This is a genomic window from Leeuwenhoekiella sp. CH_XMU1409-2 (assembly GCF_037029365.1).
GTDB classification, from domain to species: Bacteria; Bacteroidota; Bacteroidia; order Flavobacteriales; family Flavobacteriaceae; genus Leeuwenhoekiella; species Leeuwenhoekiella blandensis.
Map to the genome: position 1 here is coordinate 57,672 of NZ_JAYMEI010000009.1, position 57,671 is coordinate 115,342.

The 57,671-nt window shown below is 41.6% G+C and carries 34 protein-coding genes (2 of these 34 cut by a window edge); 15 read left to right on the forward strand and 19 right to left on the reverse strand.

The window, feature by feature from the left end:
* The 6 genes from WA338_RS11060 to WA338_RS11085 form a co-directional block, all read left to right on the forward strand.
* A protein-coding gene (locus WA338_RS11060; RefSeq protein WP_009781027.1) for a glycoside hydrolase domain-containing protein crosses the window boundary here: on the forward strand, nt 1-1,839 show its 3' portion. The gene continues 210 nt to the left of window position 1, outside the view; only the last 1,839 of its 2,049 coding nucleotides appear in the window; its start codon lies off the left edge, out of view; the stop codon is at nt 1,837-1,839.
* Nucleotides 1,840-1,952: 113 nt separating this feature from the next.
* Complete coding sequence (locus WA338_RS11065) at nt 1,953-3,329, forward strand: 3-keto-disaccharide hydrolase (RefSeq protein ID WP_009781026.1); 1,377 nt, start codon at nt 1,953-1,955, stop codon at nt 3,327-3,329.
* A 1-nt stretch (nt 3,330) separates the two neighbouring features.
* Complete coding sequence (locus tag WA338_RS11070) at nt 3,331-4,668, forward strand: Gfo/Idh/MocA family protein (protein WP_336093354.1); 1,338 nt, start codon at nt 3,331-3,333, stop codon at nt 4,666-4,668.
* A 6-nt stretch (nt 4,669-4,674) separates the two neighbouring features.
* The gene (locus WA338_RS11075) at nt 4,675-5,862 is read left to right on the forward strand and encodes a Gfo/Idh/MocA family protein (protein ID WP_336093356.1); all 1,188 of its coding nucleotides are present in this window, start codon (nt 4,675-4,677) and stop codon (nt 5,860-5,862) included.
* 51 nt (nt 5,863-5,913) lie between these two features.
* The gene (locus WA338_RS11080; protein WP_336093358.1) at nt 5,914-6,156 is read left to right on the forward strand and encodes a type II toxin-antitoxin system ParD family antitoxin; all 243 of its coding nucleotides are present in this window, start codon (nt 5,914-5,916) and stop codon (nt 6,154-6,156) included.
* Nucleotides 6,153-6,452, forward strand: a complete 300-nt coding sequence (locus tag WA338_RS11085; protein WP_336093360.1) for a type II toxin-antitoxin system RelE/ParE family toxin — start codon at nt 6,153-6,155, stop codon at nt 6,450-6,452. Before WA338_RS11080 ends, WA338_RS11085 begins: the two co-directional genes overlap by 4 nt.
* A gap of 72 nt (nt 6,453-6,524) precedes the next feature.
* On the opposite strand, the gene WA338_RS11090 is transcribed toward WA338_RS11085, so the two are convergent.
* Nucleotides 6,525-7,238, reverse strand: coding sequence for a gluconate 2-dehydrogenase subunit 3 family protein (locus tag WA338_RS11090; protein WP_336093361.1), 714 nt, complete (start codon nt 7,236-7,238; stop codon nt 6,525-6,527).
* A 3-nt stretch (nt 7,239-7,241) separates the two neighbouring features.
* Nucleotides 7,242-8,960: a GMC family oxidoreductase gene (locus tag WA338_RS11095; RefSeq protein WP_336093363.1), complete on the reverse strand. Its 1,719-nt coding sequence runs from the start codon at nt 8,958-8,960 to the stop codon at nt 7,242-7,244.
* Between the two features lie 257 nt (nt 8,961-9,217).
* Between WA338_RS11095 and WA338_RS11100 the strand changes: the two genes are divergently transcribed.
* The 8 genes from WA338_RS11100 (at nt 9,218) to WA338_RS11135 (ending at nt 22,648) form a co-directional block, all read left to right on the forward strand.
* The gene (locus WA338_RS11100; protein WP_273006463.1) at nt 9,218-12,232 is read left to right on the forward strand and encodes a SusC/RagA family TonB-linked outer membrane protein; all 3,015 of its coding nucleotides are present in this window, start codon (nt 9,218-9,220) and stop codon (nt 12,230-12,232) included.
* A 10-nt stretch (nt 12,233-12,242) separates the two neighbouring features.
* The gene (locus tag WA338_RS11105; protein WP_040532836.1) at nt 12,243-13,862 is read left to right on the forward strand and encodes a RagB/SusD family nutrient uptake outer membrane protein; all 1,620 of its coding nucleotides are present in this window, start codon (nt 12,243-12,245) and stop codon (nt 13,860-13,862) included.
* A 10-nt stretch (nt 13,863-13,872) separates the two neighbouring features.
* Nucleotides 13,873-14,673, forward strand: coding sequence for a discoidin domain-containing protein (locus WA338_RS11110; RefSeq protein ID WP_009781017.1), 801 nt, complete (start codon nt 13,873-13,875; stop codon nt 14,671-14,673).
* 277 nt (nt 14,674-14,950) lie between these two features.
* Nucleotides 14,951-16,381, forward strand: a complete 1,431-nt coding sequence (locus WA338_RS11115) for a glycoside hydrolase family 125 protein (RefSeq protein ID WP_336093368.1) — start codon at nt 14,951-14,953, stop codon at nt 16,379-16,381.
* Between the two features lie 13 nt (nt 16,382-16,394).
* Nucleotides 16,395-18,578, forward strand: a complete 2,184-nt coding sequence (locus tag WA338_RS11120; RefSeq protein ID WP_273005791.1) for a GH92 family glycosyl hydrolase — start codon at nt 16,395-16,397, stop codon at nt 18,576-18,578.
* A 17-nt stretch (nt 18,579-18,595) separates the two neighbouring features.
* Nucleotides 18,596-20,545 carry a glycoside hydrolase family 97 protein gene (locus WA338_RS11125; RefSeq protein WP_273005790.1) on the forward strand — a complete coding sequence of 650 codons (1,950 nt, stop codon included), beginning with the start codon at nt 18,596-18,598 and terminating at the stop codon, nt 20,543-20,545.
* Between the two features lie 10 nt (nt 20,546-20,555).
* Nucleotides 20,556-21,371 carry an alpha/beta hydrolase gene (locus tag WA338_RS11130; RefSeq protein ID WP_009781013.1) on the forward strand — a complete coding sequence of 272 codons (816 nt, stop codon included), beginning with the start codon at nt 20,556-20,558 and terminating at the stop codon, nt 21,369-21,371.
* 182 nt (nt 21,372-21,553) lie between these two features.
* On the forward strand, nt 21,554-22,648 hold the full coding sequence (locus tag WA338_RS11135; RefSeq protein ID WP_009781012.1) for an ROK family protein: 1,095 nt from the start codon (nt 21,554-21,556) through the stop codon (nt 22,646-22,648).
* A 69-nt stretch (nt 22,649-22,717) separates the two neighbouring features.
* Here the strand turns inward: WA338_RS11135 and WA338_RS11140 are convergent, their stop codons facing one another.
* The 15 genes from WA338_RS11140 to WA338_RS11210 all read right to left on the reverse strand — a co-directional run bounded on the left by WA338_RS11140 (nt 22,718) and on the right by WA338_RS11210 (nt 51,400).
* A complete protein-coding gene (locus WA338_RS11140) occupies nt 22,718-23,410 on the reverse strand; it encodes an SGNH/GDSL hydrolase family protein (RefSeq protein WP_009781011.1) in 693 nt (230 codons plus the stop codon).
* Nucleotides 23,411-23,414: 4 nt separating this feature from the next.
* The gene (locus tag WA338_RS11145) at nt 23,415-25,730 is read right to left on the reverse strand and encodes a GH92 family glycosyl hydrolase (RefSeq protein ID WP_009781010.1); all 2,316 of its coding nucleotides are present in this window, start codon (nt 25,728-25,730) and stop codon (nt 23,415-23,417) included.
* Between the two features lie 20 nt (nt 25,731-25,750).
* The gene (locus tag WA338_RS11150; protein WP_009781009.1) at nt 25,751-28,042 is read right to left on the reverse strand and encodes a GH92 family glycosyl hydrolase; all 2,292 of its coding nucleotides are present in this window, start codon (nt 28,040-28,042) and stop codon (nt 25,751-25,753) included.
* 33 nt (nt 28,043-28,075) lie between these two features.
* Entirely contained in the window at nt 28,076-30,247 is a 2,172-nt protein-coding gene (locus WA338_RS11155; RefSeq protein ID WP_273005789.1) for a beta-L-arabinofuranosidase domain-containing protein, read from the reverse strand.
* 26 nt (nt 30,248-30,273) lie between these two features.
* Entirely contained in the window at nt 30,274-31,248 is a 975-nt protein-coding gene (locus tag WA338_RS11160) for a glycoside hydrolase family 43 protein (RefSeq protein WP_273005788.1), read from the reverse strand.
* 191 nt (nt 31,249-31,439) lie between these two features.
* Nucleotides 31,440-32,888 (reverse strand): Gfo/Idh/MocA family protein, encoded by a 1,449-nt coding sequence (locus tag WA338_RS11165; protein WP_273017035.1) that lies wholly within the window; start codon nt 32,886-32,888, stop codon nt 31,440-31,442.
* 210 nt (nt 32,889-33,098) lie between these two features.
* Entirely contained in the window at nt 33,099-33,788 is a 690-nt protein-coding gene (locus tag WA338_RS11170; RefSeq protein ID WP_273017034.1) for a DUF3823 domain-containing protein, read from the reverse strand.
* A gap of 18 nt (nt 33,789-33,806) precedes the next feature.
* Nucleotides 33,807-35,687: a RagB/SusD family nutrient uptake outer membrane protein gene (locus tag WA338_RS11175; protein WP_336093372.1), complete on the reverse strand. Its 1,881-nt coding sequence runs from the start codon at nt 35,685-35,687 to the stop codon at nt 33,807-33,809.
* Nucleotides 35,688-35,700: 13 nt separating this feature from the next.
* A complete protein-coding gene (locus tag WA338_RS11180) occupies nt 35,701-38,850 on the reverse strand; it encodes a SusC/RagA family TonB-linked outer membrane protein (RefSeq protein WP_336093373.1) in 3,150 nt (1,049 codons plus the stop codon).
* Nucleotides 38,851-39,561: 711 nt separating this feature from the next.
* Nucleotides 39,562-42,066, reverse strand: coding sequence for a glutaminase domain-containing protein (locus tag WA338_RS11185; RefSeq protein WP_154648944.1), 2,505 nt, complete (start codon nt 42,064-42,066; stop codon nt 39,562-39,564).
* Nucleotides 42,067-42,226: 160 nt separating this feature from the next.
* Entirely contained in the window at nt 42,227-44,059 is a 1,833-nt protein-coding gene (locus tag WA338_RS11190) for a discoidin domain-containing protein (protein ID WP_009781000.1), read from the reverse strand.
* Nucleotides 44,060-44,070: 11 nt separating this feature from the next.
* Entirely contained in the window at nt 44,071-44,733 is a 663-nt protein-coding gene (locus WA338_RS11195) for a basic secretory protein-like protein (protein WP_009780999.1), read from the reverse strand.
* Nucleotides 44,734-44,800: 67 nt separating this feature from the next.
* Nucleotides 44,801-46,603: a RagB/SusD family nutrient uptake outer membrane protein gene (locus WA338_RS11200; RefSeq protein ID WP_009780998.1), complete on the reverse strand. Its 1,803-nt coding sequence runs from the start codon at nt 46,601-46,603 to the stop codon at nt 44,801-44,803.
* Nucleotides 46,604-46,653: 50 nt separating this feature from the next.
* Nucleotides 46,654-49,737 (reverse strand): SusC/RagA family TonB-linked outer membrane protein, encoded by a 3,084-nt coding sequence (locus WA338_RS11205; protein WP_273005783.1) that lies wholly within the window; start codon nt 49,735-49,737, stop codon nt 46,654-46,656.
* A 634-nt stretch (nt 49,738-50,371) separates the two neighbouring features.
* Nucleotides 50,372-51,400 (reverse strand): LacI family DNA-binding transcriptional regulator, encoded by a 1,029-nt coding sequence (locus WA338_RS11210; protein WP_009780996.1) that lies wholly within the window; start codon nt 51,398-51,400, stop codon nt 50,372-50,374.
* 453 nt (nt 51,401-51,853) lie between these two features.
* Here WA338_RS11210 and WA338_RS11215 point away from each other — a divergent pair, with 453 nt between their 5' ends.
* Nucleotides 51,854-52,837, forward strand: coding sequence for a bile acid:sodium symporter family protein (locus tag WA338_RS11215; protein ID WP_009780994.1), 984 nt, complete (start codon nt 51,854-51,856; stop codon nt 52,835-52,837).
* Here the strand turns inward: WA338_RS11215 and WA338_RS11220 are convergent.
* Nucleotides 52,830-54,257, reverse strand: coding sequence for an exonuclease domain-containing protein (locus tag WA338_RS11220; RefSeq protein WP_273006423.1), 1,428 nt, complete (start codon nt 54,255-54,257; stop codon nt 52,830-52,832). The genes WA338_RS11215 and WA338_RS11220 overlap by 8 nt on opposite strands.
* A 180-nt stretch (nt 54,258-54,437) precedes the next feature.
* Nucleotides 54,438-57,671 carry the 3' portion of a metallophosphatase gene (locus tag WA338_RS11225; RefSeq protein ID WP_273006424.1) on the reverse strand. Its footprint extends 363 nt past the window's final position, so 3,234 of the gene's 3,597 nt are visible here — the last part of the coding sequence; its start codon lies beyond the right edge, outside the window; it ends in the stop codon at nt 54,438-54,440.

A 57,671-nucleotide genomic window follows, 5' to 3' on the forward strand; every position in this document is an offset into this window, starting at 1 on the left:
CAGTTTGACGGTTTTACACATACCCGAATGGAAGGTGTGGGCTGTACAGGTAGCGGTGGTAATATTCTCATTAAACCCATTTTAAATGCAGAAGTAAGTACCAAGCTTATCAAAAAAACGCAAGATGCAGTTCCCGGTTTTTACCATGTGAATTTTGAAAATGGAATTGACGCCAAACTCACCGTAGCCCAAAATTTAGGGATGCATCAATACAGCTTTCCTAATGCGAATAGCGGACTGTATATCGACCTTTCTTTTGCGCTGAGTAATCGTTTTGTTGCTGAAACACACGAGATACGTCGCAACTTGATCTCAGGATATATGGACACCAAAACTACCTGCCACGCCGGAACCTATCGCATTTATTATGCGATTAAATTACCGGAAGAAGCTCAGATTCAGAACGTAGGGGAGCACCAATTGATGGTAAAAGGTTTGGGGGATGCTGCTGAAGTTCAGGTAGGTTTTTCTTCAGTAAATGAAGGCTACGCTAAAAAACGCATTACTTCAGATGATTTTGAGACTTTAAAAGGAAAGGCTTCCGCAAGTTGGAATGCTTATTTGAACACCATTGAAGTTTCTGGTGAAAAAGATCGCCTGCAATTATTCTACTCGCTGTTGTATCGAACTGCGCAATCTCCGTTTTTAGTTTCCGAAGAAGACGGCACGTTTAGAGCCACAGATGGTTCTGTGCAAAATGAGGATTATAAAGTCTATAATGGTTGGGCGATTTGGGATAATTACCGCGAGCAGTTGCCGTTTTTATCGTTAGCGCATCCTGAAGTTTATCAGGATATCACGACCAGTATTGCCAATTTATACCGTTTTGGGAAAAAGAATTGGGCTACAGAGCACGAGACTTCACCTACGGTACGCACAGAACACGCGATGGTGGTGTTACTCGACGCTTATAAAAAAGGCTATGACGTCGATTTTGAAGCTATCAAAGATTCACTGCTTTATGAAGCAGATCATTTAGATTTTGGCGCTCCTGATAAAGCTTTAGAGTCGTCTTACGATCTCTGGGCGATGAGTGAAATCCTCAAAGCGACAGGTGACCAAACAGCGAGTAAAAAGTATCTAGATAAAGCTTTAGATTATAAAGCCTATTGGGATAAAGATTTTAAAGATCTGTCAAAAAGTGATGTAGATCGAATGCAAGCACGTGGCTTGTATCAAGGGACGATCTGGCAATACCGCTGGTTTGTGCCTTGGGATGTAAACGGGTTACAAGAATTGGCAGGTGGTGCCGAAACTTTTGAGAACCAATTAGACCAGTTTTTTGAAGAGTTTAATTACAATCACGCCAATCAGCCAGATTTGCAAGTTCCGGGATTGTACAATGCGACCAGCCAGCCTTGGAAATCACAAAAGCTCTTTAGAGAAATTCTTTTGGATACCGTGGTGCAAACCTACTTTAACGACAACAGCAAAGGGATAGATCCTTATGTGGGCCGCATTTATCAGAACAAACCCAAAGCCTACTTGCGTACGATGGATGATGATGCAGGAACGATGTCTTCGTGGTTTGTGCTTCACAGTATGGGGCTTTCGGTGGCAAATGTGGGAAGTCCGGTTTACTATCTAACAGCACCTATTTTTAAAGAAGTAAAACTGAATCTTGCCCCAGGTAAAACTTTCAGTATTTCAGTAAAAAATTATAACAAGGAGCATTTCTATGTGAAATCGGTGACCCTTAATGGAAAGGCTTTAAACCGAAATTGGCTCACGCATGAAGAGTTGACTTCCGGCGGAAACTTGATCATCGAAACAGCAGCTACGCCCAATGAAGATTGGGGGACCAAAGATAAGTTTATATCAAAAGTTGAATTAAACTAGTGTGTGTGATAGCGGGGCTTCTTAATTGAAGTCTCGCTATTTTTTTAGTCGTATGCTATATCGATTGCGTATATTTAAACGTATAACTAACAGTTAATTAATAAACCGTATTTATGAATACTATAGTATTTAAGTATTTAGTCTTGTCAGCACTAGGTTTGCTGGTTTTTACAGGCTGTAAAAATGAATCAGAAACGGCAGACGAACCTTGGCAAAGCTTGTTTAATGGGACTTCACTCGACGGTTGGAAACAACTCAATGGTAAAGCAGCGTATCGCATAGAAGGTGATGAAATAGTTGGGACCACTGTGGCGAATACGCCCAATTCGTTTCTTACAACGACACAGGATTATGGAGATTTTATTATGGAATTGGATTATAAAGTTGATCCTTCGATGAATAGCGGTATTCAAATACGCAGCCTTAGTACGCCAAAGTTTAGGAATGGACGCGTGCACGGCTATCAGATAGAAATCGATCCTTCAGAGCGTGCTTGGAGTGCTGGGATTTATGATGAAGCCCGCAGAGGTTGGTTGTATTCATTAGAGAACAATCCTAAAGCACAACAGGCTTTCAAGCAAAATGAATGGAATCATTACCGTGTGGAAGCTTTGGGTGATACGTTAAAAACCTGGATCAATGGCGTAGAAGCGGCGCATCTGGTAGATGACCAGACCGCTTCAGGATTTATTGCATTACAAGTGCACGCGATAGGCGCAGAGGATGAACCCGGAAAGGAAATTAGATGGAAGAACATTAAGATCATTACAGAGAATCCGCAGCAATACAGTAAACAAATGAGCTTGCCTGCTTTCAATACTAAAAATAATCTGACACAAGCAGAAGTAGCATCTGGGTGGCAATTGCTTTGGGATGGAAAAACTACCGAAGGATGGCGCGGAGGAAAACTCGATCATTTTCCTGAAAAGGGATGGGTCATTGAAGACGGCGAACTCATCGTGCTTTCCACCGGAGGTGAAGAATCAGCTGCCGGTGGCGATATCGTGACCACAGAGCAGTATCAGGATTTTGAACTTAAAATAGATTTCAAAATTACAGAAGGCGCCAACAGCGGGATCAAATATTATGTAGATACCGAATTGAACAAAGGCGAAGGTTCTTCAATAGGTTTAGAATACCAGATTCTTGACGATGCGCACCATCCCGATGCCAAGCTGGGCAATCACGAGGGAAGCCGCACACTAGCATCTTTATACGATCTGATTCAGGCAGATCCTAATAAACCGGTAAATCCTATCGGTGAATGGAATACAGCTCGAATCGTTAGTAAAAACAAGCACGTAGAGCATTATTTAAACGACGTGAAAGTATTGGAATATGACCGAGGCAGTGATGCGTTTTTACAATTGGTTGAAGAGAGTAAATACAAAGATTGGCCCGGCTTCGGCACTTTTGAAAAAGGGAATATTCTATTGCAAGATCACGGAGATCGCGTAGCATTTAAAAACATCAAAATCAAAGTATTGTAGTATGACAACACGTAGATCGTTTATCAACAAATCAATTTTGGGCGGTACCGCTTTAGCCTTGAGCAACACCACAATGGGAATGGCTGCCAGCAGTTATCGCAACATCATAGGTGCTAATGATCGGCTAAATGTTGCGGTCGCGGGATTAGGCAGACGTTTGGGCGCCTATTATGCACCCATCGCCCGCAAGGAGTCTAATGTACGATTACTCTACCTCTGCGATGTGATGGAAAAAAGCCGGTTGAACGCGCTTAAGAATTTTAAAGAACATATTGATTACACACCGGCATTAGAAAATGATATTCGCAAAGTGATCGAAGATAAGGAGGTAGATATTCTCGTAAATGCCACACCAGATCATTGGCACACACCAGGTTCTATTATGGCCTTGAAAGCGGGTAAACATGTCTATGTCGAGAAGCCGTGCAGCCACAATATGAATGAAAATGAACTCCTGGTTGCAGCGGCAAAAAAGTTTGACAAACGCGTGCAGATGGGGAACCAACAGCGTTCCTCGTTGCATACCATAGAGATCATAGATCAAATTCATAAAGGCGTGATTGGCGATGTATACAAAGCGGTGGCTTTTTATTCCAATACACGTGGGGAAACACCGGTGCAAAAACAGGCAGCTGTACCTACCGGATTAGATTGGGAGCTTTGGCAAGGGCCTGCTCCGCGCAGAGCCTATACCAGCGAAACCTGGGATTACAACTGGCATTGGTACGGCTGGAATTACGGTACCGCAGAAACCGGAAACAATGCCACGCACGAACTCGACATCGCCAGATGGGCTTTAGGCGTTGAATTTCCTAACTATGCTGAGGTGCAAGCCGAAAAGCGCCATTTCAAAAATGACGGTTGGGAAATGTATGATACCATGTATGCTACGTTCAAATTCGACGATGATAAAGTGATCAATTGGGACGGAAAAAGCCGTAACGGTTACAATACGTATGGTCGCGGTCGTGGTACGCTTATTTTTGGTACCGAAGGTTCGGTTTTGGTAGACCGTTCTAATTATGTGCTTATGGATCGCGGCGGAAAAGTGATTAAACAAAGTGAAGAAACCGCAGAAAGCGGACTCGCGCTTGGCGGCGGAGGCGACTCTTCCACAACGCATATGGTGAACTTTTTTGAAGCTATTCGCGGTAAAGAAACTTTAAAAGCGCCTATTGAAGATGCTTCGGTAAGTATGGCGATGGTGCATTATGCAAATATGGCGTACCGCGTAGGGCACGGTTTTGATATCGATGCTACATCAGGTCGCATTTATGACCGCGAAGCGATGCAACTTTGGGGACGCGAGTACGCTCCTAATTGGGAACCTAAAATTTAAGAGACTATGAAACGTAGAGATTTTGTGATCAAAAGCAGTCTGGCAGCAGCGGCGGTATCTTCTGCTAGTCCGGGGTTTGCTTATATCAATAAATATGTGGGTTCAAGTGCACCAATACGCATTGGTGTGATAGGAACCGGCGATCGCGGTGGCGGTTTAATTTCGGTGATGAAAAATATTGAAGGGATTGAGGTGGCGGCCTGTTGTGATGTTATTCCGTTTCGGTTAGCTAACGGAATGAAGCGCGCGGGAGATTCAGCAAAAGCTTATACCGATTATCGAAAATTGCTAGAAGATAAAAGTATTGATGCGGTTTTGGTGGCGACGCCTTTCAGCACCCATGCGCAGATAGAACTTGATGCGCTTGCCGCCGGAAAGCACGTGTATGGTGAAAAAACAATGGCAAAAGGTTATGATGCCGTGTTGGATGTTGTTGATGCTGCACAAGGAAATTTGGTTTTTCAAACTGGACATCAGTACCACAGTTCGCGTTTGTATACGCACGTAGTTGATTTGATTAAAGATGGAAAAATAGGCGAGATCACTGCTTTTGAATGCCAATGGAACCGAAGCGGAAACTGGCGAAGACCCGTCCCAGAACCAGAACTGGAGCGAATGATCAATTGGCGTATGTACCGGGAATATTCCGGCGGATTGACCGCAGAATTATGTTCGCACCAAATCGATTTTACCAATTGGGTTTTGGGAGAAACACCCTCGCAGGTGTTTGGTACCGGCGGTATTGATTATTGGAAAGACGGTAGAGAAACCTTTGATAATGTACACCATTTATTTTCGTATCCCAGTGGAGTAGAGGCGACCTTTACTTGTTTAACGACCAATGCCAAAGACGATTATCAGATCAAGGTAATGGGCGATAAGGGAACCATCATTTTAGACTATGTAAAAGGTTGGTTTTATCCGGAAGGAAATTATACCAAAAAGCGCGCTGAAGTTGATGGTGTTGCAGGTGCTACAATACCTTGGGAAGCAGGAAAGGGAATTCCGTTTGAATTTACCCACCCAGATCCTAGCAAGCAGGCTTTAATGGATTTTAGAGATGCGATCAAAAATAACAGCAAACCGATTTCGGACTTAAAAACCGGAGCCAATACCGCAATCTGTGTGCAAATGGCTATTGACTCGATGCTGAAGAATGAAGTCGTTAAATGGAACCCTGAGCATTCGATTTAGAACATTTGGTTGCGATACCAAAAGTTGGTACTTTTATTTAAAAGATAAAAAATGGGAAAGAATACGTCAATTTCATTGGGAAGTCATTTTGAAGATTTTGTAAATGAAGAAGTAAAATCGGGTCGCTATAGTTCTGTAAGTGAGGTAATCAGATCTGCATTGCGCTTATTTGAACGTGAGGAGCTTAAAGAACGCGAATTGATTAAAGCTTTGGAGGCGGGGGAGCAGAGTGGTTTTGTTGATGATTTTGATTCTGAAAAATCACTTGAAGCTTTACACAAGAAGTATTTATGAGTGAGGCCAGATATCGTATAAGTCAACAAGCGATTGAAGATTTAGAGCATATTTGGTTATACACATTTCACAAATGGTCAAAAGAGCAAGCTGATACCTATTATAAATTATTGATAGATCGCATTGAGTTTATAGCTGCTAATTTTATGACAGGAAAGTCTGTCGGGTATTTAAGGAAAAACTATAGAGCTAGTGTCATTGAATCTCACGTCATTTTCTATCGAAAAGATGATACCAATACTGTTGAAATAGTAAGAATTTTACATCAGCGGATGAATATTAAAGATAGAATTTGATTCTACTGAAAGTAATTAGAAATAAAAAAACCTCCTGTTTTAGGAGGTTTTTTGGTTGATTTATAGCCTGTTTTAGGTTATCAAATTCCCTTCGTCATCCCATTCGGCGGTGACGCCACGCTGACTTTGGTCAACGCATTTTGCGATCCATTCGGGATCGTAGCTAACGCCGTGTTTCTGCAAAGCTTCTTCCGGAACGCCATCCCAGATATTGGGTTGATTTCCTTTGTAGTCCAGATCTTTAATTCCCATTTCTGAAGTATAATAACCGGTCATCGTTAGGTTACGCATCAAGCTGAAAAACTGCACCTGTACCGGTTGTTCCCAGCTGGGTTTTTCGGGATCAGGAAATGCGATCGTATCTAAAATAGCTTTCTGATTTTCTTCAGAAGCACTTTTAAATTCAGTGTTGTATTCCAAATTAGAAGTATGGTCTAGCCACATCAAACCACCGCGTATGGGCGTTTGTAAATACGGCATATCTTTTACGATAAACTCAAGAAACTCGGGCACGCCGGCATCTGTAGCGCTTCCGTATTCCTCATTTGCAGGTAAAATAAGTGCACATAAAACATTCAACGTATCCATCTCGTGTTCTCTAAAAAACTGCTCTGATTGTAGCTTTTCAATAAGTTCGAGTTCTTCAGGTGTACGGCCAAAATAATCTTCAGCAGCTTTCGCGATTTCAACTTCCTTTTCTCCCAGATTAGGATCACATCCTGTGAGTAAAAGTCCGGTTCCTAACGAACCTAAAAACATCGATTTTAAACTATCTCTTCTATCCATGATTTAGATGTTTTGCTGTTTTAATTGTTCAATAATATAGTCTGAAGCTCTCCACGAAAGCGCAAGGATGGTCCAGGTCGGGTTTTTATCAGCCTGAGAAACAAACGGTCCGGCATCTACGATAAAGACGTTATCTACATCGTGCAACTGCTGAAATTCATTAACCACAGATGTTTTAGGATCGCTTCCCATACGGGTTGTTCCCACCTCATGAATGATTCGGCCCGGATTTTCTAGACCGTAATTTGATTCTTTTGAAGGAGCATCCTGAAGCATCGTTCCACCCATATTGTGCACAATTTCTTCAAAAGTATCATTCATATGCTTGGCTTGATTCACTTCATATTCAGACCATTTATAGTTGAAGCGTAACACCGGGATCCCAAACTCATCAACCGTGGTTGGATCGATCTCGCAATAATTGTCTTTCATCGCGATAGACTCGCCACGACCTGCCATACCAATGGTAGAACCGTAATATTTTTTAATATCTGAACGTAAACTGTTTCCGTAGCCACCCACTTTTTGATTGAAGAAACGGTTGAGATCATTAGGGTTAAAGCCGAAACCGTAGCTCGGCATTCCAAGACCACCCCAAACTTCAATATGATAACCACGCGGGAAATTCAGCTTTTTATTGTCGCCCCACCACGGTGTGTATACGTGCATTCCGCCTACACCATCTTCATTATACGTATCGCGATTCATCAAGTCTGGAATGAATGCAGATCTGCTGGCACCGGTAGAATCGTGCAGATAACGGCCTACCATATCGCTGCTATTTCCTAATCCGTTAGGGTGTTGCTCACTTTTAGAATTCAATAAAATTCGTGCCGAACTACAAGCCGAAGCTGCAAGCACGACAATGCGTCCTTTCAGTTTATATTCTTTACGATCATCTTTACTGATATATGAAACTCCGGTAGCTTTTCCTTCATCATTTGTAGTCACTTCGCGCACCATTGCGTTGACAAAAAGGTCTACCTGACCGCCGCTCTTTTGCGCCGGAAAGATCAAACAAGTCCCTGCAGAAAAATCGGCATACACCGCACAGGCACGGGAACATTGCCCACAATAAAAGCAAATACCACGATCGTCGTTGAGCTTTTTGGTAAGCATAGACATACGTGATGGAATTACAGGAATGTTAGATTTACGCGCTCCTTTGATATAGAAAAGTTCGTGTAATCTGGGTTTTGGCGGAGGTAAGAAAAAGCCATCAGGCTCGTTTTCAATGTTTTCTTTAGTTCCAAAAACGCCAATCAGCTTATCTACCTTATCATAGTAAGGTTTTACATCTTCATAGCTTATAGGCCAATCATCGCCGTGCCCGTCATAGCTTTTATGTTTAAAATCGCGCTCACCAAAACGCAGTGAAATACGTCCCCAGTGATTGGTACGCCCGCCTAGCATTCGAGATCGAAACCAGTCGAATTGGGTTCCATCTTTTTGAGTGTAAGGTTCGCCTTCAATTTCCCAGCCACCGTAGGCACTATCAAAATCTCCAAAAGGTCTACGGTTAGAGGCACCACGTCTGGGAGATTCATAGGGCCATTTGAGTTGGGTACGCTGTTTAGGATCTGCAGGATCAAAATGAGGTCCTGCTTCAACCACTGCTACTTTGAGTCCGGCATCAGCCAAAACTTTTGTTGCCATACCGCCGCCGGCACCAGAGCCCACGATGATGACATCATACATTTTTGAAGATTCTTTTATTTGCATGGAAAAAGCTTGATAAATTTTTTAAATTATTTTCAGTTAACTGGTGTAAAAGGTGTTAAAAACTGTAGAATTCTGTAAATGGGTTACAAAAACTGCAATTTATGTTAATTTATGTAAAATTATTTACTTTCAATGCAATTTTAGTAAAACGTTTTATTATAATTGCTAAAACGTTTTACTTTAACGTTTGCGAAAATTATTAATACTTAAAAACTTCAATTAATGGGAATTTAAAATTCCAGAAACAAGAAACAATTATGTACAAAACATTTACAAGATTTATTCTGGTTTTTTTCCTTGCGCTAGGTATGAGCTCACCACATACGCTCTATGCTCAAGGTGGAAAAACGGTGACAGGAACCGTTACAGATCCCGGAGGAATGCCTCTGCCGGGAGTTACGGTTCAAGAGAAAGGAACTACCAATGGAGTAGCGACCGATTTTGATGGAAACTTTAGCATCGACGTTGCTTCAAACGATGCAGTACTGGTATTCTCCTATGTAGGGATGACGAGTGTTGAACAAACTGTGGGTTCTCAAAATGCATTTACGATAACGATGGAATCTAATGAGGAATCACTGGATGAGGTGGTTCTAATAGGTTATGGTTCTCAAGAGCGTAAAGCAGTATCTACTGCTGTTTCTAAAGTAGAGACAGAAGATTTTAATCAAGGGCAGGTGTCCTCTCCGGTTGAATTGATTCAGGGTAAAGTAGCCGGTCTTCAAATCACACGTGCCGGAGGTAATAATCCAAATGGTGGAACAGCGATTCAACTTCGTGGGGTAACCTCTATTACAGGTTCGACTTCGCCGCTTATCGTTATCGACGGTATACCGGGAGGTAATTTAGATCTGTTACAGCAAAATGATATCGAATCCTTTGATGTATTAAAGGATGGTGCTGCTGCTGCAATTTATGGTACACGAGGAACTAACGGGGTAATTTTAATTACCACCAAAAAAGGAAAGAAAGGAAAAAGCACCTTTAATTATTCATCCTTTGTATCACGTGACTATGTTAACCGTAAGCCAGATTTCTTATCTGCAGAACAGTTTAGAGCTGCAATTGCAGATGGAATCATTGGAGAAAACAATGATCTAGGAGCATCTACAGATATTTTTGATGCATTGGTTAACGAGTCAAATCTTACACAATATCACAACTTTGTTGCTTCTGGTGGAAATGAAACGAGCAACTACAGGGCTTCATTATATTATAAAGACTCAGAAGGTATTGCTTTAGAGAACAGTCGCGAGCAGTTTGGTATACGAGCAAGTTTTAACCAGACAGGTCTTGATGATAAATTGACTTTTTCATCAAGTGCTGTGGTAAATATCAATGACGCCAACCTTTTAGGTGGTGGGCAATTTGGTATCGTAACCGATTGGAATCCGACTGCGCCAATTTTTGCACCTTTCAATACTTCAGAAGAAGGGGTTCTTTATAATGAAGGGCGTTATGGTTATTACCAGCCAGAAAATGGTTATAACCCGTTTTCTGAATATGCAAACCGCTTCAACCAGCGTAAACAACTTACCTTTTCTGGTGATGCAAAGTTGAGTTATGAGATTACTAAGGGCTTGATAGCTTCGGTATTTGGTTCGTATCAGAGAAATTCTTGGGATGACCGTTACTATCGTTCTACTCAAGATTACCAGCAATACAATTCGGGTAGCCCATATTTTGGAACCGGTTATGCTTATAAAGGAAGTCATTTAGACTTTACACAAACAGTAGAGCCTACGATTACGTATTCAACCGAAATTGCGGAGCACAGTTTTGAATTGCTTGGTGGGTATAGTTATCAGTATTCGGCTACCGAGAATTATTCTATGGATAACAGTGGTTTCACCACAGATGGTTTTGAGGACTGGAATTTTGGTGCGGGTAACGCGATCACCGATATTGATCTACCAAGGCCAAATATGTCTAGTTTTAAAGAAGACAATACGCTTATTGCCTACTTTACACGTTTAAGCTACAACTACCTCGATCGTTACTTCTTACAGGCATCTGTGCGTCACGAAGGTTCCTCGCGTTTTGGAGCCAATAATAAATGGGCGAGTTTCCCTGCGATCTCTGGAGCTTGGTTGATTTCTGACGAAAACTTTATGGAAGGTGCAAGCTGGGTAAACAACCTTAAGCTGCGTGCAGGTTTTGGTGTTACCGGTAATCAAGGGATTCCAAATTACCAATCTATTGTGACGCTGGGAACAGGAGGTAAATATCCTGTCTTTTTAGATGGAGCCGATGGTGCTACCTATTATCAAACGTATGGGCCGGTTAAAAACCCTAATCCAGATCTTAAATGGGAAACCAAAAAGGAATTTAACATCGGTCTTGATTTTGGTTTCTGGTTCAATAAACTAAGCGGATCTATAGATTACTATACGCGCCGTACAGAAGACTTATTGTTGAGTTATGACGTGCCACAACCTCCGTTTGTTCAAGGAAGTATTTATACTAACGTAGGAAATATTACCAATAATGGTTTAGAACTTGCGCTTAGCTACCGTGTATTTGATGAAGGCGATTTTAAATGGAATGTTGATTTTGTAGGAAGTTATCAAAACAATGAGCTTACTACACTTTCAAATCAGATCTTCTCGGTAAGTGAATTGTTTGGAGGAAATATTGGAAACCCAGGTAACCTAGGTTCTGCCATTAGAAATACCGAAGGTGGCCCAATAGGAAATTTCTACGGAAAACGCTTTGCAGGTTTTACTGTTGATGGCAAATGGTTATTCCATAAAGCAGACGGTACAATTGGTCGCGCAAGCGATATGACCGAAGAGGATAAGGCGATCATAGGTAATGGTTTGCCTAAGTATTATGCTTCGTTAACCAATACGTTTAAATACAAGAACTTTGATCTCACCATTCTTCTACGTGGTAAATTCAAATACGATATTCTAAACACGGTTGACCTTTTTTATGGTAACCCAAGCTTATTGCCGGGTAACGTGCTTACTTCTGCTTTAGGACAGTATAGCAATATTACCGAAGCGCCACAATATTCAGACTACTACCTTGAGAACGGAAACTTCATAAAGTTAGACAACCTTACTTTAGGCTATAACTTCAATTTGGGAGAGAACAGTCCGTTTAGCGCGTTGCGCCTCTTTGGTAGTGCGAGAAACCTGGCAACCTTTACCGGTTATACCGGTCGCGATCCAGAAGTTCAAGATACAGGACTTTATCCGGGGATAGACACAAGAAACTTCTACCCGAGAACAGTTACCGTAACTGCAGGTGTTAATGTTAACTTTTAATATTTAGAAGATGAAGAAGATAAACTTATTTCAGAAAGCTGCATGTGCGATGGGAATGTTATTGACTATCGGATGTACAGATCTTGAAGAAACTACATATTCAGAACTTTCAGAATCAAATTTTTATAAAACCGAATTAGAACTGGTACAGGCCAATTTAAGACCGTTTACGCATATGCAGGCGTGGCTGGCTTGGTCTGGGCAAAATGGATATTACTATCATAACGAGCTGTCTGCAGATCAAACCGCTTGGCCTCAAAAAGGGCGTCACGGTTATGATAATGCAGATCATATACGACAGCATTATCATACGTGGACACCGCAAGAGGGGCGTTTAAATAATGCTTGGAGATTGATGTGGACCGGTCTCGGCTTTGTAAATACAGCGATAGAAAGTATCGAAGCTGTAGATGCAGAAACTATTGGAGTAACTCCAGAGCGTCTGGCATCGATTGTTGCAGAAGCAAAAGTATTGCGCGCCTATCATTATATGAAAATAATGGATATGTGGGGTAATGTGCCTATTGTAACTACAGTGGGGGTTCCTAATAATCCGGAGACTGCTTCTCAAGAAGAAGTTTTTGCTTTTATCGAGCAGGAATTGTTAGATAATGTAGAAAAGCTTCAGCCGCTTTCACCACAACTTATAGGACGTATGAGTAGAGCTGTTGGATATTCGATTTTATCTGAGTTGTACTTAAATGCAGAAGTGTGGTCTGGTACTCCTAGATGGGAAGAAAGTATCACATATGCAGATAAGGTTATTTCAGGAGAAGGAGGTTCTTTAACCGGTGAGATCGCTTTAGATCAAGACCCATTAGGACCTTTTAATAATACCAACGAAGATTCTCCTGAGAATATCTTTCAGTTTCCATTCAGCCGTCAAAATGATTTCGGTTATGACTGGAGATCCTTCTATATGGGATTCTCAAATATGACCGCAGCGCTAGATGTTAATTATAGCGGTAACAATGCTTTTGTAGTGATTCCTACAGCATTTAACGCCTACAAAGAAAATGACATTCGTAAGCAAGAATGGTTCTTGTTTGGACCTCAATACAAATTAGGAACAGACGAGCCTATTTTGGGGTCTGAAGAGTATAACGGGCAGCCTTTTGTTTATGTAAACAACATTCGTAGAAATACAGAGGGACAAACCGGTGAAGGTTCTATGACCGACGGAGAAGAGAATAGTGGTGCGCGTTTTCATAAATACCGTTCAGGAACACAAGATGATCCTAATTATTTAGAAGGTGATTATGTGGTTTACAGACTTACAGAACTTTATTTTAATAAAGCGGAAGCCTTGATGCGATTAAACGGAGGTAATGCTACGCAAGAGGCTGTAGACCTTATCAATGAAAGTAAAATGCGTTACTTCACTGAAGAAGACTGGGCTGAGGAGGCCTATACCACAACTTCGCTCACTATGAGCGAACTCCTTGCAGAGCGTGGTAGAGAGTTCATCTTTGAAGGTATGCGTCGTACAGACCTTATTCGATTTGGTGAATTTACCACAGGTTCTTGGTGGGATCATGATCCTTCAGGAGATCCTAATCTTACGCTTTATCCTATTCCTTTCAGACAATTACAAGCTAATCCTAATCTTGTTCAGAATCCTGGATACTAAATAGAACATTATGAAAACAATTTTAAAGTATATAAAACCGGCATTGCTTTTTCTTCTGGTAGCAGTTTCATCTTGCGAAGGAAGAAGAGAGTTTGATGCTATTGTAGAGAACGGCGTTAATCTTGATAATTATGATATCATTTTATTAGAATCAGGAAATTCGCTTGATGTTACTGCAACTTTTGAACCTAATGTGGTTCCGCAACGCGATTATATTTGGGAAGTAGAAGATCCCAGCGTTGCAGATTTGCAGATGAATGAAGATAAATCGGTAACACTTACAGCAACCGGATCTGGAGAAACTTTATTGCGTATCACAGCAGCAGATGACAATTCACTTACAGCTACTGCACCGGTAAAAGTGATCGCAGGTCCTCCGGTTGATATTACAGATCAAAGTACGATTAGCGTAAACCGCGAATACAGCGGTGGGGCAGAAGGACGTGAAGGTTCAACAAAACTGATAGACGGTGATTTGACCACCAAATATCTTTCTGGTTTTGTAACGCCTTTCTGGATCAATCTAGAATTTGAAGAGCCTATTGTTGCAGGGTATTACTCATTTACATCAGGAAATGATGCGCCTGGGCGAGACCCACAAGATTGGGAGATTCAAGGTTCGCAAGATGGTGAAACCTGGACCACGCTTGATAGCAGAGAAGATTACAGATTTTCAGACCGTACCCAGACTCGCGAATTCTATTTTGATAACAATACAGCATATAAGTACTATCGCCTCGATATTACGAGTAATGGCGGAAGTAGTTTGTTTCAAATGACAGAATGGAGACTCTTTTTGCTTCCGTTCTAACTAAATATACGAGTACAAAGACCTGATATTTATTTGAAAGTCTTTTATTTAGCCAAAGCCACCTATGTGATTTCAGTAGGTGGCTTTTTATTTAAAGCTAATTTCTCATTCAACTTTTCACAAATAAATTTTCGATTTGAAAATGAATTTATTCTTAATTATTTCTTGAATAACTAAAACGTTTTACTTATTTTCACTGTGTAAAATGATAACGTTTTCGCTTTGAGCAGGTTTACTTAGGTAAAATCAGCCCTCGAAGCAGATTAATAGTTCTAAAATGCAAAGAAGAAAGTTTATTCAAAATACTGCGATGGCAGGGGGTTTAACCATGATTAATCCTACAGGTATTTTTGCAAATACTGTTTGTAAAAAATTTCCAACCGTACGTGTGCCCGAAGGTGCGCGTAATTTTGAGAGTAAAGCCATCGAGAAGGCGATCAAAAAATTCTCAAAAAATGTCAATGATGAGGAGTTGACTTGGTTATTCAACAACTGTTTTCCAAATACGCTAGATACCACGGTTACCTATTCAACCTATAAAGGAGCGCCAGATACGTATGTGATCACTGGTGATATTGATGCTATGTGGTTGCGGGATAGTTCGGCTCAAGTATGGCCGTATATGCAATTTGCAGACGAAGATAAAGACCTGAAAAACCTTATTGCCGGTGTGATCAATAGGCAAACACGTCAGATCTTAAAAGATCCTTATGCCAACGCATTCTATGACGATCCGGAGAAAAAAGGGGAGTGGACGTCTGATAATACCGATATGCTTCCGGGAGTGCATGAGCGTAAATATGAGATCGATTCTTTATGCTATCCCATTCGTCTCGCATACAACTATTGGAAAACAACCGGAGATACGACCCCATTTGATAAGCAATGGCTTGAGGCGATCAAAAACATTTTAAAAACCTTCAAAGAACAGCAGGAGAAAGACGGTACCAACCCGTATTCTTTCAGTCGAAATACTTCTAACGGGACAGATACGCGCTTCCTTCGTGGCAAAGGCTATCCTGTAAAACTGGTGGGACTGATTTGCAGCGCTTTTAGACCTAGTGATGACTCGACGGTGTATTCCTTTTTGATTCCATCTAACTTTTTTGCGGTGGTGAGTTTGAATCAGGCTGCAGAAATGGTTGAAACACTTCAGGATGAAACGAAGCTTGCTAAAGAGCTTAAAGCGCTTGCAACAGAAGTTAAAGAAGCTATCGCCAAATATGGCGTGACTGAACATGAAAAATACGGTAAGATCTATGCCTTTGAGACCGATGGTTTTGGTAACAATTTGATGATGGACGATGCCAATGTGCCGAGTTTACTTTCCTTACCTTATCTGGATGCGGTAGATGCAAATGATCCTATTTATCATAACACCCGTGATTTTGTTTGGTCGTTAGACAACCCGTTTTTCTTTAAAGGAACGGCTGCCGAAGGTATTGGCGGACCGCACGTAGGGATGAATATGATCTGGCCGATGGCGATTACGATGCGAGGTCTTACCAGCACTTCAGATGCAGAGATCAAAGAGTGTATTAAAATGCTTAAAAATACACACGGCGGGACAGGATTTATGCACGAGACTTTTCATAAAGATGATCCTACCGATTTTACCCGTTCTTGGTTTGCCTGGGCAAATACTTTGTTTGGCGAACTCCTATGGAAAACCTACCAAGAGAAACCCGAATTACTCAATTCGATTTAAATTATAGAAGTTGATGAAACACCTTGCTAGCGCCTTCCGTTTGAAAATACTATTCAGTTTTGCAGTGATGCTGTTGAGCATACCTCAGGTTTTAACAGCGCAACAACAAGAGGCATATGTAGAAAATCCTGTAGCCTATGTCAATCCATTTCACGGTACAGCACCGCTTACAGATCCAGATTTTATAGGGTACACGCCGCCCGAAGGTTGGCGTGTTTGGGCAGGACTAACCTATCCCGGTGCAACCCTGCCCAATGCAATGGTACAACTGAGTCCTATTACACAATATGGAAGCGGCGCCGGCTACGAATATGAAGACAAAGAAATTCTGGGCTTTACACATACCAATAAAGGCCACTGGAATTTGTGTCATATTCCGATTTTGCCAATCGCAGAAAAGGCTTCGGCACCTTTTAAATCTTCTTTTGATAAGGAAGATGAAACTGCTTCTGCGGGTTATTACAGTGTTTACTTGAACGATTATAAGGTGAAAGTTGAGGTTACCACTACCTTACGTGCAGGTTTTCATAAATATACTTTTGATGACGATGCTGCTCACAATATTCTGTTTGATCTGGGACGCGCAAATCATCACGTTGATGCGTGGCAACTGCGCCAAACCGGGCGTAAAACACTCGAAGGTTTTCAACGTACGGGCGGTGATAAGGTGTATTTTTCGGTGGAGCTCAGTGAGGCGATAAGCGAACTGGAACAAGTGAATCCAAATACCGATAAAGGCTATGCGCTTCTAAATTTAAAAGCTTCGCCAAAACCGGTAAGCTTAAAGATCGGTTTGTCTTTTGTAAGTGCCGAAAATGCACGTGAAAATCTTCAGCAAGAAATAGGAAATAAAACCTTTGAAGAAGTACATCTGGCTGCAGAAAAAACGTGGGATGCTGTGTTGTCAAAAATTCAGGTTTCCGGCGGAAGCCGAAAAGAAAAAGAGCTTTTTTATTCATCATTATACCGAAGCATGCAATGGCCGGCTTTGCGCAGTGACTACAATGGACAGTTTACAGATGCTCAGGGAACGGTTCAAAATAAAGGATTTCGGTATTATACCAATCCGTCGCTTTGGGATACGTATCGCAACAAATTGGTTGTATTGAGTTTGCTGGCGCCTGAGGTTACCGGTGATATCATTCAGTCGTTGATCGATAAAGGAACTCACAGCGGATTTATGCCAACCTTTTTTCATGGAGATCACGCCGCGCCTTTTGTCACACAGGCTTACGGAAAAGGAATAACCAATTTTGATGTAAAAAAAGCATACGAACTTCTTCTAAACAATGCGTATAAAGAAGGTGGTACGCGACCACATATTGCAGAGTATATAGAGAAAGGCTTTATTTCAGACCCTGATGTTGAAAATCCGCATGTAGAAACCAAAGCAAAAGCAGGAGTTTCAAAAACGCTGGAGTATGCTTATGATGATCACAGTTTGTCGCTGTTGGCAAAAGCTTTACAGGATCAGGATCACGCTTCAGAACTTGCTGAGCGTGCAAAAAATTATAAGAATGTCTTTGATCCCGAAACACATTTTATGCGCGGTAAACTAGAAGACGGTTCTTTTATAAGTCCGTTTGATGCCGAGTATCCATACTACGAGTATATGTATCGCGAGGCGAATGCGTGGCAGCTTTCTTTTTTTGTTCCGCACGATATGGAAGGTTTGGTAGCTTTATATCCAAGTGAAAAAGCGTTTGAGCAAAAGTTAGATTCGTTATTCACTTTACCGTGGAATCCTAAACATATCGCACGCAACGTAAGTGGATTTTTAGGCCAATATTGCCACGGAAATCAGCCCGATCACGAGGCACCTTTTGCCTATTATTTTATCGATAAGCCCGAAAAGTCGCAGCACATAATCGACACGCTTCTAGAAGACTATTACGGTGTTGGACCAACCGGCTTGGCCTTTAGCGGGATGGACGATGCGGGCGAGATGAGTGCGTGGTATGTTTTTGCAGCTTCCGGATTGTATCCGCTGTCACCGGCAGATAATGAGTATCTAGTAAGTCTTCCCATTTTTGATCGCGTAAAATGGAATTTAGGTAGAAATTCCTTTGAGATCACAAAAGCCGGAACATCAAGAAACCTGAAGCAAATTCAATACAATGGTAAAGCGATTGATCGCTATTTTATTGACCAAGAACAATTAATGCAAGGCGGAATACTTAATTTAAAAACAGACTAGAACAACAATTTTAAAATATGAAACAGTTTGTAGTATTATTAATTTTTGGATTTAGCCTGGGCTTGAGTTATGGTCAGGAGTATCAAGTGATCTCGCCTCAAGGCGATTTGGAGCTTCAGATTTCTGTAAAGGAAGAGATTGCGTACAGCGTTTTAAAAAAGGGCCAGGTCGTAATGCAAGACAATAAAGCCGCTTTGCAGCTTGAAGACAAAACATTAGGTCAAAATCCTAAAATAAAGGCTACAAAAACTACACATGCTAAGGTGCAAAATGCACCGATGGTTCCGCTTAAATTCAGTATGCTCGAGTATGAGTATAACGGCATTATAATCGAATTTCGAGAGGATTTTTCGCTAGAATTCAGAGTGTTTAATGAAGGTCTAGCATATCGTTTCATTACTGATAAAAAGGGTGATGTAGCTGTGGTTTCAGAAACTTTTGATGTGCATTTAGTTGATGCGTTTACAGCGCATCTTCAGCAAACGCCTTCCTTTAAAACTTCGTATGAGTACCCGTATACGCATCTTAAAACTTCAGCATTTAAAGACGGAAATAAGATGTCTACGCTTCCGGTGTTGCTAGAAAGTGATGCGGTAAACATTCTTATCTCAGAATCAGATCTAAGTGATTATCCTGCGATGTTCCTCAATACTGAAAAGACGAATGCACTTTCAGGAGTGTTTCCTCTATATCCACTTGAGTTTGGGGCTGACGGGGATCGCAGTGTCAAAATTTTGAAAGAAGCCAAGTATATAGCAAAGACTTCGGGCAAGCGTAATTTTCCTTGGCGCTATTTTCAGATCACTACAAAAGATGCCGATATTTTAACCAATACCTTAACCACCAAATTGGCGACGCCCAACACCTTAAAGAATACCGATTGGTTAAAACCGGGGCAGGTGAGCTGGGAATGGTGGAATGGCGCTTCGCCGTACAACGTAGATTTTAAAGCAGGTTTTAACGAAGAAACCTATAAGTATTTTATTGATTTTGCTGCATCTTTTGACATTCCGTACATCATAATGGATGAAGGTTGGGCAAAAACGACGACCGATCCTTACACGCCCAATCCTGAGATTGACCTTTTCGCGTTGATAGCTTATGCCAAGGAACGTGATGTGAAAATTGTGCTTTGGCTTACCTGGCTTACCGTTGAAAAGAATTTTGAGCTTTTTGAAAAGTTTCAGGATTGGGGAATCGCCGGAGTAAAAATCGATTTTATGGATCGCAGCGACCAATGGATGGTGAATTTCTACGAGCGTGTTGCTGCCGAAGCGGCAAAGCATGAGTTGTTTGTAGATTTTCACGGTTCGTTTAAACCTGCGGGACTCGAGATTAAATACCCCAATGTGTTGTCGTACGAGGGCGTTCTAGGTCTCGAACAAATGGAACGCGCCACCACAGAAAATAGTTTGTACTTGCCATTTATGCGCAATGCCGTTGGACCTATGGATTTTACTCCCGGGGCGATGATCAATATGCAGCCCGAGGTGTATTACAGCCGTAGACCAAATTCTGCTGGGCTGGGAACGCGAGCCTATCAAATGGCACTTTTTGTGGTTTTTGAAAGCGGTTTGCAAATGCTGGCTGACAATCCTACCAATTATTTTCGTGAAAAGGAGTGTACCAACTTTATTACTCAGGTGCCCACAACCTGGGATGAGACGGTGGTACTCGATGCAAAAATTGGTGAGTATGTAGTGATCGCAAAGCGAAAAGGCAATACGTGGTACACCGGTGCGATCACAAATGGAGTCGAGAATACACGAGAGTTTGAGATCAACTTAGACTTTCTCAATGCTGAAGCTTTGTATGAAATGACCTCCTTTGAAGACGGTATCAATGCCGGGCGACAGGGAATGGATTACAAAAAGAATGGAGGTACAGTTAAAAATGAGGACTCATTAACCATTACTTTGGTTAGAAACGGAGGCTGGGCAGCTGTTTTTAAACCTAAAGCACAGTAAAATCAGTATTATGAAATTTAAAAAGTACTTTCTTTTAGCGTTAATGATTTTTAGTGTTCCTGCCTTTGCACAGGAAACGGCCTATAAAACCATTCAAAATATTGCTTATTATCCTGAGAATACTGAAGGAGCAACCGAATATCGAAACAAGCAGTGCCGCTTAGATGTGTATTATCCTGAAGGGAAAAAAGACGTTCCGGTAATTGTCTGGTTTCACGGCGGCGGTCTAACCGGTGGAGTGAAGGAACTTCCGCAAGCCTTAAAAGAAAAAGGCTACTGCGTTGTAGGAGTGGGTTACCGACTTTCACCTAAGGTCAAAGCTGCGGTTTGTATTGAAGATGCTACTGCGGCGATTGCCTGGACCTTTAAAAACATAGCGGCATATCAGGGCGATCCTAACAATATTTTTGTGAGCGGTCATTCTGCAGGAGGCTATTTGGCACTGATGAGTGTGATGGATAAAAGCCGACTCGCTAAATACGATATTGATGCTAACGAGGTCGCAGGTCTGATTCCGTTTAGTGGTCACACGATCACCCATTTTACCATTCGGGCAGAGCGTGGGATACCGGGAGAGCAACCAATAATTGATGCATTTGCGCCGCTTTATTTTGTACGCAATGACGCACCGCCAACGCTTTTGATCACCGGAGATCGCGAGCTGGAAATGCTGGGAAGATATGAAGAGAATGCCTATTTCTACCGAATGATGAAGGTTGCCGGTCAAGAAAAGATCAAACAATACGAGATGCAAGGCTACGGTCATAATATGACACATCCTGCTTTCCCGCTGTTGCTCAACTTTGTAGCAGAACAAAAGCGATAAAACTTAAACAGAACTTCTAAAACAGGAATTATAAAAAGCGTGTATTATCAAATCTAATAGAATTCCGTGTAGTAAAACCTTTTAGTTGTGTATCTTTGCAGATTCACCAGGGCGATATTATTATTAGTTTTTAGAGTACAAACCGAAATATGAAGAATATTTACGTTGATTGACGGATTGTTATGACTCTAGATGCAGGAGGAACCAATTTTGTGTTCTCTGCATTACAATCTGGAAAAGAAATTATAGAGCCTATTACATTAGCATCGCATTCTGATGACTTAGATACTTGTCTTAAAACCATTATTGATGGCTTTAATCAGGTTAAAGAAAACTTAGATGGAAATCAGCCCGACGCGATAAGTTTTGCGTTTCCGGGGCCTGCAGATTATAAAAACGGAATCATAGGAGATCTTGTTAATCTACCTGCATTTAGAGGTGGAGTAGCTTTAGGTCCAATGCTTGAGGAGATTTTTAAAATCCCGACTTTGATCAATAATGACGGAGATCTTTTTGCCTATGGCGAAGCTGTAGCCGGGATGCTTCCGTTTATCAATGAATCCCTTGCTGATGCAGGCTTGAGCCGTACCTATAAGAATTTGATCGGGATTACTCTGGGAACCGGCTTTGGAGGCGGTATCGTGGTGAATAACCAAATCTGTCAAGGAGACAATTCTGCCGCAGGCGAAATTTGGCTTACCCGTAATTTTATAAAGCCCAAGACGGTTGTAGAAGAAAGTGTGAGTATACGTGCGATTCAACGTGTTTATGCGGAGCAATCTGGAGAGGTAGAGGCGATTTCGCCACGCGAAATTTTCAAAATAGCCAACGGAGAGCAAGAAGGTAATAAACAGGCTGCAATTAATGCCTTTGAAGAGATGGCCGTCGCAGCTGCCGAATCGCTGGCAAATGCCTTGGCACTCGTAGACGGACCCATTGTTATCGGCGGCGGAATTGCCGGAGCATCACGCTTTATTCTGCCTAAAATTATAGCGCATCTATCAGGTTGTATTTATAATCTGGAAGATCAGGGAATGCCGCGTGCGATTTCTAAAGTGTTCAATATTGATGATGAGGAGCAGTTGAAAGCCTTTTTAGCCGATTCTGAATTTGAAGTTGAGGTTCCGTTTAGCACTAAAAAGGTAGTCTATACCAAAGAAAAGCGTATTGCGATCGGGGTAAGTAAATTGGGAACCAGTACGGCGGTTTGTTTAGGAGCTTACGCGCTGGCTTTAGATTATTTGGAAAAAAGGAATTTATATAAGGAATCTGTATAAAACATAATTAATAAATAAACAAAGCCTGCTCATCGAGCAGGCTTTGTTGTTTCAATTTATAGTTAAGCCTTAGCGCTTTAAAGCTTCTTTGATCGCTGCTAATGCCAACGGTTCCATCACTTTATAGCCTTCATCTGTAGGATGCACGCCATCATAAGAAAGTGCTTCCGGAAGACCGTTTGCTTCATTTACCATTTCAGAAAAATAATCCAGATATACCAGGCCTTTTCCTTTGGAGTAATACTTCAGCATCATATTCAGTTCTAAAATGGGACCTACGGAATCCACTTCAGGCTTCCACGGATATTTAGACGCAGGAAGAATAGAAGAAACAATAGGAACAATGCCATTTGCTTCTGCCAGTTCAACCATAGAAACCATATTGTCAAAAATCTGGGCTGTAGTCATCGGGCCGGTATTTCCGGCGATATCGTTGGTTCCGGCAAGGATCACTACCGCCACGGGATTTAGATCGATCACATCCTGTCTAAAACGCAACAGCATCTGAGGCGTGGTCTGACCGCTAATTCCGCGACCGATGAAGTTATTCTTGGTAAAGAAATCAGGATCGCTATTGACCCAACCTTCGGTAATGGAGTTACCCATAAAGACCACTCTGTTTTCTTTTGCATAGATTGAATCTACTTGTGCATTGGCTTCGGCATAGCGCTTTAAATTAGGCCAATCTTGTGCCGTTGACTTAAAAATACTACCCCAAACCATAAAAACTATACATACCGAAAGTTGGACAAATTTGCTCATAAACTTAGTTATAAAGATTCTTATTAGGTTTTCTACTCATATAAAAAGTAAGCGTTCCACCGTTCATAACCTGATCGTGCGTGATGAATGGCTCGGTAAGTTCTTGACCGTTCAATTCTACTTTACGCACGTATACATTCTTCTCAGACTGATTTTTAGCTTCAACCTTAAAGGTATTTCCGTTATCTAAGTTAAGCGTTGCTTCTTTAACCGCAGGGCTTCCTAAAGCATAATCTACAGATCCCGGCGCAACAGGATAAAATCCTAAACTGCTGAATAGATACCAGGCACTCATTTGACCAAAATCGTCATTACCACTCAACCCATCTGAACCGGTCATATATTTCTCTTTTAAGATCATTCTGATCTTGTCCTGTGCTTTGTAAGCATCGTCTGTCCAGTTGTACAAATAAGCCACGTGATGCGAAGGTTCGTTACCGTGTACATAGTTTCCAATGATTCCTTCACGCGAAATATCTTCGGTATTTTCAAAATACTTATCTGGCAATTCCATCGTAAATAACGAATCTAAGTGCGTACTGAATTTCTCTTTTCCGCCCATAAGATCGATCATTCCTGCAGGATCTTGAGGAACATAAAGACTATAATTCCAACTGTTTCCTTCAATAAACCCTTGACCGTGCGTGTTCAATGCGTCAAACTCTTTTTTAAAGCTTCCGTCACTCAATTTAGGACGCATAAATCCGATAGATTTATCGTACACGTTTTTCCAATACGTAGAACGCTCGATGAACTCTTTGTAGATTTCGTCACGACCTAATTTCTTAGCAGCTTGTGCAATCGCCCAGTCATCGTAGGCATATTCTAAAGTTTTAGATACCGAAGCACCACTTTTATCTTCAGGTACATAGCCCATATCGATATAGTCCCCAATACCGTCAAAATAACGAACGCGCGCCGTCTCCACACAAGCGTCTAAAGCAGCGTTTTGATCAAAATCAGCATTGCCTTTTACAATAGCATCTGCAATTACTGAAGCTGAATGATAACCGATCATACACCAGTTTTCATTAGCATAATGCGACCAGATAGGAAGCATATGATGTACACTTTGTTCCTGATGCACCATCATAGATTGCACCATATCCTGATTGCGTTGTGGCTGCAATACATTGAATAAGGGGTGCAACGCACGATACGTATCCCAAAGCGAAAAGCTGGTATAATTGGTAAAGCCATCGGCTTCGTGCACATTGCGATCAAGACCCATATATTTTCCGTCTACGTCCATATAAACGGTTGGACCTAAAAAGGCGTGATACATTGCGGTGTACAGATTTACTTTGTCAGATTCTTCTAAAGTTTCTACAGTAACTTTTTGCAATTCTTTATTCCAGGTGTCGCGCGCTTGTTGCTTTACAGCGTTAAAGTCCCAACCCGGAACTTCAGCTTCCATATTCTTTAGCGCACCTTCGGTACTTACCGGAGATAGCGCCATTTTAACCTGAATCGCTTCATTTGCTTCCGTATCAAAATCGAAATACAGTCGCAGGTCATTTCCTGCCATTTGTGGGAAATTATGCTCCTGATCAAAACGTCCCCAGAATCCGCGATATACTTGTCCGGGTTGTTTTTCCTGACCATAACTCTTAAAAGCTTTGCTGAAGGTCATCGCAAAGTACACCTTACGCGTACGCGCCCAACCGCTGGTTTGGCGATATCCGGTAATGGTAGAATCGTTCTCTACACGCACGATCGTCCACACATTCTTCTCATCATAATTGTAGATTCCTGATTTAAGATCGAGGATAATATGCGCTTGATCACTTTTTGGAAATGTGTATTGATGCACACCTACGCGTGTGGTGGCTGTCATTTCGGCTTTGATGCCGTAATCTTTTAGGTTAACGGCATAATATCCTGCTTCTGCTGTTTCTTCATCGTGAGAAAAGCGTGAGCGGTAACCGCTGTCGGGATTGGTCTCTGTTCCCGGATTGAGTTGTAGTTTTCCTACCGTTGGCATTACTAAAAAATCACCCAAATCAGAGTGACCGGTACCGCTAAAATGCGTGTGGCTAAATCCAACAATTGTTGAATCTTCATATTGATAACCGGCGCAGTATTTATAAACGTCGGGATTGTAGCGCCCGTTAACCGCATACGGAATGGTATCGGTATCGGGACTTAACTGAACGCTTCCAAAAGGTACAGTTGCACCGGGATAGGTGTGTCCCATTTTTGCAGTCCCGATCATCGGATCTACATATTTGGCAAGGTCTTCTTGTGCTTGGGTGTTAAAAACACCAGCCGCAAGTATACTTGCGACGGTGCATAAACCCTTTAGTGTAATTCGTGTCATGTATTTAAAGGTCTCTGTATTTATTCATTAGAAAGTGAATACGGGTACGCCGATTTTTTGGTTCCGCGTGATTTGTTTGGAGTTTCACTCATATCATAATCAATGGTCATTCCATCCATTATCGCCTTGTGGCTTAACCAGTTTTTATTATAGGTTTTACCATCGACTTTCATCGATTCAATATAGCGGTTTTCATCGCTATTTTTAGGTGCATTGATCACCAGCTCTTTTCCGTTTTCGAGCTTCAGCGTAAGCTTTTTAAATAAAGGAGCACCCAGAACATATTGATCTGTAGCAGGGGCAACAGGGTAGAAGCCCATTGCAGAGAATACATACCAAGCCGAAGTTTGCCCGTTGTCTTCGTCACCGCAATAACCATCTGGAGTTGCCATATACATTCTGTCCATCGTTTCACGCGCCCAGTATTGTGTTTTCCACGGAGCACCGGCATAGTTGTATAAATAGATCATATGCTGAATAGGCTGATTACCGTGTGCATACTGTCCCATATCTGCGATTTGCATTTCACGGATCTCGTGAATCACACCCCCATAAACGCTCTCGTCAAAAATAGGAGGCATAGAGAAAACCGAATCCAATTTCTTAACAAACTTTTCTTCGCCGCCAATCAAGTCGATAAGTCCCTGTACATCGTGAAATACAGACCAACTGTAATGCCAGCTGTTTCCTTCAGTGAATGGGTTACCCCATTTGAACGGGTTAAAGTCTTCTTGCCAGCTTCCGTCTTCATTCTTACCGCGCATCAAGCCATAGCTAGGATCAAAAAGGTTCTTGTAGTTCATACTACGCTCTTTATAGATCTCGATCTCTTTTTTAGGTTTTCCGATAGCTTTTCCGAATTGATAAATAGCAAAATCATCATAGGCATATTCTAGCGTTCTTGCGGCGCTTTCATTGACGCCAACATCGTACGGTACGTAGCCCAATTTGTTGTAGTATGGCGCACCGGCACGACCTACAGCAGTCATAGGTCCTTCGTTATTCGCACCATTAACTAATGCTTCCCAAAGCGTTTCAGTATCATAACCTCTCAAGCCTTTAATGTATGCATCTGCAACTACAGAAGCCGAGTTATTACCTACCATGATATTGGCATATCCCGGGCTTGACCATTCTGGTAACCAGCCGCCTTCTTTAAAATCATTGGCAAGACCCGCTTGCATTTCTTTATTGATCGATGGGTAAGCCAGGTTTAAGAATGGGTAAAGCGCTCTAAACGTGTCCCAGAAACCGGTACCGGCAAACATATATCCGGGTAAGATTTCGCCAGTATATGGGCTCCAGTGTACGATCTCATCTTTAGCATTGATCTCGTAAAGTTTATTGGGGAAGAATAAGGTTCTGTACAAACACGAGTAAAACGTTCTTACCTGATCAATAGTCCCGCCACCTACATCGATGCGGCCTAGTTTTTCATTCCAAAGCGCTCGTGCATTTTGTTTGGTAGTTTCAAAATCGTTATCGCCAATTTCGCGCTCCAAATTCAATTCGGCTTGTTCAAAACTGATGAAAGAAGAAGCGACTTTAGCATTAACGACAGCACCGTTTTTAGTGTCAAATCCTACGATCGCTCCGGCGTGATCAGCTGTCATTTCAGCTTGACCTTTTGCTAGGGTATCGCTTTGCCAAGTATTTACATCGCTAAAAGGTGTATCAAATTTGATGACAAAATAATTCTTGAAATTCGTAAGTCTACCACGTGCATATTTGGTCGTATATCCAATGATCTTATTTTCTTCAGGGATCACTTTTACATACGATCCTTTATCAAAAGGGTCGATCACTACATACGAACTGTCGGCCTTTGGAAATGTCATTTTAAATTGTGCAGCGCGCTCAGTCGGCGTAAGCTCAACCGTTACATCGTGATCTGCTAAGTACACTTTATAGTAGTATGGCGTAGATTCTTCCGCCTTATGCGAAAACCAGCTTGCGCGATCATCCTGATTAAATTTCATACCACCGGTAACGGGCATTAATGAAAATTGACCATAATCGTTCATCCAAGGAGAAGGCTGATGCGTCTGCTTGAAGCCACGAATTTTATTGGCGTTGTACGTATACGCCCAACCGTGTCCCATAGGTCCGGTTTGCGGTGTCCAGAGGTTCATTCCCCAAGGCACTGCTACTGCAGGATAGGTATTTCCGTTAGATAATCCAGGGCTTGAGTCGGTACCCATTAACGGGTTTACATAATCAACAGGGTTGTGCACCGTTTCTACCAGCGTTTCTTGTGCTTGCGTGGCAGTAAATAGCAATCCGGTACATAATCCCAAAAGTAATTTTCTCATAAGTGTGAATTTGCGATTAACAAGTTTAAAGGTTTATTTAGTAGGTTTCCAGGTGGTTGCAGCGTCGCCTTCTCCGATCACCGGAAAGGCACTGATGCGTAAACGCGCGGCACCCATAGGAATTAATTCAATAGTTTCAGCCGGTTCATCAGATTTTACAGGACTTGGCTGCAATTCCCCTGCAAGACCATATTGGTCAATCGTCCATTGCGGGATGCGCTTTCCTTTTGCTTTGATCACAATAGGTGCTGCATCAACCGTAAATGGATAATTATCTTCAGGCCACGATTTGGTTTCAATGGTGAACGAATCTTCAAGATGCTCTTTGTCTAAAATTAAGCCATAATTCCACGGCGAAGCCGGATGAATCTCAAAAGAAGGCCATTTTTCTACATCGGCATCTTTTTGCCATTTTGAATCCCAAACTGCAGTTTGCGAACTGTTTTTTGTGGGGTATTCCTCTTCTATTTTAAGCGAAAAGGTAAGCGGGCCATAATCAAGACTTACACTGTTGTTATTGGCTTCCCAGGTTCTTAAACCTAATTCCTTCGGAAGGGTCAACGTAACTTGGTCACCATCTTTCCATTCACGCTCAATACGTATATAAGTATTTGCTGAAGGGTTAGCATCAAGAGCTTCGCCATTTAAAGCTACCGAAGCTTGCTTAGCCCACGCCGGAATTCTAAAGTATAATGGAAACTCCACAGCCTCTGAAGTGTTTACGGTAAAGTCTAAACGTTCAGTAAACGGGTAGTTTGAGTTGTTAGTTACCGTCACTTCTTTACCATCGCTCACCTTTGCAGTAACCGAACCTGCTGCATAAAGAACAGCCGCAAGACCGTTATCTGGAGTTGCCATAAACAGATTTTCGGTAAAATAGGCCCAGCCTTGCCCGTGATTATGTTGACAGCATCTGGAGCTAAACGGGTTCATCATTAAAAACGGACCAGCATTCGCAATCCCCGGACTGTGATTGGCATCATCGTTTAATACCATATTGGGGCTGGTGATGTAGCGCAGCGATCTAAAATCAGGCATTAACGCAGCAGGGTAGGTGTTAAAAGCTACTTCTTCAGCGTGGTCTGCCCAGAAAATATCACCGGTAATACGCAGTAAATGCTCATCGCTATTCATTTGTTCTACCATTCCGCAGGTTTCAACACCTTGACGCGGATCGCTATAACCGGGACGTGCATTTTCATCAGCACCAAACATTCCGCCCGGAACCTGACCGAAATAAGTTCGTATGATCTTAAAGTTGTCATAGGTAGCCTGCAAATCTGCTTCATTTCTGCTTAGCTGATAATATTGAGCCGGTTCTCTAAACCCCTGTGCGATGTTCACATTATGCCAGTCTACCAATTTACTAAACCAGTCCGGGAATTCCATCCCTTCACGGGTTTCTTTATGGTTGTGAATTTCGTCTAACGTATTGTCGCGCTTCGACCAATCGGCATTGGTCCGGTGTAGTTTTTCGGCTAAATCTAAAAGGAATTTATCTCCGGTACGGTTGTACAACCAGATCACGCTATAGAGGTTATCACCACCACGCAAGGTTTGCCAATAATGTATACCTGAAAGCATTTTATCATCAGGCACACTGTTTTGATACTTGAAGTATTTGGTCATCAAGTCGATTACACGCTCATCCTTTGTGGCTTCGTAATAGGATTGCAGGCAATACAGCATGATCATATTAGACCAGAAGTCTTGAGAACCGTCGCGATCTGAAAACATTTTAGGGCCAAAATTCCCATCTTCGCGCTGACTTTTGAGCGCAGCTTCAAACCAGATTTGTGATTCTTTGATCATTGAAGAATCTTGCAAAATATAGCCGGTATTGGCATAGCCTTTTAACCAATATGGGACTTCTTCCCAGCCCCAGGCGCCTGTGCCATCGTCAGATAACCAGGCATTATCGTCTTTTTGTAACCAAGCGCTTATTTCGCCAAGATTGCCCATAAGACCGTCTGCCTGTCTTTGCAGACTTTCCTTGAGCCAGCTTCCCGGTTTTATGGCTCCTAGCGGAAGTTTGATCAATGCACTTGGAGCAAGCGGTGCGCGGTTGCTCACATAATTGGTATTGGTCTGTGCTACCGAAGGTTTAGCTACGGTAGTAATAGTCATTTCTTGTTTTGAAGCATCATCGCAGGAAAGAATCAACAAGCAACTTGCGACAATGCCAAATACATTGCTCTTTTTCATTTTTAACTGCTTCTGGTGGTATCCGGTTAGTTGAGCGGGTGAGCCTCAACGCCTTCATTGGTGATCTTGACGGTTTTAATGCGACCGTCTTCATCAAAGTACATTTTATCAATGCAGGTTTCTCGTGAGTTCTGATCGGTCTCGTCTAAAGGTCTGCGGTGATAGACCATATAGTAATCGTCAGAATCTTTAGGGTGAATCACACTGTGATGTCCGGCACCTGTAGCGATCTCAGGATCTTGTTGAAGGATTTTATCTTCTCTTTTAAAAGGCCCAAAAGGAGAATCTGAAATGGCATAAGCCACGCTATAATCAGGACCGGTCCAGCCACCTTCAGACCACATGAAATAATATTTACCGTCTTTGATAAACATGAACGGACCTTCTACATAGCTTTCTGGCGTGATCTCTTTAAAGGTTGTGCCATCTTCAAAAGGAATGAATCCGGTAAAATCATCATTTAATTTAGCGACATTACAATGTCTCCAACCTCCATAATACAAGTAGTACGAGCCATCTTTATCTTTAAACACAAATTGGTCAATAGGCTGCGCGCCATTATGAAATTTATCGATTAAAGGTTTACCCAAATGATCTTTAAAAGGACCTTCTGGAGAGTCACTCACGGCAACTCCAATTCCGCCTAATTCCTCATCACTTTGAATATCGTTTGCACCAAAGAACAAATAATATTTATCGTCTTTTTTGATGATGGAAGGAGCCCACATCGCACGTTTGGCCCATTTGATCGCTGAAGTATCTAATATGCGTTCATGCTTTGTCCAATCGGTGAGATTGGGAGAAGAGAACACATCAAGAAAAACTTGTTTGTCATAAGGAGCCGAGTAGGTAGGGTAGATGTAGTAGGTGTCGTCAAAAATGATCCCTTCAGGATCTGCATACCAGCCCGGAAAAACAGGGTTGTTGTTAGCCACTTCCTTTTTTTGAGCACAGCTGGTGAAAAGTGCCGGAAGAAGCAAAAATGTAAAGAGTTTTTTCATAATTGCAAATTGAGGTTTTAAATATAAGTATATCTTTCAGTAAAACGTTTTAGCTAGCTAAAGAATTTTAATATTTTTTTAAGTTTCTGCTTAAAAACAAAAAAAATCTACTTTCTAGACCCATTAGTTGCATTATGGAATCGAGAAAGTAGATTCTGTTTTTAAGAATCAGCTTGTAAATTGAGCTTCATTTATAGCGTCCAACCTTCTCGGTAGTTACGCTTTACAAACTGATTTGCTTCTTCAAAATTAGTCACGCGCATATTCTTTGCGTCCCAAAGCATTTCGATATAACGTCCCGGATATTCCACATTACCATTCTCAAGTTCTTTGCGAATGTCAAAACCTCTGATGGCAAGATTTGCGATCAATAAAGTTTCTGTAAGTGGGCCTGCAACGTTAAAGGGCGAACTCACTTCTTTCTTACCATAACCGGCAAGAGCAGCTTCTACCCATTGCTTATAGTGACCGCCTGCACCGCCGGGTACACGCTCATATTTTTCTGCAACTTTAGTGCGTTCTGTTTTAGAAGTAGGTAATAACTGTGGATTTTCAGAATAGGTACCACACATCATTTTTCCTTTAGTTCCTACAAACAGCACACCGTTGCCACCGTCCCCAAATACTTCGTTAGGACCTAATTCTTCTGGACGGGTAGGTTGAATACCACCATCCATCCAGTGTAATTTAATATCGCCTTTGGTTTTATCGGTTTTTGGGAAGGTCATCGTTACGTGACTAGACGGTGGGCAGCTCTCCGGGAAATAACCGCGCTTGAATTCGTCTACATACACACTTCCTACGCTACATTGTACATCTTTAGGATATTTTAAATTAAGCACACGCACGGGGACTTCAACCAGATGACATCCCATATCACCTAGTGCGCCGGTACCGTAATCCCACCAGCCACGCCAGTTAAACGGTACTAAGCCTCCTACATATTCTTTATAAGGAGCGGTGCCCAACCAAAGATCCCAGTCTAATTCGCTAGGAATTTCAGCAGAAGTTTGTGGCCAAGGAATTCCTTGTGGCCATACCGGTCTGTCTGTCCAGCAATACACTTCTTCGATCTCACCGATCAACCCAGCATCAAACCATTCACTCATTAAACGCGTTCCGTTGTTAGAAGCCCCTTGGTTTCCCATCTGCGTCACCACTTTGTATTTATCTGCTGCTTCGGTAAGCTGGCGTGCTTCATAAATATCGTGAGTTAAGGGTTTTTGTACATAGACGTGCTTGCCCATTTCCATAGCGGCCATAGCTTGTACTGCGTGATTATGGTCTGGTGTAGAAACAGAAACCGCATCTATTTTATCGCCTTCCTTCTCTAGCATTTCGCGATAATCTTTATAGTACTTTGCCTTAGGAAACCGCGCTCTTGAATTGGCTGCTCTGCGGTCATCAACATCACATAAAAATGCAATTTCAGCCAGGCCAGAATCGGCAAAACTTTTAATATCACTTTCTCCTTTTCCGCCTACACCTATACCGGCAACAACAAGTTTGTCACTAGGTGCAGTAAAGCCTACACCGCCTAATACGTGTCTGGGTACTATAGAAATACCTAAAGAAGCAATAGATGTTTTTTTGAGAAAATCTCTTCGTTTAGAAGAATGGGAATTCTGTTTTTCTTTCATGTTTCTGATGGTGTTAAGTGCGTTAAAGGTTCTCACTATGGAAATTTATAAACTTTTAAAAGAGAAACTATAACGTTTGAAGTAAAATTTAGGTTCAATATAGATAAAACGTTTTACTTAGATTAGATTTTACTGAATTTTTTTCTTCAAAAGAAAAGCCCGGCAACTACAATCACCGGACTTTTACTACAAATTCAACTAAAACGCTCTTTATAAATCTAATTTTTGAACCGGACTGAAGAGCATATCTTCAACGCCCGCTATTTTTAAGGCAATTCGTGCAAAAACGTATGGTTTGGAGTATCCATCAGGTAAAGCTGTGCTTCCGCTAAGGGTCCCGTCACCTACGGTCATATCGCTCCATACCATGTGATAATCTCCATTGTTAGAGACTTGTTCGGTATCGTTGAGGTATAATCTGGCGAACTCGATATTGCGCGCATCGGCACCTGTGATGATCTGCTCGTAACTTGCTGAAGCGTCGACTGCAGCAGTGCCCGCATTAAAAGTTTCATTACGCAACATATAATAGGGAAGTACTTCAATATCTAAGTTGGTATTTCCGCGTAGCGAAATAAAGATCGTATCGCCCTGCTGCTCGTTTACCTCATACGCTTTAAACGGTCCCTGACCATTGATGAATTTTAATTTGTAGTCGCCGTCAAAAAAGCGTCCACTAAACGAACCATCCAGATCGAGGTGAACATCCAAAGGGGCTAAAGCTCCAAAACCCGGCTGAAAAAGTTGAAAACGCACTTCGCGTGCACCCACTTCAATAGGTTCCCCGTTGTATACGATGTTTCCGGTAAAGAAGGATTCTGGCTCCTCATAATTGTCAATTTCGCAGGATGCAAAAAGCAATGCCACCGCTGCTAAGTATATATAATTTGTGATTTTCATAATCTTAGGCTTTTAAAATTATTGGTTAGGGTTTCTAACGATCAATGGGTTATTGTTTAAAATACCTGCTCCAATCTCTGAGTAATAATTCCCAAACTGAAAGCGATCTGCACCAGTTACTCGGTTTGGCTTCACAATTTTGTAGATATAGGTACCGTCGTTGGGGCCACCCGGATTGTAATATTTGTAAGGCCAAAGACCAAAGGGTTGCGTTAACCTCTTAGTAGCATCTCCAATGTTTTCAGTAATAGATGTAGCGTCCATTGGAGTGCCATCAAGGACTTCGTGTGCAATTCTCCAGCGTTTTAAATCGAAGAAGTGTAGCCCTTCAAAAGCAAATTCTACAAAACGCTCGTGAGCGATACGATCAAATGTTATATCTGCGGCAGCCAGATCGGTAGTGATTCCTGCACGGCGACGTACCTGATTGAGATAACCTGCAGCAACTTCATTTTGATTGAGTTCAAAAGCCGCTTCTGCAGCATTCAATAAAACTTCTGCATAGCGATAGCGAATGAACCACACGTCACTACGCGTCCCACGCTGTCCGGAGCCTGCTTTAGGGTCTTGGTATTTACGAATATAAAAACCGGTTTGTGCGGTAAATTCTAATCCGTCAATAGGACCGTCAAAACCTACAACCTGAATATCATTGCCCAACACTTCTTTTTGTTGACCACGAGAATCTCCGCTTATGACCGTTCCATCAGAAAGTTGAACACCTGCAAAAATATCTACCTCACGACCTTTAAAAGAAGATCCCGGTACGATCACAGTACCCATAAGTCGCGCATCTCTATTAGCAAATAAAGCTTCTGGCGTATCGTAATATATAGGATCTCCCGAAGCATCTTCTATAGGTAAAGGCGCATAGGTTCCATCTAAAGTTTCAAAAGACTGCACCAAACTCAGTGCCGGGTTGATACGGCCACCTTCTTCTTCTTCGGCACCATATCGCGGTTGATTGGCAATCGTAAAGCCATGGGTTTTCTGTGTTTGAAGCATAAAATCTTCTACAAAGATCGCTTCAGAATTATTAGACTTATCATAGAATAAGCTCGCAAAGTTTTCAGACAAATCTGGCTTTTTCTCATAAAGGGCATAGCTTCCTACTTCGCCATTGATGATGGATTGAGCCGCATCTAAAGCTGTTGCATAATATTCATCTGCACGAGAAGCGGGAATCCCAACCTCTCCACCGGGAAGTGAAACTTGTGGCGTGCTCGCACCATATTTTGCGATAGAGCCGGCGTACAATGCCGCTCTTGCTTTCATCGCCATTGCAGCCGCTTTAGTAGCGCGTGCCTTTATGCCTGAATCTCCGGGAAGATCAGCCACTATAGCATCTGCTTCACTAATTACAAAGTCATAAAGTGCAGCTTCGGTTTCTCTAGGAAACTGCAAATAGGTAGCGTCACCGCTAAAATCATAAGTCTGTGATTCTAAAATTAGCGGAACTCCTCCCATACGTTTTACCATGGTAAAATAATACGAGGCGCGCAGGAAGCGACCTTCAGCGGCAAAACGGGCTTTTTCTGCCGGGTCTAATTCTTCAGAAAGCTCAAGACGTTCTAAGAACAGGTTCATCTCTCTGATGTAGCCATAGTCCCAAGTGCCCCAATCGCCGTAGCCGTATCCACCGTTCTGAAAGTACCAGTACCTTCCGGCTTCAGACCAGAATGCGATATTAAATTGCGCTAAGGATGACCAATCTTCTACAGTGCCAAAATCATAATAGCGGTTGTAGAGATCAGCCAGTACCGAAATTACAAGATCTGGACTTCCAAAAGCCTGTTCCTGACTGAGAACATTGGTAGGCTCACGGTCTAAGAATTCGCTGTCTGAAGAGCAACTGCCCAACAGAAAGGATATCATTAAAAAGTATATGTATTTTTTCATTGCGTGCATTTTTTTATAGTGAAACATTAACCCCAACATTGACGAATTTGTTCTGAGGATACTGTAGTCCATTAGCATCAGAGATTTCAGGATCAATGCCATATTCTGCTACATTATCAATAGAGAAGAGGTTGTATCCGTTTACGTAGAATCGCGCTTTTTGTACGTTGATCTTGTCTAGGAAGGTTTTGGGTAATGAATATCCTAACTCAATCGTACGTGCTCTCAAATAGGTCACGTTGTGTAACCAGAATGTAGAATTCTTGTTGTAGTTACTGTGCCCGCCATCGTTAAAGCGCAATGCAGGATATTTACCCGGAATCCACTCGCTGTTAGGATCAAAAGGATCTGCGCGTCTCCAACGGTCTAAGAAAATTTTATTTAGAGCACCGTTATTTTGATACGCCCAGCGCTGCTCCCAGCTCTGGTTCCACGAGAATCCTGAAGCTCCTGAGAAGTCTGCTGTAAAGTCAAACCCTTTATAGGCTACATAAATGTTTAAACCGAAATTGATCAACGGGTTGTAGTTGTTATACCCAATAGGAGTCTCATCATACCCGTCTATACGACCGTCACCATTTACATCCTCGTAAATCAAATCACCCGGTAATAGGGTGCTGTTTCCGCGACCGTCAATATCAACCGGATAATTGTCAATTTCTTCCTGAGACTGAAATTGTCCAACGGTAGTGTATCCCCAAAAGATCGTATTGTAACGGTCTTCAGAAGAGGCACGGTAACGTTGATACGAGTTATCAAAACGAGGCTTATAAGACGATAAGAATTTACTTCTGGAGATCGAACCGCTCGTGGTAACACTAAAGGAAACCTCGCCAACTTCATCTGAATAGGATAACGAACCGTCAACACCATAGCGTGCATCAGAGTTTACGTTTTCATCCGGAAGTCCGTAGCCCAATTCATTAGGAATCAGAATGTCGTATTTACGACCTCTCAAGCCGGTGCGTTTTCTGTAGAAATAATCAACGGTACCAGAGAGTTTACTTCCAAACATATAGAAGTCGGCACCTATGTCAAGAATTTTACTTTTAAACCAAGAGATATTAGAAATAGGCTGTCCCTTATCGCGCGCAGGAATTACCGCTTGTCCATCGAGGATTACCGGCGTTCCATTGTTTACGTTGTAGTTGTAACCGGGTAAATAATCAAAAGCACCAATACCTACATTATCATCTCCCAACACCCCGTAAGAACCACGGAATTTGAAGTTGTCCAGAATGCTTTCTTCACCGATAAGATCTTTAAAGAATTGCTCTTCGGTGATTCTCCAACCTACAGAAGCCGAGGGGAAATACCCAACGCGCTTGTCTGGAGCAAACTTCCAGGAAGCATCCCGTCTTGCAGAAAGTTCGAGGTAATATTTATCGCGGAAGTTATAATTGAATTGTCCAATATAGCCAATACGTGCTTCTTCAGAATCGCTGTCATCGTATTGATCCATATCAGAAAAATAGATCAGCGGAAGTGTATTGGTACTGGGTACTGCGTGGACATATTGTCCCAGATATCTGAATTCCTGACGTTCTGCGATAAACAACGCTCCAAAAGAGTGATCGCCAAAATCGCGTTTCCATTGTAGTTGACCTTGATAGGTGTTTCTAAATACTTTACGGGTTGCACGTTCTCTAAAGGGGTTAGTACTACCACCGGTTACGTTATACTCATCGGTATCGGGATTGTAAGTGAACGCTTCATACGTATACTCGTGACCATCTTGCAAACGGTCTGCGATGTAGTATGAGTAGGTTCCTTTTGCGGTTAAACCTTTAACTCCCGGGATTTGATATTCTGCAGTAAAATTGGCTTGCAACTGTCTCCAGTTTTCCTCATAATACCCACCGGTTTCAAAGTTGTGTAATGCCCAGTTGGTTTCATTATGCCCAATATCATTAAGATACTCCGGGTTGTCATTTGCGTAGGGACGCTCAAATGGACGGTTACGCAAAATAGCAAAGCGAGGTAACCAGTAATCGTCATAACCAGGAATCCCCGGGTTTCTGCGCGTCTCTACACTACCGTTTATTTGTACACCAATTTTGAGTCGGTCTGTGATGTTGGCGTCAATATTACTTTGAATGTTGGTACGCTTAAATGTAAATTCATCACCAAAAACCGCTTGCTGATTGAGGTGTGTTCCTGATACATAATAGTTGATGTTTTCAGAACCACCTGTAGCGCTGAGGTTGATGCTGGTGAGTGGTGCATTTCCTTTTACGATAAAGTCTTTCCAATTAAAGGATTGATAGCCGCGCTCTTCACCGATGCGGTATTTCTCTAATTCTTCAGGTGTGATTCCTGTAGAACCAAACTGATTTACTTCAGCTTCAGCTTTCCCCAGCATCCACTCATACGAATCGTTTACCGTTTCCGGGAAGCGAGACCAATTTTGCCATCCTGTATACGCATTGATGTTTATGGTATTTCGGCTTCCTTTTTTACCGCGTTTGGTCGTTACCACAACGACACCATTTGCCGCACGCACCCCATAAACCGCAGCAGAAGCATCTTTGAGCACGGTGATACTCTCAATGTCGTTGGGTGAGATGTTGTTGAACTGTCCTTCATCCTGTTGAATTCCGTCAATTACATAAAGAGGTGTTCCCATATTACGTATCTGGATAGATGCGCTTGCTCCGGGACGCCCGTCATTCATACGGAAACTTACTCCCGGAATTTTACCTGCGAGACCTGCACTTACGGTTGCTCCACCGTGTACTTTCTCCAGATCTTCGCTCGTGATGGTAGCGATAGAACCGGTGATCGACTTTTTATCTTGTGTAGAATACCCTGTTACCACAACCGCATCAAGGCCGGCAACGTCTTCTTCGAGTTGTACATCGATTTGCGTTTGCCCGTCTACCGGGATTTCTTTGGTTTTAAAACCAACATAACTAAAAACAAGTGTAGCGTCTGGTGCAGCGCTTATACTGTAGTTTCCGTCAAAATCTGTGGTGGTGCCTCGTGTGGTACCTTTTACTAAAATGGTAATATAGGGTAGTGGCCCCGAGGTTTCTCCGGCCGAGCTTACATTTCCTTCAATAGTGATGTTCTCCTGCGCATATATGTTTTGCAAGCACATAATACCAAGAACCAACATCAACAATGGATGCCATTTAATTGGGTTCAGTAGAAGTTTTTTCATTGAGTTTCATTTTTGTGAGAATTAGTTTGAATTGTTTCGGTTGTTAAAAAATTAAGATTCTGGTGTGTTACGATATCGATATCGTAAAGAGAGGACGAATGTAATAAAACGTTTTATCGCGACTGAAAAATAAAAGTATATTTTACGCTTAATAAGTAATATTGACGCAAATGGTAAGATTTAAGACAATTTGTAGTTACAAATGTTAACTAAATATATTTATAGTGTTTCATTTTGAAACTATAACGTTTGATGTAATGAGGATGTAGTTAATCTATTTCAAAGACCCTCTAATTTGTTTCAGGAGCCGATAAATTGTCTGAGATCGAGGTTGAATTGTTAATATTTTTAACAGAAAGTAGCGTTTTACCTTTATTATTGAAATATCACACAAAGTGAATCTTTCAATCTGCTTTAAGCGCTTTGTACAGCAACACGGTGTTTTTTAGTTCATAAGGTTATCTTTTGAAACTCTGAATTTTGAATAGGTTTTAGCTGCAATACGAGTACTTTCAAATGGGTTGATTTAACCTTCTGAAGGTGTGTAGAAGTTAGGTGCAACACAGGGATTATCATATGTGTTGAAAACCTTTTCTCGATAAAAGCTGCATAAAAAAAGCGGAGTTGGTGAGACTCCGCTTTACCCAAATGGGTGATGTTCCGGTTTTGATACCGCAACGCATAATTGCTTCAGGATTATTTTTAAATATACTATTTAGTTACTTCTTCGTCCTTCAGCATTTTAATAAAATAACCACCAACTACAGAACGTGCTTTAAAACCAACTTTATGCGCATCGGTGGTCTCGTGCCAGTCAGAAAGTGGTACGCGGTCTGGAGTTGTATTTGCAAAATCCCACACCGGGTCAATAAGTGCTTTAAAATCGGCTTCATCATCTGCTAAAGTTGCCGTCCACAAAATCCAATCAGATTTGGTGTAGGTTTTACGACTGTCTAATGGCAAACCGTAAGCTTCTTGTTTGGTCAAATAGTAGGCGATTTCGGTTTTATGCACGTCTTCAGCAAATACATTCAATCCTAAAATGTCGTCCCAAACCAAATTATACTTCTGGCTCCAGGTGCCTTCACTTTCAAAAGCTAAGGTATAGTGATCCCCGTCCCCAGCAATAGTTTGCCATTTACCGGCCATCTCTTTGGCGGCTTTGGTATATTTTTCAGCGGTTGCGCTATCTCCTAGCATCGCCGCAAGTTTACCATAAGAGGCAATTGCCATAATCGCTTTTACCGAAAGGTTTGCATTACGCGCCAAGTGCCCTGCAAAATCATCTGTTGAAAGTTGATTTGCCGGATCAAAACCACTTTGCATCAAGTAGTCTGCCCAGGTGGTTAAGGTTTCCCAATGTGCTTTGGCATAAGCTGCACTTCCTTCAACCTGAGCGATCGCCGCAGTGAGAATTAGCATATTCCCTGCTTCTTCAACAGGCATATCTTCACCATAGGTTTGTCCCAATGCAATTGGATACGTACCAATATCGTGAGCCGGAAAGGGTTTTTGCCATTTTCCGCTCTCGCTGTAATAGAAAATTCCGTTGAGCATCCCTTTTAGCAAATCAGGATTGTATACCAAAAACAAAGGTGCCGAAGGGTAGGTGACATCAACTGTGTTGATCGAACCATTACTGTTATTCTCTTTTGATAAAAACAGAATATCGCCATTAGGTGCTTCTACAAGAATATGGGCTGCAATCGCTTGGCGGTAGGCTGCAACACAAAGATCTGCATATTTTTCTCCGCCTGAAGCTAGAGCATCTTCATATAATTTTTGATCAAAAGTTTTTACTTTTTCAATAACATCTGCATAACTGGTATAGGCTTCGGTAAGTTCTTCATTCATTGTCGCACCGTCTTTGGACCACCAAGGTTTAAGAGCGGTTCCAAAATAATTCACAGCTTCAAGTTGATCATAACCGATCATAAATACTTGTTCTGTGCCTTCTTCGTCGATCTCACCAAGATCTGCAACAGTATTCAACATAAGATTCTTACCTGTGGCTTTTTCATCGGTGTCGTTTATAGCTCCTGAAACAAAAGCGTCAAGCCCTTGAGCAGCAGGAGTAACAAATTGTGTCAGATTTGTTGCAGGCGCTCCTACATATAAATACCCCCAATCTATGCGTAGGTCGTCTCCTTTTTTCTCAAGAACAGGTTGTGCAACTGAGCCGGCTTTCAGTATTGAAAGCGCTCCGTTTTTATATTCTGAAACTTCAACTTCCTGCACAGGTTGGTTGATCGCAATCGCCGAGGACGTACCTAGATATACTTTGGCTTTACGCGCTTCTTGCCCGGCAACTTTTACACTGATGTACGAAATAGGTCTGCTGTAGATCTCGAGATCTTCGATCAATAACGGAGAGGTGAAGGCCACGTTTACCTGAGTTCCGTCTGCATCAAAGGTATACTCCGTTTGATTCGCTCTAAAAGCAACGTCAAGTTGTTTAGCTTTTTTGATGACCTCATTAGATTTAGATTTTGCTTCGGTAACCAATCCCGCATCTAAAAATTGTCCGCCTGCGGTATTGCGAATGTGAATGGCCAGAACATTACCTTCGGTTTTCAGTGCTTGCATTGCTTCTTGTGAAACCGGAAGGTATTTATAGCTGTTTTGCCAGCCGTTGATATCTGCGATTTGAATTCCGTTGAGCCAAACCTTTACATTATCATCGTGATTGAGTTTTAAAAATAAAGATTCAAGGTCTGTGGTTTCCAGATCAAAGGTTCTGCGATAGTAAAGATCGGCCGTATTCCAAATGGTTTTTGCCATACTTTCATTTTCACTGAAAGGCGCTTCGCCTGTTTTCCAGGCAGAAGCATCGTAATCAGGATTGATCCAAGCTTCATCGGGTTCACTTTCGGAATAAGAAACGGAATAGGTTTCTTCGTCAGAAGCAGGAAGGATCGCGTCATAGGTTTTGCTTTCGCTTCCTAGAAACTGATAGAATTGGTCATCTAGCTGAAGCACTCCAAGAAGCGCGTGATCCCGTTCTGTCCAATGTTTGGTGGGGCTGCTGTTGAGTTCGTCTCCCATAGACCAAATGCTTAAATAAGGATCGTGTGTGATCAACGGGTAGGCCGGAGCTCTGAAAGAAGCACTTGCCTCACTTACAACGTTTTCGTTCTGTGTCGCGGTTTCTTGTTCTTTGCAAGAAAAGACAAAGAAGCATAGAAGCCCCAACATCAATAGATTGTTTCTGTTCATAAAGTTAATTTTAGGTATTTCTGGTTTTTAATCTACTTGTTTAGAAAATGTACCGTTGTAGCCCTCTTGCACGAGCAACTGCTTGTAGCTCATTAGAAAAATATCCCGAGCACAAAATCGTGCTCAGGATATTTAAATAAATTGCTGATTAAAATCTAAATTATTCAGCAAACAAGCGCCATTCAGCTAATTGAAATAAGCCGTCGCCACCATTGGCAAGTATTTCTAATCGGTAATATTTATAGCTGGTTTCATTAGTAAATAAAAAAGTACGTGTTTGTCCTCGAGAACTCCAAGATTGTCCTGATCTCGAATCAATCTCAGTAAATGTGGTGCCATCATTTGATCCAGAAAGCGTCCATTCTACAGGGTCTCTTCCCGGTGCATCATTGGCAGATGTAAGGCTATATTGAGTCACACGTTGAGGATTTTGAAATTCCTGCTGAATCCATTCCGGATTATTGAAATTGAACAGCAAAAACTTAGTTGACGTATCTCCATCGGTAACTCTAAATGAAGCTTCGTTTGAGGTAGCACCATTTCTGTTTTCTCTACTTACGGAAGTGTTAGCAAAATCAGTAATATCCTGAGGACCAAAAGTGATTAATTTCAGATTTAACAATCTCCACTCACTTAGCTGTAAGTTTCCATCACCATTATTAGCTTCAACAACTATACGGTAATGTCTATAGGCTGTACTATTTTCAAATTCATAATTTTTAGTCAAATTTCTAGAAGCAAATGTTTCATCACTTACACTGTGCAATTCTTCAAATTCAACACCATCTTTTGAACCTAGCAATTTCCAGTCTTTTAAATCTCTCCCGGGAACATCATTACCAGAAGTCAAACTATATCTATTAACCACTACAGGAAACTCAAAGTTTTGCTGCATATAAAATTCCTGTGGAAACCCACCGGTAAGAAACTTATTATTCCCTTCGGTAATATTATCGATGAGTTTTAAAGAACCTTCAGCAGCGGTTGGGCCACCATTATTATCTTTAGAAACTTCTATTGTTGCCAAACCTTCACTGGTTACATCGATTAATTCTGAAGCTGGTACGAATGGATAATTGAGGTTAGGAAATCTTCCTCTTGCAATTAATAACTCCTGTTGATTCTGATCATCAAAACCAAAAGCTTCTAGTGCTAGAGGCTCTAGATCTGCCCCAGTCGCTCCGCTAAAGAAGTGAACCAGTTCGCCTAAGGTCATATCTTTTGCATAATCTGTATCGTTAATAGGATAATGAGTACTTAGAACTTTAAAGAAGTTGCTTAAAGTAACAGAACCGTTATAGTTCTCATAAATAGGTAAAAACCAATCTCTAAACCAATAAGTGTCTGCTTTTGGGAAGTCTACCGATGTTTCTAAAAACTCTGCTTTAACACGTTCGGCCTCAGATTCTAAACCTAATTTTAGGTATAAGTCATAAGTAAAGATCTCCGTGAATTTATCTTGCCAGATCGCTTCAGCGGGTGATTTATGCACCCCGTTGCTAGAATGTTCAACGACCTTAGCCATAAGTGCAGCAGGCTCGTCTATTGCTGCACCTGTAGGACTTGAAGCAGTTATTGGATGATCAATTAGGCTACGATTCTCAGCATCCTCTTCAAAATGCGTTTTGAAAAAAGACGATTTATCAGCTTCTCCGTGGCCTACCACATACAACAAGCTGTTCTGACCATAGGTGCCATAATTTTCAACAACATATGCCCAGGAATCACTAAAAAAGCTGAAGGGCCATTCAATCGATCGATCAACTTCGGGATCGTAATAAACCGCAGCAGATACGTCAAAGTATTGTCTTAGTACATCCTCATCGTGACCATTCCAGCTTTCTGAAAGTCCACGTAGCGGCGATCCTTCCGGGTCATTGTTGACTACAGAATCGGGCTCCCCGGTTACCAGGGCAGAGTCATCTTCTGCACAGGCTTGAAACAGCAAAAGTGCCCCAAGCGTATAAAAAACAGTGTATATAATTTTTTTCATAATCTTAAATTTTAAATGCTTACCTCTGGGTTAGCCGTGTATGCTTCCCACAGCTGGTCTACCGTTTTACCGGTATATTGCTCCCATGTTTCAGCAGTATATGTTTTGGTACGTAAATCCTCATCTAGCTTTTCAACCAGATTCTTGTCATAGTTTTGGCTCACCCATAATAGAAAACGCGCTGTAATGCGGTAGCTGTTTTCATAGCTTTGCGAAGGGCTAAATGGCGTCAAAGACCAGCCTGCTCTTTCATTATCTAAAGCATATTTAAAGCGAACGTAATCTGCGATCCCTTCGGTCAACCAACCGGGACCCGCACCACCCGGATAGGATTGTACGAGATGCATAAGTTCGTGCGTAACCAGATCAAGGTCTTCTGGCTTCTTGTGTAACCAGGCAGAACTGATGGTGATCGCACCTCTATGCGCATAGGCAACACCGCCGTACGCTGTATCTATTTTTATGGTAACATGCTTTTGAGATTGCGGGTTGAAATCCTTCACCAGTTTTGGGTAAACCTTTTTAAAGATTTTCTCAATACCTTTTTGAATCGAAGGATCTAAGGTCTCATCCTGACTCTCGTAAGAAAGCGTGTATTTCTGTGCTTGAATGCTTCCTGTAATTGCGAAAGCAATACAGCTAAGCAGCACATATTTTGATAGTATTTGAATCATTTTAGATCGAATTTGAAGAACAGACTCTTGATTGAAAAAAGCGTCTGTTCTTTTTGGCTAATTAAATTTACCAACCCGGATTTTGAACCAGAGTCGGGTTTGCATTGAGTTCGTCTTGAGGAATAGGCCATAGGTAATCCTGTGGTCTAAACACACGCGTTTCAAAAGTGGTTACGTTATAAAAATCTTCTTCTGAACGCGCATTGATGTCCATCCCGTGCATTTCGCCGGCAAATACATCTTCTGCAATTTTCCAACGACGCGCATCAAAGTATCGGGTATTCTCTAAGAAGAGTTCTACGCGACGTTCTTTTCGTATTGCTTCACGCATCGCTTCCTGACTTGCAGGAGCTTCCAACTCAACAGAACCATACTCAGGAATTCCTGCACGCTCACGAATAAGATTGATATAGGTTAAGATATCTGGATTCCCGGGGTCGTACTCATTTAGCGCTTCAGCATAGTCCAAATAGATCTCTGCCAAACGTAACATAGGTAGTGATCTGTTATTGTTTCTTCTATCACCCAAAGGCGCTTTTTTTCTGGCGATATATCCGGTAGGAGGGTAGTCATTAGTTCCTGCCTGACGACCTGAATTTCCTCCAAACCAAGTTTTTGTGATGATATTTCCAAAATCACGATTTAACCACAAGCTTCCATTGTATGTGATCCCTACATAAAATCGAGGCTCTCTGTTGGTCCAAGGGTTGTACGTCGTCCTTGTAGTGAAGTCGTATGGCGCTTGAAATTGAGAGAAACCATCAGCAACATAATTTGCCTGAGGATCATCGATAGATCTTCCGTTTGAGGTAAAAAAGGCGTCAACCATTTCTTGAGTCACACTAAGTCCACCCGCGCCGCGTACTTCTGTAGCTGAGCCCAGATGATAAGGTGTTACATCATAATGGAAATAATTTACACCGGCAGGGCGTGCATAAATAATTTCAGAGTTAAAATCCTCGAGCATCACATTACGCGTAGATAAATACGGATTGTAAGAGCCGTCTTCATTAAATTCTTCGTAAAGGCTATAGGTGTTGGGAACATATTTATCAATAAACGCTTTAGCAGCATCTGCCGCTGTTTTCCATTTATTCACATCATAATTCTGAGGAATTAGGTTTTCGCCATCCTGACCAATAAAATCAGCATAATCTGTATTTCCGTTAAATAAAGGGCTCGCAGCAAATAACAGTGTTTGCTCTTTAATGGCCATCGCAAAAGGCGTACTCATTCTCCCGGCATTGTTGCCTGTAAAGCTTACGCCTTCAAGGGCTGCAGCAGCGATATCTAATTCTGAAGTGATATACGCAGCAACTTCATCAATCGAATTGCGTTTGAGTCCCAGGGCATCTAAGTCTGCATCAGCAGGAATTGGAGTTTCTCCCAATAAAATTACCGGTCCAAAACTGCGCATGAGGTTGTAATAGTAGTATGCTCTTAGAACACGTGCCTCTGCTTTGTACTGACTAATGATCGCAGGATCACAATCCTGACATAAATCTACAGCTTCAATAAAAGTAGATGCAGCTCGAATACCTCGGTAGAAGTTTGACCACAAATTACTTACATTTTGAGTAGTTGCATTCCAGTCTCCAATATTCAGGAAATTCCCCATATGGAATCCCCAAACATATTCAGCTTCATCAGAAGCACCGGTCCAAGGTCCCGAGTTTTCAGTCGTCGTATAACGCTGTGCAAATTCACTTGGAATTTGAGAATAAATGTTTGCTAAGTATTGCTCTACGGTTGCTCTACGCGCAAAAGTCTCTTCAAAGGTTAACCGATCATCCGGCACCTGATCTAAGTAATCATCACCACAGGAGAGTAAAAACCCGCTTAGAATAAATGTTAATAGTAATTTTTTCATATGATTATATTTTAAATCTGTAATACGAATTGTATCGTTTCAATTGATTTTTAGAATTGAAAGGTTCCTCCTAAGGATACCACCGAAATGTTAGGGTATCTACCACCATTATTGGTGTTAAGTTCAGGATCCCAAAGATCAAATTTGCTTAGAGTAAACAAATTGGTTGCTCGCATATAGATTCTGAAATCATCAACACCAAACTTCTGAGAGAAGTCTTTTTCAAAGGTGTATCCTATTTCAGCTGTTTTTAAACGTAAAAAGTCAATGTCTCTCAACCACCAGGTACTTGCCTGATTGTTGTTTGTTTGACCTATTCCTGAAGCGCTAAATGATAGACGTGGATAGGTAGCGTATGCATTATTATTCTCAGGAGTCCAGCGGTCTAGTGAGGTCGTGTAAATATTACCTTCACCTCCGTCACCAATAAATGGACGAATACCAAACCCGCCTATGAAGCGATCTGAGAAGTTTTGTCCTTGAAAGAATAAGCTTGCATCAAAACCTTTATAAATGGCAGTGATTCCAAAACCGTAGGTCAAAGCAGGCACGTCGCCGTCACCAATAACCTTACGGTCAAAAGCATCAATTTGTCCATCGCCGTTAAGATCTGCATATTTAATATCTCCCGGTTGAATTTGACCAAACTGCGTAGGGAAACCATCATCTGTAGTGATAAAGCCATCTCCATCTATATCATCTTCTAAAGTAAACAGGCGCTCAGCTACATAACCAAAATTGGCGATAAGACCTGTGCCTTGACGATTTAACCACGGGTGAGGTTGCTCAGGAACACCATTCTCAATGATCTCATTTTTGTTGTACGAGAAGGTACCTCTAAATGAAAGTCTCAATTCTTTGAATTGCTGACTGAAGTTTAAAGTACCGTCAAAACCTTTATTTTCTACAACACCAATATTTCCGAAAGGGTCAGAGGTTAAACCTATATAATTAGGAATATCACTACGTCTTAAGAAGGCCCCTTCGGTACGCTCGTAAAAGAAATCTGTAATCAAGCTTAATCTACTGTCAAAAGCATTGATCTCGATACCTAAATCTTGTTTTCGTGCTTCAGCCCAGGTAACATCTACGCCATAATAGGTTTGACCAATACCGCCTAGGGATTGTCTGTTTTCTCCAAAGGTATATCCATCTTGACCCTCTACACGGTTGAGATATGCAAAGCGTCCCGCTCCAGAGTCAGAACCAACTAAACCGTCAGAATAACGAAGTTTAAGATAATTTATATGGTCTTTTAAAGGTTCAAAGAACTTTTCGTTAGATAGTACCCAACCGGCTGCAAAAGACGGGAAAAACCCGTAGCGGTTATTTGGTGCAAAGTTTTCAGATCCGTTATAACCTGCATTTACTTCAAAGAAATAACGATCATCATAAGAATACGTGGCTCTACCCGCTAAACCTTCATTTCTAAATGGAATCGCGTCGGTGAAATTACCTGCAAAAGCATTAGAATAATCGGTACGGTTAGCAAGCAATAATCCGCTTACGCTGTGTTTCCCAAAAGTACGATCATAGTTTACCGATACTTGCGTGTAAAATCTTCTGTTTCCTCCATTGTTTCGGTTGTAGCCTAGGAAATTGGTGCCGGTGTAGGTTTCATTCAACAGCAAGCCACCATCTTCAGTGTATGGGAAATTGGCATCAACAAAGTAGGTGCTTTCTCGTTTAGAACGCGCAACGTTTTGCTCGTTAAAAGAGTCGAATGCAAATAAACCGTGTAATGAAAGTCCTTCAGTAATGAAACTTAATTCCTGATTCAGGTTCAAGTTGGTGTTTAAGTTTGTACGTGTGATGGTTCGGTATCCGCGAAGCGCAACTTCTGCATATGGATTACGCAGTCCACCATTAGCACTTTTTCCAGGTACAAAGCCTCCCGGATAAAGCACAGGGTATTCCACTGGTGGCGCTTCTAAAGCCGTACCAAATATTTGGTCTTCAAGCGTAATGCCTGGAGAAGTAGGTGTTCCCGGATAATTTCCGTCAGATAAATATCCTTGGATCCCTACGTTGATGTCTGTGGTTTTGGTAAGATCAATAGTAAGGTTTGAAGTGAAATTAAAACGTTCAAAGCCGGTACCTGAATCATAAGATACATTGGGATCTGTCTGAAACAAACCGGTTTCATTGTAGTATCCTAACGAAACATAATAACGAGCGCTTTCTGCTCCTCCATTTACGTTGATCAAAGCTTGCCTGTTACGGCCATAGCTTTTAAAAACTTCTTCCATCCAGTTTACATTAGGATAGAGTAACGGGTTTTCTCCAGAGGCAGTTGCATCTATGTATTCTTGCGAATATTTAGGAATATCACCTCGGGTGGTTAAGGCTTCATTAGCAAGATTCATATAGGTTACACCATCTACCAGTTCTGGTGTTTTGGTGAAGTTAGTGACCCCTTCAAAATAGTCTAAGCTAACTTGAGGTTTACCTATTTTACCTTTTTTGGTTTCGATCAAAATAACTCCATTGGCTCCACGAATACCATAAACGGCAGTGGCCGAGGCATCTTTAAGAATAGAGAATGATTCGATATCCCTTGGGTTGATATTGTCTAGAGAACGCTCAACTCCATCTACTAAAACAAGTGGATAAGCATTACCAAAACTCGAAATACCACGTATCCAAAGGTCTGCACCATCATAACCGGGTAGACCAGAACGTTGTACCCCGGTGATCCCTGCGATTCTTCCGGCAAGCATGGTTCCCAAATTGGCTACGGGCAACTCAAGTTCATCGGCTTTGATGGTAGATTGTGCACCTACTACGCTGATTTTTTTCTGTTTACCATAACCTACGAGTACGACTTCGTCCAGAGATTGTGCATCGTCTGCCATTTGAACGTCAATACTTGATTCCCCCTTCACAGGGATTTCTGCGGTTTTCATTCCTACATAGGAATAGATCAGAATAGCTTCAGCATCGCTAACCGTAATGCTGTAGTTACCATCAAAATCGGTCAAGGTACCGTTTGTGGTATTTTGTTCTTTAATGTTTACACCGGGTAAAGGAACACCTTGTGAATCTGTTACAGTACCAGTAACTGTAATAGCAGTGTCTTGTTGGGCATAAATTGACTGTGTCTTACACAGTAGGGCGGTGAGTAGCAATCCCATAAAAAAGATTTTACTACTGGATTCTCCGAGCCGTTTACCGACTTTAGAAGAAAAGGAATACTTGTCAAATAGAGAAAGTAATTGTTTCATCCAATAATCTGAGTTTTTAAATTGTTCGTGTTTCCGTTAAAAGAATGCTAAAACTAGTAAAACGTTTTAGCATTTATGAGAACGGAATTTGGATGAGGCTAGTTTAAGCGAAGTTTAATTACTGAATGTAAGCCGTTAATCGATGCGAATGTTTGTATTTGTAATCTTAAAGTTAATTTAAGTTTAAATCGTAAACCGATATCGAAATAAAAGTCTATTTGATACAATATGTCTCAATCAGGGCACAAATTATCTCATTACGTCTTTTTTGATCCATTTTAAATATTATAAATAATATTTAATTGTTTTTAATTTGTATTTTGAAATGTGTCATTCTTGTTTCAGACTTAAATAAACCACGGCATATTAACATAAATTGGCTATAAAATGTCGAATTGTGTAATGCGTTACGCTTCAACTGAAGCTTATTAGAAGTACAATTAAGATCAAAACAAAAAAATCCACTCAAAAAACAGCAGGTTCTCTCTGATTTTGAATGGATTTAATATATGATAATGTTGGAGTGGGGGGAGACTTATTAGGTCTACTTCTTTTTAGAAGAGTCTCTGGGGATCAGTTCAGCATGCAAAACCGATTGCATCAATGGCACTTCTTCTTTGCCATTTGCCTTCAACAATTTAAACATGATACGCATCAATTCTTCTCCCATTTCCTGTAGCGGTTGAGCCACTGCGGTTATAGAAGGATTATTGATTTTAAAGAATTCGTTATCATCAAATGTTACAATACCCAGATCATAAATAAGCTTAGGATCGATGTCTTTGATGATCTCGAGTGAGGTTTGGGTTAGGTAATTGGTTGAAAAGAACACCGAATCAATCTCGTTACTTCCGGTGAGTAGTTCTGTGATGCGCTGTTTTCCCTCAGGAGATTGTATTGTCTCAAATGGAAGTTCAAGAATATTGCTTTGTAATCCCGCAGCAGCAACGGCATCGCGATAACCTCTGGCGCGATCAAGCATCTGTATTTGTTGCGTATCTATGGTAATAAAAGCAGGATGTTTAAAACCGTTATCTATGAGATGTTGGGTGGCTTTATTGGCCGCTTCATAATTGTTGATCACCACCTGGTGCGTAGCGAGGTCTTCAAAATAACGGTCGGCAAGCACGACAGGAATATCACTTTTAATAAGGTTCTCAATATCCTTTTTAATACCCGCAGATGGAATGATTAAAAAACCATCTACCTGACGTTCATGAAAAACACGAATGAGTTCCCGCGAACGTTTATCATTATTCTCATTGCTACAAAACAATACTTTGTAGCCTTTTTGATAGGCGATCTCCTCAATAATACGGGCGATCTTGGCAAAAAAGCGGTTACCGATGTCTTCAACCATAAATACCAGAATTTTACTTTTTCCGGTACGTAAGCTTTGTGCCACTTGATTAGGACGGTAATTAACTTCTTCAACGTAGTCTTCGATCTTTTTGATAACCTCTTTAGAGATCTTTCGTTCTTCTCCTTTGCCATTTAAAACAAAAGAAATGGTGGTGATCGATACGTTAAGCGCTTTTGCGATGTCTTTTATAGATGGGCGTTTTTGCTTCATTATGTTGTAAATCTAGGTGAACAGTTGGCATCTTGAATATTGAAAAGCCACCAACCACAACTCACTATTTTTGGCAGCGCCAAAGAGGGGATTGCCCAATGTATGGCTGCGAAATTGAAAATTTATTTCTAACCACTCCATCAAAGTCTGCCATCGTCGATAGACAGGCTCGTCCTGAGGAAGTTTACTTATTCTTCAAGAAGTTGCACAACGCCTTTTTTGAAAAGCAGCGCACGCATCTTCTTTGAATTAACAAGTTTATAAAAGTATTGAATACGAATAGATTTCTGCTTTTTTTTAGACGAAATGCACACAGAGTGACTAATCTCGATCATTTTATTCCGGTTATGCGCTCAAAGTTTCGTTTTTATCGCTTAAAAAAATAAAGAAGTTCCTGCATAAAGGTACAATCAGGGTATTGTGGCGCCTTAGAACTGCATTACCTTTGCCGCAATGAATATAAAGCTTGATAAATTTGTGCTTGCGATCCTGGTAGCTATTGTTGTTGCCTATTTTTTCCCTCAGTGGGGAATCGCCACAAGCCCGATTCCACTAGATACGATTAGCGCCGTAGGAATCGCATTGATCTTCTTTTTATACGGACTCAAATTAAGTCCGCAAAAACTGAAAGCAGGTTTAGGGAATTACAAATTACACTTGCTGGTACAGGCGTGTACCTTTCTTGTTTTTCCGCTGGTGGTGCTCTTGTTTCGTCCATTAGTACAAAATGCAGAGCACGAGCTGTTATGGTTGTCTTTCTTTTTTCTTGCCGCGCTGCCTTCTACAGTAAGTTCTTCTGTAGTTATGGTTTCTATTGCAAAAGGAAACATACCGGCAGCGATCTTTAACGCAAGTATTTCAGGAATCATAGGTATTGTCATTACGCCTTTGTGGATGGGTTTGTTTATAGACGATATGCAAACCGATTTTGACTTTACTGAAATTTATATGAAGCTGGTGTTGCAAATTCTAGCACCGGTGATCTTGGGCTTGTTGTTGCAGCGGTTTTGGGGAGGATTTATCCAGAAACATACTAAAAAACTTACGCTTTTTGATAAAAGCATTATCCTGCTCATCATTTATAAAAGTTTTGCGACTTCCTTCACCGATGGTGTTTTTAGCGGAGTATCGCTTTTTGATTTAGCGATTTTAGTTGTTGGAGTGCTTTTCTTGTTTGTTCTGGTTTATATGTTAACCGGACGCATCGCTACCGCGCTTGGCTTTTCCATAGAAGATCGGATTACCGCGCAATTCTGCGGAACCAAAAAATCTCTGGTACACGGTACCGTATTCTCAAAAATAATATTTGGTGGAATGCCCGGCCTCGGTCTGGTTTTATTGCCCTTGATGCTTTTTCACGCATCCCAAATTATGATCATAAGCGCCATCGCTTCCAGATTTGCAAATCGCGAAATGCCGAATGAACCTGCTAACTAAGCCAAGAAGCAAAAATATCTTGGGTTGAATTTTCGGTAGTGGTGAGCGGTAAGCGTACAATATTCTTTTCGGTAGCGAGATAGCGTCTTATGATGCGATCTGCATACGCCGAACTTTTCTGCGGAATTAAATAATGCTCAAAATCTTCGTTATGGTTAAAATCTGAATTTTCGTCCACAAAACCATAGCCTGAAAAACGGCCTTGCTTTAAATAAATAAAAGACTTTTCTCCAGGATTACGCCCTTGCTCCACAAGCAAGCACGACTGCTCATAGGTGTGAATATAATCTAGCGCTTTGCTCACCCGGGCATTATATTCAGTAACAGCAATTTCGCCGCTACAGGCACCGCTGCAGGTGTGTATCTTGTAATGATTGCAGGTGTCAACACCTTGTTGCAACGCACAATATTTAGGACACAATTCAAATTTTTCACATACTTCCTCCATAAACTGTATCGCTTCTTCTCGCGTATAAAACTGCATCCAACTTACCGGGGCGATTTTGTTTTTGTGCAAGGCAAATTGCTCGATTCCGTATTTATTATGATAGGAGGTGAGCTTGTAGGGCTTTGTAGGGTTCTTTTGTGCTTTGTTGTATTTGGGGTAATATTTTAGAATAAGTTCGGCTTCTCGCAATAAGGCCAGCAATTCACTTCCTGTTAACTCATAATCGATGCTGTGTGTGTTCTGAAGCAGCTCATATTTGCGGTTGCTTTTTTCTCTGAAATGCGAAAGCACGCGTTTTTGAATATCGATCGCCTTACCAATATAAAGCGGTTTTCCGTTTTTATCTTTAAAGAAATATACGCCGGCTTTATGCGGAAGCGCTTCAAAATCTGAAGCTTTAAAGTGCGGCGGAAAATAGGATTCTTTAGATTTTCGGTTTAAAAATCCTTGAATGACTTCATACTCAGGATCAAGATCGAGACAGCGCTGAAACAAAATAACCGTAGCTTCGGTATCTCCTGTAGCGCGGTGACGATCGTAATGTGGGATATTGATCGAGGTGCATAGATTTCCTAAACTGTACGAGAATAATCCCGGAATGAGTTTCTTAGCCAGTCGCACCGTGCAGAGGCGTTTTCGGTTAAAATCGAGACCAGCTTCTTTAAATTCTGCACGCACTACATTGTAGTCAAAACCTACATTGTGCGCCACAAAAATGCAATCTTGAGTGAGTGCATCAATTTGCGAGGCAAGTTCATCAAAATACGGTGCATCTTCAACCATGCGGTCGTTGATGCCGGTAAGCTTTTCTATGTAAAGCGGGATTTCCCGCCCGGGATTTACCAATGAGGCAAACCGGTTGATTTCTTTGCCTTCTTGAAGTACGATGATGCAGATTTCGGTTATTTTATTCCCCTTGATCCCGCCACCGGTCGTTTCAACATCAATGATCGCAAACTTGGCCTCTTTCATAACTGCAAAGTACGTAAATCTCCAGATGTTGTAAAAGGAAAAAATCCGTATTAACGGAAAAATTCCGATACCCTATAACCGAATTGTTTCAGCACAAATTAGCGATGGATTTTCTACGCATAAAAAAGCCACGCTTCTGAGGCGTGGCTTTTTAAAGTTTGGTTGATTAGTGTGTTTTTTCTAGAATTTGAATCCTAGCGTAAACAATACGCGGTTACTTTCTTTACTGCGGTAGTAGCCCAGATTGGCAGTGAGTGCTTTAAACCCATTTAGGAAAACCGAACCCCCGTAACTGTTGTGCCATTGTTCAGAATCTCCTCCCGGAGTCCAAATGCGCCCGTAGTCAAATCCTGCTGAAACACCCAAGCGTAACGGAATGAAATTGGTGGTCAATTCGGCAATACCTACACGTAAATCGGTGCTTTGGTAAAAAGAAGTCTTACCGTTAAAACGCTCATTTCTAAAACCGCGCAGGCTGTTATTTCCGCCCAAGGTCGCAGCGTGGTAAAATTCGTAAGTATCTCCAAAGTTCATTTCTGCACCCACTTTGGTCGCAAGAACGGCCATACCGCTAGGATGCAGCGGGTAGTCTATAGAAAGGGTAGGGTTTACATAAGCAAACTCATTATCATACTCATCAATATTACTTTTATAACCTGCTACCAGATCAAACTGAAACCCTCTTCGGATAAAGGCGATCGCTCCGCTTTTGTTTTTATATTGAAAAGCGGCTTCTGCACCGGCATAATACTGCGTGTTGAACACATCATCGCCAGGCACGAAAATGGCAGTATCGCCGGTAACACCATCTCCGGAATACGAAACATTAAGGGACTCAAATGTAGGACCAAAACGTATAGACATGCGATCTTCTCTGTAGATCAATGACGGGTTAACACTCCATTGACTGATACGTACCCGGTTAAAGTCACGATCTACAAGATCATCGTCGTAGGTTGTTTCATTACCGGTACCAAAATAATTGATCGCATAATTAGGCGTGGTATAGCGGGCATCGAGGCCAAAATTCCATTTATAAAAAGCGTGTGCAAATTCACCTGAGTATTTTAACTCTACCCCGTGTGTCGCTGCGTAATATTTAGCCGTCAAGGTTTGTTGTGTCGCAAACGGATTGTTTGCCAGACCATAGGTCGTGTAGGTTCCGCTTAAGCCTGCAGAAAATCCGGTGTCCTGATCGTAACCTACCGCAGGAAGAGTAGAGAAGGCATCCAGTTTTCTGTTTTCGTCATTATAGGTATTGATGTCATAACTGTCTACCAGCCATTTGCGAGTTCCCGGATTTACAAATGTATTTTTTTTGCTTTTGTAGTCATAGGCTTTTACGGCACGTGTATTTTGAAAATCGTACACATCGTTATTTTCTCCTCCCAATATTTTAATAGGAATGTATTGATCGCCTTCACCCGTTACTGTAAACGTATCTTCATCATCAAGACCATAAATCCAGAGTTCTTTGGTCTCCTCTTTATCGTAGGTGCGCTCAAAAGTACGATCGTCTTCAGTGGTTAGCGCCACGCGGGTTTTTCCGTTAGGAAGTCGGGTGATTATAAAATCGTCCTTATCTCCGGTTCCTAAAAGAATCTGGTGACGCATCAAATACTCATAATAGCGACGCGCAATGGGCATCAAATTGTCCCGACGGATCTTGAAATTCTTTATGATCTTTTCGGTGCTTTCGTCTTGTGCAGCTTCAGGCAGGGTGGCAAAAGCAGTTTCGATGGTTTCATCGGTAAGCTTTTCTTGTATGAAGCGAACTTGTTCTTGCCAGTCTTCCCAGGTCAAACTCTTTAAAAAAGCCTGATCGAGTGGGTAAGCATAACGGCTCAACCATTTTACATTATCAACATCCTCATCATAGCGTTCCATAGAGCGGAAATCGATCATTGCTACTTTCAGCAATCCAAGAACGAGTCCGTCGTATTTAGGAAAGGCCTGATCCCGATCTCGCCGAATGGTTTTGTACAGCGTATTTCCGTTGTCCTGCTCGTAAGCAGACCAACGCCATTGGTCATAATGCCGATCATAGTCGCCTACGGCAAAATCCATCAAGCGCACTTTTAAAAAGTTGGCTTCGTCAACCTGATGCTTTTTCGAGTCGCGTACTTCAGCCAATAGATCTTTGGTACTTATGATATCGTCTGCATTTCCAAAGCGTTCAAAAGATTTATTTTCATCACCGGCATGCGCTTCAAGCATATACAGTTTATCTCCATAATCTTCATTAAAGATACCCAGTTGTTTTTGCTTGGGCATATAGTAGATTTTAGGCTCGGCATTATAAATATCCAAGGTGTCAAAAATAGGATTGAGCGCAAAGGGCGCATAAGGTTGCGCTGTGGTATAAAAGTCTTGCACGATATCTTCGGCAATGGTGTTTTGCATAAAATCACGTACATAGTGATCTGTAATTTTAGACTGAATGAAGCGCACAGCACTTTTACGCAGTTCACGAGCGGTATATTCGTGTTCGTCATCATCGATCAATCGGAGCGAGCGGGATTGATTTCCTCCGCCTTCAGAAATCGCGTGTACATTACCCGGAAGTTCAGACAAGTCAAGCACCGGTGCTTCAATTTCTTTACTAAATACATCGCGGTAATGTTCTCCCCACAGAAAACGATAAAAGCCGCTTTTGTCAGTTTCTTCTTTGGTATAGATCGAAGCCTTATAGGTATCGCTCATCCCGCTAATGTCTGGTGCAGGAATGTCCTCGGGCCGAGGTTGCTGGCGACGTATTTGTTTTTCAAAAAGTTTTTGAGGCGCGCCTTTTCCGGTTTGAAAGAACTCCACTTTAGAGCTTCGGTCTGTATAAACCGTAAGTTTAGCAAAACCGTGAGATTTTGCGGCAAACTGACCGTCATCGGCTTTGCGCACTCCATCTAATTTTGAAGCGGCAGCACCACTGATGATTTGTGGGATTCCGTCGTCAAAAACATATTGTAAGTTGCGGTCACTGGCCGAAACAAAGATCACATCAGGAAACTGACTTGCCAAAGTTTCCAACGTTCCTGCATAGTTTTGACGCAGGGTGCTATAGTAATCTTCAACGCTAAGGCCACCTATTTTTTCTATAAAATTCTGTTGAGAAAGCGTAAGTACTGAATGATGTACCGCAACAATGACCGTTTTGTTCTGTTCATCTTTGAGGTCATCTTTAAACTTTGCAAAGAAATCATCGCGTGTTTTGAGTTCGCATTTATTGTTGAGGTATAAATGATCATCCCAGTCTTCAAGAAACCATTGGGAATCGATCATCAACAACTCTACATTCTCCATATTGAGATTCTCGATCTCTCTGGGGCAACCATCATTTGGCCAAAATTCAATCTTGCTATTATCTTGAATAAAAGACTCAAGGTCGTCCAGATTCTCGTGTCCGTTTTTATTCCATTC

What these genes read in the sequence shown, in the direction of transcription:
- WA338_RS11065 (WP_009781026.1), top strand. Translation starts at nt 1,953, where the DNA reads ATGAATACTATAGTATTTAAGTATTTAGTCTTGTCAGCACTAGGTTTG.
- WA338_RS11070 (WP_336093354.1), top strand. Translation starts at nt 3,331, where the DNA reads ATGACAACACGTAGATCGTTTATCAACAAATCAATTTTGGGCGGTACC.
- WA338_RS11075 (WP_336093356.1), top strand. Translation starts at nt 4,675, where the DNA reads ATGAAACGTAGAGATTTTGTGATCAAAAGCAGTCTGGCAGCAGCGGCG.
- WA338_RS11080 (WP_336093358.1), top strand. Translation starts at nt 5,914, where the DNA reads ATGGGAAAGAATACGTCAATTTCATTGGGAAGTCATTTTGAAGATTTT.
- WA338_RS11085 (WP_336093360.1), top strand. Translation starts at nt 6,153, where the DNA reads ATGAGTGAGGCCAGATATCGTATAAGTCAACAAGCGATTGAAGATTTA.
- WA338_RS11090 (WP_336093361.1), bottom strand. Translation starts at nt 7,238, where the DNA reads ATGGATAGAAGAGATAGTTTAAAATCGATGTTTTTAGGTTCGTTAGGA.
- WA338_RS11095 (WP_336093363.1), bottom strand. Translation starts at nt 8,960, where the DNA reads ATGCAAATAAAAGAATCTTCAAAAATGTATGATGTCATCATCGTGGGC.
- WA338_RS11100 (WP_273006463.1), top strand. Translation starts at nt 9,218, where the DNA reads ATGTACAAAACATTTACAAGATTTATTCTGGTTTTTTTCCTTGCGCTA.
- WA338_RS11105 (WP_040532836.1), top strand. Translation starts at nt 12,243, where the DNA reads ATGAAGAAGATAAACTTATTTCAGAAAGCTGCATGTGCGATGGGAATG.
- WA338_RS11110 (WP_009781017.1), top strand. Translation starts at nt 13,873, where the DNA reads ATGAAAACAATTTTAAAGTATATAAAACCGGCATTGCTTTTTCTTCTG.
- WA338_RS11115 (WP_336093368.1), top strand. Translation starts at nt 14,951, where the DNA reads ATGCAAAGAAGAAAGTTTATTCAAAATACTGCGATGGCAGGGGGTTTA.
- WA338_RS11120 (WP_273005791.1), top strand. Translation starts at nt 16,395, where the DNA reads ATGAAACACCTTGCTAGCGCCTTCCGTTTGAAAATACTATTCAGTTTT.
- WA338_RS11125 (WP_273005790.1), top strand. Translation starts at nt 18,596, where the DNA reads ATGAAACAGTTTGTAGTATTATTAATTTTTGGATTTAGCCTGGGCTTG.
- WA338_RS11130 (WP_009781013.1), top strand. Translation starts at nt 20,556, where the DNA reads ATGAAATTTAAAAAGTACTTTCTTTTAGCGTTAATGATTTTTAGTGTT.
- WA338_RS11135 (WP_009781012.1), top strand. Translation starts at nt 21,554, where the DNA reads ATGACTCTAGATGCAGGAGGAACCAATTTTGTGTTCTCTGCATTACAA.
- WA338_RS11140 (WP_009781011.1), bottom strand. Translation starts at nt 23,410, where the DNA reads ATGAGCAAATTTGTCCAACTTTCGGTATGTATAGTTTTTATGGTTTGG.
- WA338_RS11145 (WP_009781010.1), bottom strand. Translation starts at nt 25,730, where the DNA reads ATGACACGAATTACACTAAAGGGTTTATGCACCGTCGCAAGTATACTT.
- WA338_RS11150 (WP_009781009.1), bottom strand. Translation starts at nt 28,042, where the DNA reads ATGAGAAAATTACTTTTGGGATTATGTACCGGATTGCTATTTACTGCC.
- WA338_RS11155 (WP_273005789.1), bottom strand. Translation starts at nt 30,247, where the DNA reads ATGAAAAAGAGCAATGTATTTGGCATTGTCGCAAGTTGCTTGTTGATT.
- WA338_RS11160 (WP_273005788.1), bottom strand. Translation starts at nt 31,248, where the DNA reads ATGAAAAAACTCTTTACATTTTTGCTTCTTCCGGCACTTTTCACCAGC.
- WA338_RS11165 (WP_273017035.1), bottom strand. Translation starts at nt 32,888, where the DNA reads ATGAAAGAAAAACAGAATTCCCATTCTTCTAAACGAAGAGATTTTCTC.
- WA338_RS11170 (WP_273017034.1), bottom strand. Translation starts at nt 33,788, where the DNA reads ATGAAAATCACAAATTATATATACTTAGCAGCGGTGGCATTGCTTTTT.
- WA338_RS11175 (WP_336093372.1), bottom strand. Translation starts at nt 35,687, where the DNA reads ATGAAAAAATACATATACTTTTTAATGATATCCTTTCTGTTGGGCAGT.
- WA338_RS11180 (WP_336093373.1), bottom strand. Translation starts at nt 38,850, where the DNA reads ATGAAAAAACTTCTACTGAACCCAATTAAATGGCATCCATTGTTGATG.
- WA338_RS11185 (WP_154648944.1), bottom strand. Translation starts at nt 42,066, where the DNA reads ATGAACAGAAACAATCTATTGATGTTGGGGCTTCTATGCTTCTTTGTC.
- WA338_RS11190 (WP_009781000.1), bottom strand. Translation starts at nt 44,059, where the DNA reads ATGAAAAAAATTATATACACTGTTTTTTATACGCTTGGGGCACTTTTG.
- WA338_RS11195 (WP_009780999.1), bottom strand. Translation starts at nt 44,733, where the DNA reads ATGATTCAAATACTATCAAAATATGTGCTGCTTAGCTGTATTGCTTTC.
- WA338_RS11200 (WP_009780998.1), bottom strand. Translation starts at nt 46,603, where the DNA reads ATGAAAAAATTACTATTAACATTTATTCTAAGCGGGTTTTTACTCTCC.
- WA338_RS11205 (WP_273005783.1), bottom strand. Translation starts at nt 49,737, where the DNA reads ATGGGATTGCTACTCACCGCCCTACTGTGTAAGACACAGTCAATTTAT.
- WA338_RS11210 (WP_009780996.1), bottom strand. Translation starts at nt 51,400, where the DNA reads ATGAAGCAAAAACGCCCATCTATAAAAGACATCGCAAAAGCGCTTAAC.
- WA338_RS11215 (WP_009780994.1), top strand. Translation starts at nt 51,854, where the DNA reads ATGAATATAAAGCTTGATAAATTTGTGCTTGCGATCCTGGTAGCTATT.
- WA338_RS11220 (WP_273006423.1), bottom strand. Translation starts at nt 54,257, where the DNA reads ATGAAAGAGGCCAAGTTTGCGATCATTGATGTTGAAACGACCGGTGGC.